The sequence below is a fragment of the Niallia sp. FSL W8-0951 genome (assembly GCF_038006525.1).
In the GTDB taxonomy this organism is placed as follows: Bacteria; Bacillota; Bacilli; order Bacillales; family Cytobacillaceae; genus Niallia; species Niallia circulans.
In genome coordinates, this window is sequence record NZ_JBBOVK010000002.1 from 57,451 (window position 1) to 115,121 (window position 57,671).

At 37.1% G+C, this 57,671-nt stretch carries 54 protein-coding genes (2 of these 54 only partly in view); 8 read left to right on the forward strand and 46 right to left on the reverse strand.

Annotated features, from left to right (window positions below):
* The 4 genes from pxpB to licT all read right to left on the reverse strand — a co-directional run.
* Positions 1-537, reverse strand: partial view of a 5-oxoprolinase subunit PxpB gene (pxpB, locus tag NSS71_RS20270; protein ID WP_236691801.1) — the 5' portion only. It extends 204 nt beyond the left edge of the window; the window shows 537 of its 741 coding nt (coding positions 1-537); its start codon is at positions 535-537; its stop codon lies off the left edge, out of view.
* 305 nt (positions 538-842) lie between these two features.
* Positions 843-2,276 (reverse strand): 6-phospho-beta-glucosidase, encoded by a 1,434-nt coding sequence (locus tag NSS71_RS20275; protein ID WP_061799984.1) that lies wholly within the window; start codon positions 2,274-2,276, stop codon positions 843-845.
* A gap of 12 nt (positions 2,277-2,288) precedes the next feature.
* A complete protein-coding gene (locus NSS71_RS20280; protein WP_341151981.1) occupies positions 2,289-4,166 on the reverse strand; it encodes a beta-glucoside-specific PTS transporter subunit IIABC in 1,878 nt (625 codons plus the stop codon).
* A 135-nt stretch (positions 4,167-4,301) separates the two neighbouring features.
* On the reverse strand, positions 4,302-5,138 hold the full coding sequence (licT, locus tag NSS71_RS20285) for a BglG family transcription antiterminator LicT (RefSeq protein WP_047943265.1): 837 nt from the start codon (positions 5,136-5,138) through the stop codon (positions 4,302-4,304).
* Between the two features lie 258 nt (positions 5,139-5,396).
* On the opposite strand from licT, the gene NSS71_RS20290 reads away from it, so the two are divergent.
* Positions 5,397-6,512, forward strand: coding sequence for an NADH-dependent flavin oxidoreductase (locus NSS71_RS20290; protein ID WP_061799980.1), 1,116 nt, complete (start codon positions 5,397-5,399; stop codon positions 6,510-6,512).
* Positions 6,513-7,205: 693 nt separating this feature from the next.
* Here the strand turns inward: NSS71_RS20290 and NSS71_RS20295 are convergent.
* The 5 genes from NSS71_RS20295 to NSS71_RS20315 all read right to left on the reverse strand — a co-directional run bounded on the left by NSS71_RS20295 (position 7,206) and on the right by NSS71_RS20315 (position 12,864).
* The gene (locus tag NSS71_RS20295) at positions 7,206-9,104 is read right to left on the reverse strand and encodes an ABC transporter permease (protein WP_061799978.1); all 1,899 of its coding nucleotides are present in this window, start codon (positions 9,102-9,104) and stop codon (positions 7,206-7,208) included.
* Positions 9,079-9,843: an ABC transporter ATP-binding protein gene (locus NSS71_RS20300; RefSeq protein WP_047943268.1), complete on the reverse strand. Its 765-nt coding sequence runs from the start codon at positions 9,841-9,843 to the stop codon at positions 9,079-9,081. Before NSS71_RS20300 ends, NSS71_RS20295 begins: the two co-directional genes overlap by 26 nt.
* An 82-nt stretch (positions 9,844-9,925) precedes the next feature.
* Entirely contained in the window at positions 9,926-10,927 is a 1,002-nt protein-coding gene (locus NSS71_RS20305; RefSeq protein ID WP_341151982.1) for a sensor histidine kinase, read from the reverse strand.
* Positions 10,924-11,628 carry a response regulator transcription factor gene (locus NSS71_RS20310; protein WP_095259454.1) on the reverse strand — a complete coding sequence of 235 codons (705 nt, stop codon included), beginning with the start codon at positions 11,626-11,628 and terminating at the stop codon, positions 10,924-10,926. The genes NSS71_RS20305 and NSS71_RS20310 overlap by 4 nt, the downstream gene beginning before the upstream one ends.
* A gap of 438 nt (positions 11,629-12,066) precedes the next feature.
* Positions 12,067-12,864: a helix-turn-helix transcriptional regulator gene (locus NSS71_RS20315; RefSeq protein ID WP_309325770.1), complete on the reverse strand. Its 798-nt coding sequence runs from the start codon at positions 12,862-12,864 to the stop codon at positions 12,067-12,069.
* Positions 12,865-13,051: 187 nt separating this feature from the next.
* Between NSS71_RS20315 and NSS71_RS20320 the strand changes: the two genes are divergently transcribed.
* Positions 13,052-14,185 carry a glycoside hydrolase family 88/105 protein gene (locus NSS71_RS20320; protein ID WP_268874858.1) on the forward strand — a complete coding sequence of 378 codons (1,134 nt, stop codon included), beginning with the start codon at positions 13,052-13,054 and terminating at the stop codon, positions 14,183-14,185.
* Positions 14,186-14,357: 172 nt separating this feature from the next.
* On the opposite strand, the gene NSS71_RS20325 is transcribed toward NSS71_RS20320, so the two are convergent.
* Complete coding sequence (locus NSS71_RS20325) at positions 14,358-15,266, reverse strand: AraC family transcriptional regulator (RefSeq protein ID WP_061799977.1); 909 nt, start codon at positions 15,264-15,266, stop codon at positions 14,358-14,360.
* 174 nt (positions 15,267-15,440) lie between these two features.
* Here NSS71_RS20325 and NSS71_RS20330 point away from each other — a divergent pair, with 174 nt between their 5' ends.
* Both NSS71_RS20330 and NSS71_RS20335 read left to right on the forward strand, forming a co-directional pair.
* Positions 15,441-15,710, forward strand: a complete 270-nt coding sequence (locus tag NSS71_RS20330; RefSeq protein ID WP_341151983.1) for an HPr family phosphocarrier protein — start codon at positions 15,441-15,443, stop codon at positions 15,708-15,710.
* 42 nt (positions 15,711-15,752) lie between these two features.
* Positions 15,753-16,733, forward strand: coding sequence for an aldo/keto reductase (locus NSS71_RS20335; RefSeq protein WP_061799973.1), 981 nt, complete (start codon positions 15,753-15,755; stop codon positions 16,731-16,733).
* A gap of 280 nt (positions 16,734-17,013) precedes the next feature.
* On the opposite strand, the gene NSS71_RS20340 is transcribed toward NSS71_RS20335, so the two are convergent.
* Genes NSS71_RS20340 through NSS71_RS20350 form a run of 3 tightly spaced genes read right to left on the reverse strand, consistent with a single transcriptional unit; the run spans position 17,014 to position 19,897 of the window.
* The gene (locus NSS71_RS20340; RefSeq protein ID WP_061799971.1) at positions 17,014-17,823 is read right to left on the reverse strand and encodes an ABC transporter ATP-binding protein; all 810 of its coding nucleotides are present in this window, start codon (positions 17,821-17,823) and stop codon (positions 17,014-17,016) included.
* A gap of 17 nt (positions 17,824-17,840) precedes the next feature.
* Positions 17,841-18,896 (reverse strand): FecCD family ABC transporter permease, encoded by a 1,056-nt coding sequence (locus NSS71_RS20345; protein ID WP_061799969.1) that lies wholly within the window; start codon positions 18,894-18,896, stop codon positions 17,841-17,843.
* Positions 18,893-19,897 carry a FecCD family ABC transporter permease gene (locus tag NSS71_RS20350; protein WP_341151984.1) on the reverse strand — a complete coding sequence of 335 codons (1,005 nt, stop codon included), beginning with the start codon at positions 19,895-19,897 and terminating at the stop codon, positions 18,893-18,895. The genes NSS71_RS20345 and NSS71_RS20350 overlap by 4 nt, the downstream gene beginning before the upstream one ends.
* A gap of 166 nt (positions 19,898-20,063) precedes the next feature.
* On the opposite strand from NSS71_RS20350, the gene NSS71_RS20355 reads away from it, so the two are divergent.
* Both NSS71_RS20355 and NSS71_RS20360 read left to right on the forward strand, forming a co-directional pair.
* Complete coding sequence (locus tag NSS71_RS20355; RefSeq protein WP_047943276.1) at positions 20,064-21,083, forward strand: ABC transporter substrate-binding protein; 1,020 nt, start codon at positions 20,064-20,066, stop codon at positions 21,081-21,083.
* A 499-nt stretch (positions 21,084-21,582) separates the two neighbouring features.
* Positions 21,583-22,086, forward strand: a complete 504-nt coding sequence (locus NSS71_RS20360) for a MepB family protein (RefSeq protein ID WP_047943277.1) — start codon at positions 21,583-21,585, stop codon at positions 22,084-22,086.
* A 74-nt stretch (positions 22,087-22,160) separates the two neighbouring features.
* Here NSS71_RS20360 and NSS71_RS20365 read toward each other — a convergent pair whose 3' ends face one another.
* The 6 genes from NSS71_RS20365 to NSS71_RS20390 form a co-directional block, all read right to left on the reverse strand.
* Entirely contained in the window at positions 22,161-22,553 is a 393-nt protein-coding gene (locus NSS71_RS20365) for a hypothetical protein (RefSeq protein WP_061799963.1), read from the reverse strand.
* A 2-nt stretch (positions 22,554-22,555) separates the two neighbouring features.
* Positions 22,556-22,753: a helix-turn-helix transcriptional regulator gene (locus tag NSS71_RS20370; protein ID WP_061799961.1), complete on the reverse strand. Its 198-nt coding sequence runs from the start codon at positions 22,751-22,753 to the stop codon at positions 22,556-22,558.
* 315 nt (positions 22,754-23,068) lie between these two features.
* The gene (locus tag NSS71_RS20375; protein ID WP_341151985.1) at positions 23,069-24,691 is read right to left on the reverse strand and encodes a metal ABC transporter solute-binding protein, Zn/Mn family; all 1,623 of its coding nucleotides are present in this window, start codon (positions 24,689-24,691) and stop codon (positions 23,069-23,071) included.
* Positions 24,692-24,799: 108 nt separating this feature from the next.
* Positions 24,800-25,762, reverse strand: a complete 963-nt coding sequence (locus NSS71_RS20380) for a ZinT family metal-binding protein (RefSeq protein ID WP_061799954.1) — start codon at positions 25,760-25,762, stop codon at positions 24,800-24,802.
* Positions 25,763-25,905: 143 nt separating this feature from the next.
* Positions 25,906-27,339: an MDR family MFS transporter gene (locus NSS71_RS20385; RefSeq protein WP_341151986.1), complete on the reverse strand. Its 1,434-nt coding sequence runs from the start codon at positions 27,337-27,339 to the stop codon at positions 25,906-25,908.
* Positions 27,340-27,501: 162 nt separating this feature from the next.
* A complete protein-coding gene (locus tag NSS71_RS20390) occupies positions 27,502-28,194 on the reverse strand; it encodes a TetR/AcrR family transcriptional regulator (protein ID WP_061799949.1) in 693 nt (230 codons plus the stop codon).
* 313 nt (positions 28,195-28,507) lie between these two features.
* Here NSS71_RS20390 and NSS71_RS20395 point away from each other — a divergent pair, with 313 nt between their 5' ends.
* On the forward strand, positions 28,508-28,882 hold the full coding sequence (locus NSS71_RS20395; protein ID WP_061799944.1) for a DoxX family protein: 375 nt from the start codon (positions 28,508-28,510) through the stop codon (positions 28,880-28,882).
* A 151-nt stretch (positions 28,883-29,033) separates the two neighbouring features.
* Here NSS71_RS20395 and NSS71_RS20400 read toward each other — a convergent pair whose 3' ends face one another.
* From NSS71_RS20400 to NSS71_RS20505, 22 genes are all read right to left on the reverse strand, one after another.
* Entirely contained in the window at positions 29,034-29,528 is a 495-nt protein-coding gene (locus tag NSS71_RS20400; protein WP_285850735.1) for a MarR family transcriptional regulator, read from the reverse strand.
* A gap of 464 nt (positions 29,529-29,992) precedes the next feature.
* The gene (gene fni, locus NSS71_RS20405; protein WP_251688559.1) at positions 29,993-31,012 is read right to left on the reverse strand and encodes a type 2 isopentenyl-diphosphate Delta-isomerase; all 1,020 of its coding nucleotides are present in this window, start codon (positions 31,010-31,012) and stop codon (positions 29,993-29,995) included.
* Positions 31,013-31,015: 3 nt separating this feature from the next.
* Entirely contained in the window at positions 31,016-32,104 is a 1,089-nt protein-coding gene (locus tag NSS71_RS20410; protein ID WP_061801205.1) for a phosphomevalonate kinase, read from the reverse strand.
* A gap of 164 nt (positions 32,105-32,268) precedes the next feature.
* Complete coding sequence (gene mvaD / locus NSS71_RS20415) at positions 32,269-33,258, reverse strand: diphosphomevalonate decarboxylase (RefSeq protein WP_341151987.1); 990 nt, start codon at positions 33,256-33,258, stop codon at positions 32,269-32,271.
* A gap of 22 nt (positions 33,259-33,280) precedes the next feature.
* On the reverse strand, positions 33,281-34,231 hold the full coding sequence (gene mvk / locus NSS71_RS20420; protein WP_341151988.1) for a mevalonate kinase: 951 nt from the start codon (positions 34,229-34,231) through the stop codon (positions 33,281-33,283).
* A gap of 41 nt (positions 34,232-34,272) precedes the next feature.
* Entirely contained in the window at positions 34,273-35,622 is a 1,350-nt protein-coding gene (locus NSS71_RS20425; protein WP_047943291.1) for a tripartite tricarboxylate transporter permease, read from the reverse strand.
* Entirely contained in the window at positions 35,622-35,867 is a 246-nt protein-coding gene (locus tag NSS71_RS20430) for a hypothetical protein (RefSeq protein ID WP_047943292.1), read from the reverse strand. Before NSS71_RS20430 ends, NSS71_RS20425 begins: the two co-directional genes overlap by 1 nt.
* A 327-nt stretch (positions 35,868-36,194) precedes the next feature.
* The gene (locus NSS71_RS20435) at positions 36,195-36,944 is read right to left on the reverse strand and encodes an ABC transporter permease (protein ID WP_061801207.1); all 750 of its coding nucleotides are present in this window, start codon (positions 36,942-36,944) and stop codon (positions 36,195-36,197) included.
* Positions 36,941-37,705, reverse strand: a complete 765-nt coding sequence (locus tag NSS71_RS20440) for an ABC transporter ATP-binding protein (RefSeq protein WP_061801208.1) — start codon at positions 37,703-37,705, stop codon at positions 36,941-36,943. The genes NSS71_RS20435 and NSS71_RS20440 overlap by 4 nt, the downstream gene beginning before the upstream one ends.
* A gap of 280 nt (positions 37,706-37,985) precedes the next feature.
* A complete protein-coding gene (locus NSS71_RS20445; RefSeq protein ID WP_047943295.1) occupies positions 37,986-38,327 on the reverse strand; it encodes a DUF1048 domain-containing protein in 342 nt (113 codons plus the stop codon).
* 1 nt (position 38,328) lies between these two features.
* Positions 38,329-38,667, reverse strand: a complete 339-nt coding sequence (locus NSS71_RS20450) for a PadR family transcriptional regulator (RefSeq protein ID WP_047943296.1) — start codon at positions 38,665-38,667, stop codon at positions 38,329-38,331.
* A 212-nt stretch (positions 38,668-38,879) separates the two neighbouring features.
* The gene (locus NSS71_RS20455) at positions 38,880-39,074 is read right to left on the reverse strand and encodes a YxiG family protein (RefSeq protein ID WP_418789598.1); all 195 of its coding nucleotides are present in this window, start codon (positions 39,072-39,074) and stop codon (positions 38,880-38,882) included.
* A 169-nt stretch (positions 39,075-39,243) separates the two neighbouring features.
* Positions 39,244-41,169, reverse strand: a complete 1,926-nt coding sequence (locus NSS71_RS20460; protein ID WP_341151989.1) for a BglG family transcription antiterminator — start codon at positions 41,167-41,169, stop codon at positions 39,244-39,246.
* 180 nt (positions 41,170-41,349) lie between these two features.
* A complete protein-coding gene (locus tag NSS71_RS20465; protein ID WP_341151990.1) occupies positions 41,350-42,786 on the reverse strand; it encodes a 6-phospho-beta-glucosidase in 1,437 nt (478 codons plus the stop codon).
* A gap of 156 nt (positions 42,787-42,942) precedes the next feature.
* Entirely contained in the window at positions 42,943-44,298 is a 1,356-nt protein-coding gene (gene celB / locus NSS71_RS20470) for a PTS cellobiose transporter subunit IIC (RefSeq protein ID WP_095259424.1), read from the reverse strand.
* Between the two features lie 21 nt (positions 44,299-44,319).
* Positions 44,320-44,823 carry a hypothetical protein gene (locus NSS71_RS20475; RefSeq protein WP_341151991.1) on the reverse strand — a complete coding sequence of 168 codons (504 nt, stop codon included), beginning with the start codon at positions 44,821-44,823 and terminating at the stop codon, positions 44,320-44,322.
* 165 nt (positions 44,824-44,988) lie between these two features.
* Positions 44,989-45,309 carry a PTS cellobiose transporter subunit IIB gene (locus tag NSS71_RS20480; RefSeq protein WP_047943302.1) on the reverse strand — a complete coding sequence of 107 codons (321 nt, stop codon included), beginning with the start codon at positions 45,307-45,309 and terminating at the stop codon, positions 44,989-44,991.
* A gap of 58 nt (positions 45,310-45,367) precedes the next feature.
* Positions 45,368-45,676: a PTS lactose/cellobiose transporter subunit IIA gene (locus tag NSS71_RS20485; protein WP_341151992.1), complete on the reverse strand. Its 309-nt coding sequence runs from the start codon at positions 45,674-45,676 to the stop codon at positions 45,368-45,370.
* Positions 45,677-45,997: 321 nt separating this feature from the next.
* Positions 45,998-46,258: a hypothetical protein gene (locus NSS71_RS20490; protein ID WP_061801212.1), complete on the reverse strand. Its 261-nt coding sequence runs from the start codon at positions 46,256-46,258 to the stop codon at positions 45,998-46,000.
* Between the two features lie 241 nt (positions 46,259-46,499).
* The gene (locus tag NSS71_RS20495) at positions 46,500-46,967 is read right to left on the reverse strand and encodes a YxiG family protein (protein ID WP_061801213.1); all 468 of its coding nucleotides are present in this window, start codon (positions 46,965-46,967) and stop codon (positions 46,500-46,502) included.
* Positions 46,968-47,048: 81 nt separating this feature from the next.
* Complete coding sequence (locus NSS71_RS20500) at positions 47,049-51,143, reverse strand: carbohydrate-binding protein (RefSeq protein ID WP_341151993.1); 4,095 nt, start codon at positions 51,141-51,143, stop codon at positions 47,049-47,051.
* 455 nt (positions 51,144-51,598) lie between these two features.
* Complete coding sequence (locus tag NSS71_RS20505) at positions 51,599-52,678, reverse strand: GntR family transcriptional regulator (protein WP_251688529.1); 1,080 nt, start codon at positions 52,676-52,678, stop codon at positions 51,599-51,601.
* Between the two features lie 165 nt (positions 52,679-52,843).
* Between NSS71_RS20505 and NSS71_RS20510 the strand changes: the two genes are divergently transcribed.
* On the forward strand, positions 52,844-53,689 hold the full coding sequence (locus tag NSS71_RS20510) for a nuclease-related domain-containing protein (RefSeq protein ID WP_341151994.1): 846 nt from the start codon (positions 52,844-52,846) through the stop codon (positions 53,687-53,689).
* A 303-nt stretch (positions 53,690-53,992) separates the two neighbouring features.
* Here the strand turns inward: NSS71_RS20510 and NSS71_RS20515 are convergent, their stop codons facing one another.
* The 5 genes from NSS71_RS20515 to NSS71_RS20535 form a co-directional block, all read right to left on the reverse strand.
* Positions 53,993-54,136 (reverse strand): ABC transporter ATP-binding protein, encoded by a 144-nt coding sequence (locus NSS71_RS20515; protein ID WP_144546603.1) that lies wholly within the window; start codon positions 54,134-54,136, stop codon positions 53,993-53,995.
* Positions 54,137-54,195: 59 nt separating this feature from the next.
* Positions 54,196-55,980 carry an ABC transporter ATP-binding protein gene (locus NSS71_RS20520; protein WP_341151995.1) on the reverse strand — a complete coding sequence of 595 codons (1,785 nt, stop codon included), beginning with the start codon at positions 55,978-55,980 and terminating at the stop codon, positions 54,196-54,198.
* Positions 55,981-55,992: 12 nt separating this feature from the next.
* On the reverse strand, positions 55,993-56,514 hold the full coding sequence (pssA, locus tag NSS71_RS20525) for a CDP-diacylglycerol--serine O-phosphatidyltransferase (RefSeq protein ID WP_144581235.1): 522 nt from the start codon (positions 56,512-56,514) through the stop codon (positions 55,993-55,995).
* 204 nt (positions 56,515-56,718) lie between these two features.
* The gene (locus NSS71_RS20530) at positions 56,719-56,910 is read right to left on the reverse strand and encodes a hypothetical protein (RefSeq protein WP_156485493.1); all 192 of its coding nucleotides are present in this window, start codon (positions 56,908-56,910) and stop codon (positions 56,719-56,721) included.
* Between the two features lie 375 nt (positions 56,911-57,285).
* Positions 57,286-57,671, reverse strand: the 3' portion of a protein-coding gene (locus tag NSS71_RS20535) for a HAMP domain-containing sensor histidine kinase (RefSeq protein ID WP_341151996.1). The gene runs 955 nt beyond the window's last position; only the last 386 of its 1,341 coding nucleotides appear in the window; its start codon lies off the right edge, out of view; its stop codon occupies positions 57,286-57,288.

Consider the following 57,671-nt stretch of genomic DNA (forward strand, 5'->3'; position numbering starts at 1 on the left):
TTTGTCAGCGATAGCAACCGCACCTTTGGGCACTTTTACTCTTGGATTTGATTTTCTAGGAACAGCCATTCGTTTATCTAGATTTCCCATATATGGCAAGCCTGCAATAAATCCAATCATATAGACATAATAGGCATTTGAAGTTATTATTTCGATGATTTCCTCTTCACTTAAAGCCAACTTCTTTGCTAACTCAGGTAAATCAAGACCATACTGTTCATCAAAAACGACTGGAATATGAACCATCCGTGATTCTTGCTCTCGTCCGCTAACTTCTGTAAAATCAATATCGCTAAGCTTATCTTTTAATTGCTCAAAATTTATTAGCAGCGGATCATATAATATCGAGAAATTGCACATACCCTTAACAATATCTTTAACACCGCGAATGTTTAAAGACTTGATCACTTCAGCCACATGCTGCACCATCTGGTTGTTTTCAATTGATAAAATTCCCTCAAACTGGACGATTAAAATTTGTTCTCCCATTGGCAGAAATTCTATCTTTCTTTTGGTTTTCGGGGGTATTAGTTTCAATGAACTCACCTCTTGTCACTAAGCTTATACTCTACATGGATCTCTCCTCATTTTCTATTAACTTTATATGGGATATGATAAACTTCTATTTATTGTTTGTAAATAACAACTGTGTTAATTTTTAAAATATTCAAATAAAAATGCAAGAAGATTGCTGATTTAGGTTCCCTTTCCCCGTTTACTCGTCATATGAGTATGATGAATGGAAAATCATCTATTTTACTTATGACTCTCCATCCTGCTCCCTCCCTTCTAAAAAAAGAATGCGTACAAGAAATTCTTGCACGCATTGTAAACTATCATTATTATTCGTTGGTTAAGTCTTCCCCGTTGGAAGCTATTACTTTTTTATACCAATGAAACGATTTTTTCTTTGCTCTATTTAAAGTGCCATTTCCTTCATTATCGCGGTCCACGTAGATAAAACCATAGCGTTTTTTCATTTCGCCAGTTCCTGCTGATACCAAATCAATGCATCCCCAGCTTGTGTAGCCAAGCAGATCGACACCATCTTCGTCGACTGCTTCCTTCATCGCTTGAATATGTGCAGCAAGATACTCAATGCGATAATCGTCTTCTACATACCCAGATTCATCTGGTGTATCGACTGCACCAAGACCATTTTCTACAATAAATAAAGGTTTTTGGTAACGATCATATAAATCATTCATCGTGATGCGTAAGCCTAATGGGTCAATCTGCCATCCCCATTCGCTGGATTGAAGATAGGGGTTTTTAACAGTAGGGAACAGATTGCCCGCTGTCTTTTCCACATCAGAGTCTTCAGCTGCCGCAACACGAGAAGCATAATAAGAGAAGGAGATAAAATCAACCGTGTGATTTTTCAAAACCTCTAAATCTTCTGCAGTCATTTCTACCTCAATGCCTTTTCTCTCTAATTCTTTGAGTGCATAAGCAGGGTAGGCACCTTTTGATTGAACATCAATGAAAAAGTAATTGCCTCTATCCTTTTGCTTTCCTTCCCAAACATCTTCTGGTCGGCAGCTATAAGGATAGTAACTTGCAGCTGCCAGCATACATCCTATCTTATTCTCCGGATCAATTTCATGGGCGATTTTTGTTGCTTCCGCACTAGCTACCAATTCATGATGGGCAGCTTGGTATTTTATTTGCTCCTCATTTTCTCCTTCTTCAAAGCATAGTCCTGCGCCAAGAAATGGAGCATGCAGAATCATATTAATTTCATTAAAAGTAAGCCAGTATTTAACAAGCCCTTTATAGCGAGTAAATAATACAGTGCATAAACGTTTATAAAAATCAATCAGCTTTCGATTTCTCCATCCGCCATACTCCTCAATTAAATGCATCGGGCAATCAAAGTGAGTAATTGTCACTAACGGTTCGATTCCATATTTATGACATTCATTAAATAGATCTTCATAAAACTGTAGTCCCTCTTCATTTGGCTCCGTTTCATCCCCTTTTGGAAAAATGCGGCTCCACGCAATCGATAATCGATAGGTTTTAAAGCCCATTTCCCCGAACAAAGCAATATCTTCTTTATAACGATGATACATATCAATTGCTTCTTTCGCAGGATAAAAATAACCTTCCTCAAAAGAATACATCTTCTTTTTACCCGTAATAATACTTCTGCGATCAGGACCAGTTGGAATAACGTCCACATTTGCTAGACCTCTGCCACCTTCATTAAATCCGCCTTCACATTGATTCGCTGCGGTCGCACCGCCCCATAAAAAATCTTTTCTAAATCCCATTGTTTGTTCCTCCTATTTCATTACTTTTATTACTTCTTCACCAAAGTGAATGGGACCTTCATTTGCAATTAGAATATCTCCTACTTCTGCTGAATTTGTAATAACAACAGGTGTAATTACCTTATATCCTTTTGCTTTGATTCCCTCTAAATCAAATTGAATCAATTTGTCTCCTATTTGAATTTCTTGTCCTTTCTCAACAAAATATTCATATCCTTCTCCATTCAATTGAACCGTATCGATCCCTACATGAATCAATAGCTCCACTCCGTATTCACTAGTAATACCAATAGCATGTTTTGATTCAAATGTCGCACTAACTATTCCATTCACAGGGGAAAGCACAGTCCCTTCGGCTGGTTCAATGGCTACACCCTGTCCTAATATTTCCTCAGAAAACATGCCATCATCTACATATTTTAAGCTGTGTAAATTTCCTTGCAGCGGAGATACGATTGTTGCACCACCGATACTCAAATTAGGTGTTTCCTTTGTTGTTGATTCGTCAGCTTCCTCTTTTTCTTCTGCAACAGGGTCTTTGTATAAAATTAATGTCGCAATAAATGTTACTACAATACTAATAGCTGCGCCAATACATGCATAATAGAAGAAACTTAGTGTATTATCTCCAATATAACTAGGTAATGTTAATAGACCAGGTGAACCGCCAGAAAAGTTACGGACTCTACAAATACCCATGAATAGCCCGCCTGCTGCTCCACCAATCATAGCAGCATATAAAGGTGTCTTAAAGCGTAAGTTTACTCCATATAAAGCTGGTTCTGTAATACCAAACAAACCAGTTAGACCAGCAGAATAAGCTAATTGTTTAATTGTACTATCTTTTGACTTAACACCAACCCCAATAGCCGCAGCCCCTTGACTCACGTTCGATGCAAGCATACCTGGATAAATCACGGTATCATAACCAGTTGTCATACGATTGTTAATTCCAATTGGCACCAGACCATAGTGCGTACCAGTTGCCACAAGTAATGGACTAAATGTACCAACCAATAATGGCACGATCCATGGACTTACAGATTCTAATGCGGTGATTCCGTTTGAGATAGCATCACTGATTAAATAACCAATTGGTCCTAATACTACTAAACTTGCTGTTCCTACTATAAAAATGGTAATCATTGGTTTACTAAAGAACTTAATAGCTTTCGGTGAAACTTTATCTGCAAGTGGTTCAATATAAGACATAAACCAAACGGAAAGAATAATCGGGATAACAGAAGAAGAATAGGAAACGGCCGAAATAGGAAGTCCCATTAGTTTAATGGCTTCTCCGCCTTCTTTCGCGATATTTACCATTGCCACAAAGTTAGGATGCAGCAAGATTCCCCCTACCATCATCGCCAAAAATGGGTTGGCTTTGAACTTTTGAGCAGATGAGACAGCTAGTAAGATAGGTAAAAAATAGAAAGCTGCATCTGCCATGAAATTAATAATCTGATAACTTTGGCTTTCTGTTGTTAAAACTTTAAACACTACTAATATAGAAAGTACTGCTTTTAGCATCCCTGCCGCTGTAATCGCTGGCAGAATCGGGGTGAAGATTCCTGTTATCGTATCGATGACCTTTGCAAAAGCAGAACGCTTATCTTCTCCCTCACTCTTAGCTTCATCATTAGCAATATTAGTTTGTGAAATAATTTCTTTATAGACATTTCCAACATCACTTCCAATAATGACTTGGTATTGTCCACCTTTATTAACTACTCCCATTATTCCTGGCGTACTTTTCAATGTTTTTTCGTCTGGTTTCTGATCGTCCTTTAAATTAAATCGTAACCGTGTAGCACAGTGAGTTAAACTTTTAACATTTTCCTCACCACCAACTTTATCGATAATCACTTTAGCCAAATCTTGATAATTCATTTGGTTTGCCCTCCATTATTTTTATAAGCTAAAAAATATTTGTTGTAGTTTAAAAGGAATAAAAAAATACCTAAATGAAACCTCACAAACAGTTAGAGGTTCATTTAGGTATAGCCTGCATTATCAGTAACAATCCTAATCACTAGTTATTCTTTTTATATGAATCGTCAGGTAGATTAACTCATCTTCTTCTAATTCTCTTCCAAATTCTTTCTTAATGTACTCTCTAATTTTCAGAGCACAAGCATACTCATCTGTATACTTTTCCTTCAGCATGAAAATAAAACTAGACGTTCCGGCATCATCCAATTTAACCCCACTAAACATTCGTTGAAAGAAAAATTTCAAGTGGGTGATAAATCGTTCATAATTTAAGGAATACTCGTCTAAATCAATTTTGAAGTGATACTTTACAATATTAAGAATATTCTGGATAACCTTTGCCATTTCTGATACTTTGCTTACTTGACCCATATCAAGCTCCGCATTCACAATATGCAAGGCGATAAATCCAGCCTCATCCTCCGGCAAGTCAACACCGAGTCTGTTTTTTACAATCGATAACGCTTCTTTCCCAATTAAGAATTCATGATTATAAAATCTTTTAATCTCCCAAAGAAGAGCATTCTTAATTTCCATGCCATTCTCATAGCGCTCAATTGCATAACTGATATGATCGGTTAATGTTAAGAAGATATTTTCGCTTAATTTTTTTCCAAGCGATACTTTTGCAAAGCTGATGATTTCATTTGCCACTTGAATATGTTCCATCGGAATAGAAGAAAGCATTTGAGTTAATTTATTGACGCTCCACTCTTTTGAACTGAGATACATATTCTCAATCTTCGATTCATCAATAGCATCACCTGCTTTTTTCTTAAAGCCAAGCCCTTTACCCATAATGACAACTTCTTGATTATCATCATTCCTAGACAATACGATATTATTATTAATTACTTTCCATACGTTCATAAGATAGTCCCTATTCTTTTATTTTCTTTCACTACAACAAAAAATAGGTATAGCCCACAATAAAGCGGTAACAATCCTTTAAAATCAGTCTATCATAGGTAATTTCTACTGTCAATTTGATATTTTTTAAAATCTTGAGACAAGCTGCCTTTGTTTATTCCTAAAATAAAACGGAAAAACTATGTAAGCATAAAAATTTATCCAAAGTATTTGTTGCTATATAATGACACTAATACTTTTAAAAGGAGAAAATAATAGATGAATAACAATGAGCTTTTATCTTCTTTTACACTACCTAATGGTGTAACCCTTAAAAATCGAGTCGTTATGGCTCCCATGACTAATTTCTCTTCTAATCAAGATGGAACAGTCACAGCAGAAGAAGTTGATTATTATGCACATCGATCAGCTGGAGTTAGCATGGTTATTACTGCTTGTACAAATGTTGCGCGTAATGGTCAAGGATTTCCTGGGGAATTTGCTGCCTATAGTGACGAATTTATTCCTAGCTTAACAAAATTAGCTTCTAGTATTAAAGAACAAGGCGCAAAAGCAGTTCTGCAAATTTTCCACGGTGGACGAATGTGCCCTCCTGACTTAGTAAATGGAGATGTCGTGAGTGCTAGTAATATTCCTGCTGAAGGAGAAGGAAATGCTATTCCAAGAGAATTATCAGAAGCTGAAGTCGAAGCTATTATCGATGCTTTCGGAGAAACAACTCGCCGTGCTATTGAAGCTGGTTATGATGGAGTAGAGATTCATGGAGCAAATGGATATCTTATTCAACAATTTTTCTCTCCTCATTCTAACCGCCGTGAAGATCGCTTTGGTGGAAGCCTTGAAAAACGAATGACTTTTCCTTTAGCCATTATTGATAAGGTTAAAAGTATAGTCGAAAAACATGCTGCCTCTCCTTTCATTGTTGGTTATCGTTTTTCTCCTGAGGAGCCTGAAACACCTGGAATTACCATGGACGATACCCTTGCTCTAGTGGATAAACTTGCCGATAAAGGACTGGATTACTTACATGTATCTCTTCAGGATTTCCATTCAACACCAAGAAGAGGAGTAGAGGATATATCCAAAACTCGTATTGCCTATTTACTTGAAACCATCCATAATCGTGTACCGTTAATTGGCGTTGGCTCTATTTATACTGCAGAGGATGCTCAAAAAGCATTACAAACAGGAGTATCTTTGCTGGCATTAGGTAGAGGCCTTATTATCGAACCACATTGGGTACAAAAGCTAGCGGAAGGAAAAGAAGATACAATTGCTACAACACTGAATAAAGAAAAACAAAAAGAACTCGTCATTCCAGATCCACTCTGGAATGCTATTATCAATGCACCCGGCTGGTTCCCTGGTGTATAAAAAAGAATGCAGCTTTATCAAAAGCACCTGCTAAGCAGGTGCTTTTGATGTCTATTTTTTGGAAATCACAGTAAACATTTCAACCATTCTATGAGAAATAAAATTTTAGGGACTTCTCCCCTAAAATGACAGGAATATTTATTCAGTTAAGGTGGGGATATTATTTTCAAATTGATAGATTTTCAAAATGTTTTTTCTCCACAGCCTCCAAATTCCGTCTCTAATCATTCCATAGAAAAATCTTGGATTTTACTAACATTGTTGAAAGATTATAAAGTTACTCAAAATACTTATTACCCACTATCAAAATAATCCCCGGTATACCTACTATTATTCTGCCAAGCATAAAATCAAAATAACTAAAAGCTGCAAATAAGAAGAGTAGAATCCCAATTGTGATGGGGAAATTAAATTTCCATTCCGTGCGATCCTTCCATTTAAGCCTGTAATAAAAACAGAAAAAGCTGCCAACAAGGAAATAAGCTTCGATTATAGTCACTCCTAAGGCCTGAAGCCAACCACCATCCTCTTTTTTTAGCTATTTATATCAAAGATAAACAACTTCTTTTTATCCCTATATGGAATATACTACCACATCATAAATGATAATAATTAGATAAATCTTCAAAAATCCACAGTCCTTTTCTTTATATAAAAACAACTCCCTTTTCAGGGAGCTGCCTAATATATCCATTAAAGAATAATTCTCTTCACTTGTTTTACATAAAAATAGCGAACGATTAAGAAATAAAGAATCTGTATGAAAGCAAAGCTTCCTAATACCAATGCTGCCTCTCTTGTAATATTAAAATCAAACATATTGGATAGGGCAATAAGTGCGACAGAACCATGAATTAAAGCAACTATAATCGGTGAGAAAAATAAAAGAGCTATTTGTCTGGTAACGACTCTTTTCAACTCCGTCTCCATTAATCCAATTTTGGCAATCGATTGGAATTTGCGCTTTTCTTCCTCTAAATCAGTAAATAATCGGAAATAAAGGAAGCTTCCTGCAGAAACGAAGAATACAATCCCAATAAACAAGCCAATAAACAGAATAGGTCCAAACGCTTTATTGATTTGGTATATGGCATAATCGACAGAAAAAGCTTTATAGGATAATTCCTCATCCAATTGTTCCCCAACTGCAAGGACTTTGTCTTCTTGTCCTTCTTTCGCTTGCCATACAACACTTAGCTTGCTTTTTATTGGTTCATCCAGCTGATCATAAATTTTATCATTTACTACATAATAAGCCGTTATTTCTGTTAAAACAGACGCATCTATTACTCGAGAAGGCGTTAATTCTCGGTCGCCTTTTAAAGGAATGGCCGTTTCCAATAGCTTTTTGCTAGGTTTCTGTCCGCCTTCCTTTAAGACAGCATCACTTTGTTCTACAACAATGGCTTCATCTTCCTTTGGATGAATTTTCGTCTCTCCAATTAGCTCGGCAAAACGATTGTAATCAGATGCTCGCGCAATTAACACGTTCTTCTTTTCCCCAGCTAGTTTGTAATAATTCAATTGAGTCTCTTCACTGCTCACATCAAGCTTTTCATTTTCTATTAACGTATTCATTTTACTCTTATCTTTGGCAATTACTTCTTCACTGTCCTCTTCCAATGGAGAATAAGTAAAAGTATAGCGATTTATTTCTTTTATTCCTTTTGTTATATAGGATTGGAAACCATATAGTGTTCCAATGGCGCTAAAAGCCACTGTTGATATAATCGCCACCAAGAAAAAGGTTCTTGCATTATCTTTCATGCGAAAAGATAAATCGGAAAACAAGAGCATATTTGTTTTTTTCCAAAAAATAGACTTATTCCTTTTTATCTTGCGGATAAAATACACACTCAGTTGAGTAAATAAGAGATAGGTTCCGAGTGTTACTAAGAGAACAACTGGAACCAGCGCGTAAACAACCAATATTCCCTCTACAGAAATTGCAATAACATATCCTACAAGTAAGAGCAATCCTGCTAAAATCGATAGAAATAATGAAGCTTTCGGTTCTCCTTTTGACTTTTTATCCCCTTTGATTAAGTCAATCAACTTATTAGTACGAAGAATAAAGGAAACAAAGATAGAAATAAAGAAAAAGAGAATCAGAAAACTAATAAAAGTCACCACAATTGCCAATGTAGGGAAATAAAAATGGAGTGATTCTGTAATAATTAATACATTCTCAGCAATCAAAAGAATTACCTTCGCAAATACTAAGCCTGCGAGAATCCCACTCACTGTGGCAAAAAAGCCGATTAGAATATTTTCTAGAAAAACCAAAAGACGAATCTGCCGGTTAGATGCCCCAAGCATCATTAATAAGCCAAATTCCTTCTTTCTTGATTGTAAGAAAGAGCTCATAGAATATAAAACAAAAAAGAAAGAAAAGATATAAATAATTCCGCCAGCAACACCCATACCAAATAGTGCATTACTATTCATGTCGGGACCAGAAAAGGCTGGATGGAAAGCAAAGATAGCAAAGGTGAAGAATACCATCACTGTAAACATGCTGCTGAGAAAATAAGCGATATACAGCCGTTTATTACGAAGTACGTTATTAAACGCGAACTGACGAAAAGTCATTGCCGTCGCCTCCCATCAACGAAAGCATATCGATTATTTTTTGGAAGAATGCTTGTCTACTATCTCCTCGATGTATTTCAGAATGTAGCTTTCCATCGCGAATAAAGACTACTCTATCAGAATAACTAGCCGCTTGGGGATCATGTGTTACCATTAATAAACTTGTCTGTTTCCTTTCATTAATCGAGACAAGCATATTCATCACATCTTTTGCTGCTTTTGAATCTAGATTTCCTGTGGGCTCATCTGCTAATAATAGCTTTGGTTCATGAATCATTGCTCTGGCAATAGCAACCCGCTGCGCCTGCCCACCTGAGATTTCATATGTGCGTTTATTCAGAATCGCTGTAATCCCCAATTCCTTAGCAATTTCTTCTGCTTTCCTCTTCATTTCCTTAACAGGAGAGCCATCCAATGTTAATGGTAAAACGATATTTTCTTCCACTGTTAAAGTATGCAATAAATTAAAGTCCTGAAAGATAAAGCCTAATTCATTTCTGCGAAACTTAGCTAGTGCGTTTTTCTTTAGCTTATGAGGCATTTTCCCTTCTATTTCCACAGCACCTGTAGTTGGTCCATCATTCGTAGAAATGATATTAAGCAGCGTTGTTTTTCCACTTCCAGACGGCCCCATAATCACCACAAATTCACCTTTGTCAATTTCAAAATTAATATCAGTAAGGGCACGGTAAGCTATCTTTCCTTCGTAAACCTTACTTACGTTTGTAAGTTTAAGCATAATCCTTCTCCTCTCTAACAATTCTAGTAAAAGTATAGCCTGTAGAGGATATGGCATACTATCGATTATGCTTTCAGCAATCTTACATTGATGTAAGGTTTTGTGTATCCGAAAAAATAATCCTTATCGTTGTACCTATGCCGACCTTTGATTCCAATTCCAGACGATGCTCTAATCTCTCTGCCACTTCTTTTACTAAATAAAGCCCCATACCGGTAGATTCTCGATATTTGCGGCCATTTTCTCCTGTATAGAATTTATTAAAAACACGCTTCTGATCTACAATTGGTATACCAACACCAAAATCTTGCACCTCCAGGACAGCTTCTCCTGATTGTTCATATAAAGAAATAATGAGATGATTTGTTTTCCCTGCCGAATATTTCACAGCATTATGAACAAGCTGTGTCAAGAGAAAGAATAGCCACTTTTCATCTGTTTCTACTGTAATGCCTTGCTTTTCTTCTTTAAATTGCGGATACACTTCATTGCGAATATAAAAACGCTTATTTTCTTGATTCACCTCATGTATTAACTTAGAAAGAACGACAGGCTTAATTTGAAAATCTTCTGCAATGGTGCGAAGTCTCGCCATATAAAGAACAGTATTCAGCCCGTTTCGCATTCGGTCTGTCTCTTCCCGGATACTCGATGATTCTGGCTCATCCAGTGTTTGGGCTGTCAGCTCAATAATCGAAAGAGGTGTCTTCATTTGATGGACCCAGCGATCCATAAAGAGGAGATGCTCATCTTGTCTGTCCTCTGCTTTTTGAATTTCTTCTTGGTATAAACGATACTGTACCATTAGCAACTGATCGAGAGCTTCGGAAATTGGTTTTGCTTCCGTCGTATCCAAAGAACCATCTAATGTTCCGATTGAATGTTCAAGCCTTTGATAAAATTTCCTTCTACTCACATATTGATATAGTAAAAATACTGTTAAAAATACGATTGATAAGAAAATAGCATATAGACAGACTCTAATTCCTCGGTAACCATCCAGCCAAAATATAAACGGAATCAAAAGACATTGGATGAGCTGTATGATAATAAATAAAAAATGCTCGCGAATAAATAGCTTCATGCTTGTTCCTCTTTCCAAGTCGGCCGCAAGCGATATCCCGCTCCCCTTACTGTTTCTACTGCCTCCTCAATCCCTAGCTCTTGAAATTTTTTCCGTACACGCGTGATATTCACATTCAATGTATTCTCGTCGACATATGCTTCATCATCCCAAAGCTTTGCTAATAAATCTTGCCGGCCAGCAACACGTGGGTAGCGATCAAGTAAGCTTTCGATAATGTCTGTTTCTTTTTTCGTTAATTGCGTTACTTTGTCTTTAAATCGTAATTCAAACCGTTCTGGATATAAGCTCAAATCCCCTTCACGAAGCACTCTTTCCTCATGTTTTAAGGAATATTCCCCATATGCTCGGCGGAGCTGGCTTCTAATTTTCGCCATCACAATATCAGGATGAAATGGCTTTGTAATAAAATCATCCCCACCATTTTCAATTGCCATTACTTGATCCATTTCGCCCGTTCTTGCTGAAATGAAAATGACCGGGCAAAGGGATTCTTTGCGAATTTGCCGGCACCAATAGTAACCATCGAAGCTTGGAAGGTTAATGTCTAATAGAACAAGGTCTGGTTTTTCCCTTCTAAATGTCTCCATTATAGTTTCAAAATCAATTGCGGTGATAACTTCATATTGATATTTCTTTATGTAGGCACTGAGATGTTCTGCGATTTTTACATCGTCTTCGATAATCATGATTTTTTGCATTGTTAGTTTCTCCTAGGACTTGATGATTTAGTTTAAGTTTAATTTAAGAGGAGATTCTGTTCAAGATTAGGTTTTGTAGAAGGGAAGGGAGAAAACAAAAAAAGAAGCAAAAGGACTTCTGCCTCCCTGCCTCAAAGCTGATACACTGAAATCCTCCTGCACCATCGACAATCGCTGCTTCATATTGTTTCTGCACCTATGTCCTCCGTTATTCTTTTTAATCTGTCTTCCTCGACAAAGGTTTTCGAGCTTTTTCCTCCGATTTCCTGATTCATTATTTGAACATTCTTTGTGAAATAATCTTGAAGGAACTCTCCCAAGCCTCCTTGATAGTTGTTATCTTCCAATTTCTGGATAGTTGAATCCGTCGCAAGAAAAATTCTAATTTATTTAGCCTCATAAAATGTCTCCCTTCCTTCGATGGTATCATCGCCTTTCCTATCTCTTCATTTTTCTATAATACAATGGAACATACCCAGTCACTTCCTTAAATACCCTGCCAAAATGGGTAACACTTCCAAAGCCAACTTTTTTGGATATTAAGTTTACTTTCATTGAAGAACTCTCCAATAGCTTCTTCGCCTCTTTAATCCGCACACTGTTCAAGTACTCTACAAAGGTAAACCCTGTTGCCTCTTTAAAAAAACGACTTAAGTAGTATGGACTAATATAGAATTTCTCTGCCACTGATTGAAGCGAAAGTTTATTCATATAATGGCTGTTGAGATAACGTACAACCTCCGAGATTCTCTCATGCATCGGGCTCGGCGATTCTAATGGCTGCGTGTTATTCTGTTTAATATGCCGGCAGCAAATAATAAGCATCTGTAGGACCAATGTTTGGATATATATTTCATAGCCTGGTCTTTGCTCTTGAATCTCTTCAATAACCTTTTGCGAAAGACTATCTATGGCAAGTAACTCATTCAGCGGGCACCTAACAATAAGGTAATCATTCTCAAACAAGGGTTGATAAATATCTAGATAAGAAGGACTTATTTGCGCAAGATGTTTTTCATGAATATTAACTATAAACCGCTCATGTTTTGGCTTTTCTGTATTTGTTGTCCGATGGAGGATATTAGGAGAAATAATAACAATATCTCCTTGGTGAATTACTATAGTACGATCCTTAATAAAAAATTCCCGTTTGCCAGAGATTAAATAGTAGATTTCCAATGTACTATGGAAATGATTAGCTGGCATATGATGGCTTAATGCTTTTCGCTGGGACACTATGAATGTCTCCCCCGCATTATTAAATAAAATATCTCTCAGTTTATTCCCCTCCCCTTTTTCCCTTATTATCTTTATTATACGTACCCAAAATTGCAAGATATAAGAAGTTTTTGGATTTTCTCGCAAAAATAGTACATAATTCTGTGCTACCCTAGTCTTATATTTAGGAAGGAGGAATATCAGGTTGACATTCTCTGAATCTAGCACTTATGTGAAGGCTAATGAAACTTTAACCCCTATCCAATGGGCGGAGAAGGCTTGTGAAACAATAATGACTAAATTTGAAGCTGAACAACTTCCACCAGAACGATTTCATTATCATCAAGGAGTCTTTTTATCTGGGATGGAGAAATGCTGGAAAGAAACGAAAAAGGATAAGTATTTTACTTATATTAAGAAATGGGTCGACAGCCATGTTCGCGAAGATGGAAGCGTCACCAAATTAAAAACAGATGAACTGGATGATATGCAGCCAGGTGTGCTTCTTTTCAATCTTTATGAACAAACAGGCGATGAACGATACAAAAAAGCACTTTATCATATTGTTCCCTTATTAAAGACCTTAAAGTGCAATCCCTCTGGCGGTTTCTGGCATAAGGAACATTATCCAAATCAAATGTGGCTGGACGGTTTGTATATGGGAGGCCCAATTGCCGTCCAGTTTGCAAAAGCCTTCGGAGAAACAGAATATGCTGACATGATCACACACCAAGCACTATTACTGGAGAAACATACGAAGGATCCAGAAACTGGCTTGTTATATCATGGCTGGGATGAAACCAAAGCTGCCGAATGGGCAGATCCCATTACTGGAGCCGCTCCAGAATTTTGGGGCAGAGCAATTGGCTGGGTCCCTGCAGCTCTCTTGGAAATATTGGAATACCTCCCTGAAGACCATAAAGATAAAAAAGCATTAACAAGTATGCTTCAAGACCTGTTAATTGCTTTAACCAAATACCAAGATTCGAACAGCGGTTTATGGTATCAAGTAATTGATAAAGGACATTTATCCGACAACTGGCTGGAAAACTCTTGCTCTTCCCTGTTTGTTCATGCCATCGCTAAAGCAGTCCGTTTAGGCTATCTAGAAGACAAGTATTTGCCATTTGCTCAGAAAGGCTATCAAGGTGTGATTGATACATTAAAATATGATACGAATGGAAATCTAATCATTGGTAATATCTGCATTGGTACAGGAATCGGGGACTATCAACACTATATTGTCCGTCCTACTAGCGAGAACGATTTACATGGCGCAGGTGCTTTTATTCTCATGTGTGTCGAAATGAACCATGCTTTAGGTCAGCAAGCGAGTTAAAGCTACATTCCAACAAGATAAAGTGGAGGGGCGATTTTTCAGCCTAAAAAAAGCAAACTCTATCGATTGCCCCTTCTACTTAATGATAAATATAAATTCTCTTCCCCTATCCTTCTGTCCTGTTTTCTCGGATACTTTGTATAGAAAGAAGCAAAAGCATAGAGCACCCGATTTATCTTTTATCTGATTTCTCTCTCATTCGATTAGCATCCTCCCTTGGTGGAAGACCAAACATACGAGAATAATCTCGACTAAATTGCGATGGACTTTCATAGCCTACCCTAAATGCGATATTAGCAATATCTGACGAATCAGCTAATAATAAGCGCCTAGCTTCCTGGAGTCTCAATTGTTTTTTGAAATAATTAGGGCTCATGGCTGTAACCTCTTTGAAGTGCCTATGGAGAGAAGCATTACTCATATTAGCTATTTTTGCAAGTTCCTCAATTTTAATAGAGCGAGTATAATTGTTGATAATATATTCAATAACATTTCTTATTCGCTTACCTTTGCTGCCCTCTATAGCCATTTGTTCTAAAGATTCTCCGTGCGGACCATGTAAAATCCAATAGAGAATTTCCTTTGTAAATAACGGTGCTAGTACGGGGATATGTTCCGGTTTTTCTAGCAATCTAGCTAACCTAATAACAGCATCCAAAAGAAATGGCTCTATCTTGCTGACATACATAGCACGCTTGGTATTTTTCTTCATGCCCATTTGAATATCAGCTTCACTCAATACTTCTACGATTTGATGAGGTGTAAATTCAAGCTTAAGAGCCAAATAAGGAGTGTCAGAAGAGGCTTTTACTACTCTTCCGGTAACCGGCAAGTCAGCTGATGCAACAATGTAGTTGCCATAACCATACCTAAAGCGTTCCTTTGATAATAATACTTCCTTCTCCCCTTGAACGATAAGGCAAAAGGATGTTTCGTTTACTCTGGCAATTGGTTCGGAAGTAATTGATTCACGGATTAGGAAGAGTGAGTGGATAGCAGTTGAATGAACCCCATCCTCTTCTGAATAACGTTCAATGAGTTCGGCAAGTTCTTGCAGATGTAAGTTGATTTTTCTAGACATATGGGATTCTCCAGCATTTTTGATAGTCACATTCTATCTTATATTTGTCGATTGTGTAAATGATTTTGATAGGATTAAGCAAAAACTTGAAAGGATTAAGATAACGTTTACGCTTTCATCTGTTGCATAATAGACATAGCCTAATATATTCAAAAAGAGCTAGGAGTAAATGTCATGATTGAAAAACAATATCACTTTAGCGCTATTATTGGATTGGCTCGTCTAGCAAGTACATTAGTACGTATTTCTAATAAACATCTATCAAAAGTAGTTGTTGAATACAAAGGGATTACAGTTGAATTGGATTATACACTTGAGTCAATCATGGATGTTATGTCCCTTGATATTAGACCTGGTGATCTATTCCACATAAGGTTCGTGGGAATAGATGAAGTTCAGGCTCTGCAATTAATTGAGGATCAATTTGGTAGGATGAATTTATAAATAGCAAGATAGAAATAACTTCAAACAGCGAGGGGGATTAACATGGAATACACAAAACTCGGTAATACAGGCTTAGATATATCGCGATTATGTTTAGGTTGTATGGGCTTTGGGGATGCGAACAAATGGATCCACCAATGGGTACTTAGTGAAAAGGAGTCTCGTTCTATTATCAATAAAGCACTTGAGTTGGGGATTAATTTTTTCGATACAGCAAATGTGTATTCTCAAGGGACAAGTGAAGAATATCTAGGGAGAGCTCTAAAGGAATACGCGAATCGTGATGAAGTGGTAATAGCAACGAAAATATATGGGCAAATCCATGAAGGACCAAATGGATCCGGACTTTCACGAAAAGCAATTATGAGTGAAATTGATAAAAGTCTTCACAGGTTGGAAACAGATTACGTAGACCTTTATATTATTCATCGCTGGGATTACCATACTCCTATTGAAGAAACAATGGAAGCATTACATGATATTGTAAAGGCTGGTAAGGTAAGATATATTGGGGCATCTGCTATGTTTGCATGGCAATTTCAAAAGGCACTACACGTAGCAGAAAAGAATGGCTGGACTAAATTTGTCTCCATGCAGAATCATTTAAACCTTATTTACCGCGAAGAAGAACGAGAAATGCTCCCACTTTGTAAGGAGGAAAGAATCGGTGTAACACCATACAGTCCACTAGCATCAGGGAGATTGACGCGTGATTGGTCGCAAACAACGTACCGTTCAGAAACAGATCAAATTCAAAAATCTAAATACGACGCAACTGCGGATACTGATCGATTAGTGGTAGAGCGAGTTGCAGAACTTGCAAAAAAATATGGTGTTCCCCGTACTCAGATTGCGCTTGCTTGGTTGCTGCAAAAAGAAACGGTATCGTCCCCTATCATTGGAGCAACTAAAATATCTCATCTGGTAGATGCCGTTGGTGCCCTAACCATTAAGTTAACAGCGAATGAGGCTGCATTTCTAGAAGAGCCATATATACCACATTTAATAGTTGGACATAGTTAATGAGTGATTTCATTTGAAGCATATTCTTTAAATAAAAGAGACAAATTCGGACAGCTTACAGAAGTAAATTGATTTTTGGTTTTAAATCACTACCTTATAGATTAGGAAATAATCTTATATTTATTTCTTCGTCAGAATGTTCCCTTCAGCCTAATAATTAATAATAACTTAATTAAGAAAAGAAACATACATTAGCCCTCCTGTTATGAAGGGCTTATATAATGTAGTAATTGAAAATGGGCCCCTACTATGCAAAATTGTCAATTGGTTGATGGAGCCATTAATAATCATGCAATTTTTTTATATTGCGACCTTTGCCATGAGGGATACATAATGGCGTCCCAAAGAGAGGATCTTCAGTCACTTCACATTCTAGGTTAAAAACGTCTTTAACCATCTTTGCTGTAATTACTTCTTCCGGTTTTCCCTGTACATAAACAGATCTATCCTTAATTGCAATTAGATTATTGGCATAGCGACAGGCTAGATTTAAGTCATGAAGAACCATTACAATCGTACGGTTTTCTTTTTCATTTAATTCGAATAATAAGTCCAGAACCTCGATTTGGTGGGTCATATCCAGGTAGGTTGTCGGTTCATCCAGCAAGATAATGTTGGTATTTTGTGCAAGGGTCATTGCAACCCAGGCACGTTGTCTTTGTCCTCCAGATAACGAATCAACCAGACGATCGCTCAGTGCAGACATACCCGTTGCCTCAAGAGCGTTATGAACGATTTGTTCATCTTCCTCCGACCATTGTCTGTACCATTTTTGATATGGATAACGGCCTTGTTTTACTAATTGCAAAACCGTTAACCCTTCTGGAGCAACAGGGCCTTGCGGAAGAATTGCTAATTGCTTGGCGATTTCTTTGGTGGACAGCTCAGAAATTTTTTGTGCTTCAATTAAAATGGATCCAGACTGTGGTTTTAATAAACGAGCTAATGAACGTAACAGTGTTGATTTTCCACAGCCATTACTGCCAATAAACACAGTGATTTCTCCTTTAGGAATCTTCATATATAAATCATCTATAATGACTGTATCTCCATAAGATATGGTCAAGGAATTTGTCTCTAAAAGAACCATTGTTTAACTTCTCCTTCCTATACTTTTCGCTGCTTATATAAAAGAAAAATGAAATAGGGCGCTCCAATAGCAGCAGTAAATATTCCCGCAGGAACTTCAATCGGAAGGAATAAAGTTCGACCGATTGTATCTGCTATGAGGACTAGAATTGTGCCAATTAAAGCAGATAAAGGCAATAGCGCACCAAAAGAAGAACCAACTAATTTTCTAGCTATATGAGGTGCCATCAGCCCAACAAAGCCAATTCCACCTGCAAACGCTACAGCTGTGCCAATTAAAGCTGTACTAATCAGCAATAAAAAAAGGCGCTGCTGCTGTACTTTAGAACCTAAGCCAATTACTATTTCTTCTCCGAAATCTTGAATGTTTAAAGTCCTTACCATAATAAAAGATAGTATCAATAATAGAAGAATAATAGGTGCAGCAATCTGAATCTTTTTCCAATCGGCAGTACTGACAGAACCAGTAAGCCAAATATTTGCTTGACTAGCCTGATAAATAGGCCCTAAGATCATGAACAAGTTGGTCAATGCCTTTGTTAACGACCATAAACCAATTCCAACTAGGACGAGACGTACAGGTGAAACACCTTTTTTCCATGCAAGTACATATAGTAGAAACGCTACAAAAGATGCCCCGATAAAAGCTGCTAAAGGCATCCACTTAATGCTTATCGTTAATGAGTGATTCATGTCACTAAATAAAGCCAAAAATAGGACAATAGCTACTGAGGCACCACCTGTAATTCCAATAATATCAGGAGAAGCTAAAGGGTTTCGTACAACTGCTTGTATTATAGCCCCAGCAACTGCCAAACTCATTCCCACTAATATAGCTAAGAGAATTCGCGGCATTCGGAACGACCGGACAATTAAAGTGTCAAAATCCGAACCATGCCCAGATAAAATAGTTATGATCTGCCAAGGAGAAATGTAATCTTCCCCAATACCTGCACTTATGAAAAAAGCTACTAGCAGAATGATAAGGAATATTGATGTAAGGAATAATGCTCTACGATCCACTAAAAAGGAAATCTTGTCATTGGCCGTTCTAAACGATAAATATTTCTTCATGAAGACTTTCCTCCATTTCGTGCTATGTATATAAAGAAAGGGGTGCCAATGATGGCAGTCATTATTCCAACAGGTACTTCTTGGGGCATAAGGATTAATCGAGCACCAATATCGGCCAACAATAACAAGATTCCTCCTGTAATGCCGCAAAAGGGTAGTATCCAGCGGTAGTCATTACCGACCAGCCATTTTACTATATGAGGAACAACTATACCAATAAAGCCAATGGGACCAGCTACTGCAACCGCCGAGCCCGAAAGCAGGATAACCGAGATGCCAATCAGCAATTTGACGGTACCTGTACGCTGGCCAAGCCCTCTTGCTACATCTTCTCCCATGCTATAAACATTCATTTTATTAGAAATTAAAAAAGCTAGCAAAGTTCCCATAATCATATAAGGTAGAACAGAAAATAAAATCTCCAAGCTTCTTCCTTGGACGGAACCAGCCATCCAAAATAAAACTTCTTCTAAGGCAGATTCATTCATGACTAAAAATCCATGAGCAAACGATGAAAACATGGCTGCCATGGCTGCGCCGGCTAGTGTTAATTTTATTGGTGTTAGTCCTTCATTACCTAAAGATCCTAGAAAATAAACAATTAATCCAGCGGCGGCTGCACCTAAAAAGGCAAGCCAAGCAAATGCTTGTAATGAATTAATAGAAAAAAAGAAAAGTCCTATAATGACAAAAAAACTGGCTCCTGAATTAATGCCCAGTATATCCGGAGAAGCCAAGGGATTTTTAGTCAATGCCTGTAATAAAGCCCCTGTAATCGCTAAACTGCTGCCAACGATAGTTCCAATTAATGCTCTAGGAAGGCGAACTTCTTTAATAATAATATGCTCATTCGAACCATTGAACTGCTGAAAAGCTTGTATGGCTGTCTTAAAGCTCGTATCGGCGTAACCTAGTACAATACTAAAAATGAAAATAGTACATAATAATAGTAAACCAATAATAAGCCCAATGATTCTCCTTCTGTTATTCAATAGTAACATGTAGTTTTCCCTCTCTAATAGTTTCTATTTTTTAGTTTAGGAGAAGTTATAGGGACTGTCAATGACTATGAGAATCATTTTCAATTAATGATTGACATATTTTTCATTATAAAATATTATCTAATTGTTATTGAAAATCATTATCAAATAAAAAGGGGAGGAAAATATGCTTACATATTTTCAACAAAAGCGATTTACTCCAATGCTGGTATCACTATTGGTAATTATATTTGTTGTGCTGGCAGGATGCGGAAATAACGAAAAAGAAGTATCAGGAAATAAAGAAACCTCCAGCGATACAAACACATCGGATAATAAACCTTATACAATTGAACATGCAATGGGAAAAACGGAAATTAAAGGGACACCAAAGCGTGTTGTCGTATTGACGAATGAAGGAACAGAAGCACTTCTGGCTTTAGGGATTAAACCAGTTGGGGCCGTACAATCATGGCTGGGAAATCCATGGTACGATCACATCAAAAAAGATATGGATGGTGTGGAAGTAGTTGGAGTAGAACACGAAGTAAATTTAGAAAAAATCGCTTTATTAAAACCAGATCTAATTATTGGAACAAAGATACGCCAAGAAGCTATCTATGACAAACTACGTGCTATCGCTCCAACTATTTTTTCCGAAACTTTAAGAGGTGATTGGAAGGATAACTTTGAATTATATGCAAAAGCACTGAACAAAGAAGAAGAAGGGAAAAAAGTGCTTAGCGCATTTGCAGACCATGTTGCAGAAGTAAAAGCAAAATTAGGGGATAAAGTGAATCAAGAAGTTTCTGTGGTCCGATTTATGGCTGGAACTTCCCGGATATATTATACGGACTCTTTTTCAGGTGTAATTTTGGATGAATTAGGATTCAAACGTGCGGAACAGCAAAAATCGCTTTTCACTGCAGATAATCAGCTTGGTAATCTTGCTATTGAAGTAGGAAAAGAGGCTATCCCGAAAATGGATGCAGATATCCTTTTCTACTTTACCTATGCTCCACAAGATGACCAAAAAGCCTTAGATACAGCAAAAGAATGGACAAGCGACTCCCTGTGGAAGAACCTAGATGTCGTCAAAAAAGGAAATGCTTATGAAGTAAGCGATGCAGTATGGAATACAGCAGGCGGAGTTATCGCAGCTAATCAAATGTTAGATGAACTGGAAGAAATCATGATAAATAAATAACTACCCTGAAGAAAGACGCGATAAGTCAACCCCAATAAAGCCCGACAATTATACGGAGATACTAACGAGATATCGTATAATTGATTGGGCTTTATTAATTTAAACGAAAGCTTGTGGTAATCCCCCTCAGCCTTGCTAAACAGATGAAAAATCTAAAAAACGCATCTTCCTTTATTCGATTATTAACGAGAAAATCTATTTTTCTCTGACTCTTCAAATGCCGATATTAGACTCTTTCTAAACAGATCTTAAATAAATATTTCTAAAAGGCATTGAAGCAACAGAAGCTTTCCTTAAATAGAAGGGAAAGCTTTTCATATTTTTAACAGGACAGCTTGCAAATATATGTAAGTTAATATATACAAAAGAGAATAGATGTTCCATTAAGTTATTCAACATGATATAATTCAACTTCTAATATTAGGAAATTCAGGATAATAAAGCTAAGGGAAAAATGACAAAAAAGATTGTAACAATAATTATATGGGGGAAACAGATTGTGAATGAATTTTATAAAGCATTATCCTTTGTAAAAGAAAATTTTTATGAACCAAATCATTTTATTATAAAATCTATCCAAGAAGAAGCTCAAAATTCTGAGTATGGGGCAGGAAGATTTCAGTTGAATGCAAAATCTGTTAGATTTAGAGTGGCAAAGACTACCCCCAATAAGATAGGTCAGTTTGTTGCCTTCTGGGAAAAAGATGATGCTAATAAAAACCAAGCCTTTTCATGTGACAAAGCAACCGATTTATTGGTAATCAATACATTTTCTAGTAGAAATAGATTAGGACAATTTGTTTTTCCAAAGGAAGTACTCCTGAAACATAATATTCTTAAAACAGCTACTACTAAAGGAAAAATGGCCATGAGAGTTTACCCTTTATGGGATAAACCCACTAATAAACAAGCTATTAAGACGCAAAAGTGGCAATTAGAGTATTTTTTCGAAATTAATAATCCCAATATTCCCCACTCGGATTTGCTGAAATTATATTGCTAAAGGGTAGTATTTTAGGATAAAAAAGGACAAAACTATATTAGAATGCAGACTAACATATAATCCAAACCAATTACCTATATTATTTTTGAATAAATGACCATAGTACTAGGAATAGTGATTACCATGATACAAAAAAGGATAATCAGCACCTGCGTTGCATCTAATGTCAAGAATCCTAAAGAGCCTGTTGCTAGAAATAAAACTAATAACGATAAAAAAAGTACAAAGTAGTTTATTGTCATTGCCTTCCCCACTATTTCTTTTGCTCGCTCATCTTTAGGGAAGATATGTGGTGATAAATAAGCTAGAAGCAATTGATTGATACCGAGTGCTAGAATCATTATTGCATTAGGAAATTCGCCTGCTATAATATCCTGATAGTTCAGATAGCCCCCCATTGAGACTCCTATTAACCCGGAGAAAATGTAGATGATTTGATTTTCTTTAGCACTTTTTTTACTTGCCATTCTTAATCCTCCTCATAGATAAAAATATCCTCAATGCTGCAATTGAAAACTCGTGAAACCTTGAAGGCCAAATTAATCGAGGGATTGTAACGACCTTTTTCTAATGAAATAATCGTTTGTCTTGATACATCTAATAATTCAGCTAATTCATCTTGCGTATAATTGTACTTAGTACGCAAGATTTTAATATTATTTTTCATATAATCACCGCCATATGTAAAGTAAACTTTACGTAAAGTTTACTTTACATAAAATTTGATGATACGTCAAGTCCACTTTACTTTTTTAATAGGCCTTTTCTTTCGATACTCGATAATTGAAGGATAATTATCTTACTATTAAAACAAGACATTCTTTTTTATATTATAAAGTAGTAGAATATGAGTAATATTACTTCAACTATCGAGTGTTTTAAGTGAACAAAAAATAAAAAAACGCCTCTACCTTGAGACGTTTTACTATTTACATTTTTCTCCATATTAACGAGCAGTCTATTTAACTTGACTCAACTTCTATTACTTAACACTTAACTGTAATGCTTTCAGATTTTCGCGCATTGCATCTAGATAACCTAAGTCCTTTTCTTTCAGTTCCTTAGATAAAACCTCTAAATCATACAAAACAGCTGTCTTTGTCCCTGTTTCATTAGCAACTGTTTTTGCAATTGCCGAGTTTGCTCCATGTTGATAATAGATTACTGGAACATTATGTTCCTTAACAAGCGTTCCGATCTCTGCCATACGAGAGGGGCTTGGTTCTACTTCTGTAGATAAGCCGCCAATGGCAATTTGTTCTAGATGATAGCGCTTTGCAAGATATCCAAATGCTTGGTGCTGTACGACAAAAGCTCGGTTCTTGGCATCTTTTAAAGTAGTTTCATATTCTTTATCCAATGCTTGAAGTTCTTTAATGAAAGCTGCTGTATTTTTATCATAGCTGTCTTTTCCATCTGGATCAGCCTTAATCAATGCATCACGAATAATCTTCACTTGCTCTTGGGCTAACACTGGATCTAACCAAATATGTGGATCGTGATTGTTATGATCATTAATAAAAACAGTTACAGGCTCGGATTCGGCAAATGTATGATGCTCCTCGTCAAATAGTGTGGCTTTCACCTCAAAGCTTTCCCCAGTTGTTTTGTATTCAAACTGGTCACTTCCTTGACCAGTTACAACTTCCCAGTCCTCCTCTTCACTGCCGCGTGTATACCAATGCCAGTGATCGTAATCCGTCTCTTCTTTAAGCTCGGCAACAAGTGATACAACATCTCCTGTATGATAATGATCCGCTAATCCAACAATTTCAATTTTTTCTGCACTTGCATCACCTTCATGGTCGTGATCTTTGTCAGCTTCATGACCATGGTCATGGCCTTCTTCTCCATCAGCATGCTCATGACTAGCTTCCTCCCCATAATCGTGGCCATGATTATTAACAACTATTTCTATCGGGGCTGACACAGCAAATTCATTATGATCATCATCATATAAAACTGCTCGCACCTCGAAACTTTCGTCTGCTGCTTCATATTTAAACTTAGGTCCGCCTTGATTCGGAACAGTTACCCATTCTTTGTCCGCACTCTCTCTCGTATACCAATGCCAGTGGTCATAGTCTACTTTTTCCGCTAACCTGGCTGTTAATTCAATCATGTCACCACTGTGATAGTGGTCCGCTTTTCCTTGGATTGTTATTTTTTCATCACTTTCCTGATTTGCTTCTCCATCGGTATCTTCATGATCGTGTTCATGACGATGACCTGATTGATTCGTATCCTCTACATCTAGTCCATCCGCCGTCCGTGCTATTACAAGATTATCGTTATCTATCGATTTTAATAAGCTGTTTACCCAATACTCCATTTCTTCGCTACTATAGACGAAAACATCTGCTTTATTAACCTTTGCTACGTCTTTAGCACTTGGTTCATAGTGATGGGCATCTTGCCCATCTGAGACCATTAACGACACATTTGCCCGATCTCCTGCCACTTGCTGAGTAAATTCATACATTGGGTAAAAGGATGTCACAACTGAAATTTTATCATTCGAACTACTTTCTCCCTTTTGGCACCCTAAAAGAACTACACTCATTATTACACCTAGAAAAATAGCTAGTAACCAATTCTTTTTCATCTTATTCTTCCTTTCATTTCCCTAAACAAAGCGTAATGATTACGATTTAAAAACTAGTATTTTCTCATTCTATTTAAATCAAATAAACTTCGTTACTTTTAATAAATATTAATGTGCTAACATGTCCCGGACTAACCCATCAGCATCTAATTCAGATGGATAATACGTTGGCCAATTCGTCACTTCTTCTAACAGTTTCTCTCGGTCGTCTCCCCAATATAGATGGTAATGGGCGGAATCAACTGGAAAAATATTATGGTCACTAAATTGGATATATCGAGGCATCTCCTTGGATCCATCTACTAATTTAAAAATAAAGCGTACACCTCTATTTCCTTTTTCATAGGTGAGTATTTCATAACCATCTGATTTATACTCTCCTGAATATTCTTTATCCTTTTCGAAAAAGGTCACAACATTATCCTTAATGGTAATGCGATCTACATCTGTTTTATAGCCTACTGTATAGTACTCCTTATATTCTTCTTTTGTCATATCGCCATTTTCCGCTTTATGTGCAAACACTTCATCTAAATCTCCAGAAAGAAGATACGGATAAACAGACTGCCAATCTCCTTCCCAATCAGATAGTTCGCGATCCTTTACTTGGTTATCATCAAAATACCCTTGATATATTTTTTTACTTGCTTCATCATGTCCATGATGATCATCAATGACAATTTGAGCTGGCACTGATTGGGCAACTGCCTTATCATCACTATCGAATAAGCCTGCTTTTATTTCTAAACCATTAACTGTCGCCTCACCTGTAAATGTTGCTGTTTCTTGACCAGAAACAACTTTCCATTCATCATTGGCACTTTCTCGACTATACCAATGCCAATGATCAGCATCTGTTTCTTTATCTAATACCGCTGTTAACTCAATCTTATCTCCAGTATGATAGTGATCAGCAATTCCTTCCACTTTTATACTTTCCGGAGCTTCATGCACAAGCTGTGCTGCATCTTTTTCCTCTTTATTCGCTTTCTCTTCTTTAGTTCCTTGACACGCGGCTAAGAACACACTTAATAATAATAAGCACGAAACGCTAAATAGCAGTTTTTTCATTTTTCCCCTCTTCTCTATGTATTTTATAAATCGTAATCATTACGTTTTATAACCTACCATTTACACCACTTTTATGTCAAGGGTTTTTGGGTATTTATCTATTTAATTAGAGGGACAAGGGGACAAACCCCTTGTCCCTGCACTCATTGTTTAAGTGCAGGTTCTTTTTTATACATTCTTTTATGTGTTAAGAACAAACTTGGAATAAAGATTAATACAAGGACAATAGCTGATACTAAAAATCCAGCATGGTAACCTTTTAAATCATTCATAATTGTTGGCTGCACTCCTAGTGCTACAGTGGCGACAACGGTTGCGATAATAGCTGTACCAAAGCTTGAGCCAAGATTTTCAATAATATTAATACCGACACTCGCTTCTGGAAGTTGATTGCTGTTGAGATCCGTATAAGCGTCACTTGTCAATGGAAGCATGATTCCCCCAAAGCTGGTACCACGAATAAATAATATGGTTGAAATCCAAATCATGCTTGTTTGGTCTGTGATAAAGATAAGTGGAATAGAACTGATAAGTGACAGAGCAAGACTGACCATGACTACGTATTTCGCACCAATTTTATCAATCATTATTCCGATTATTGGTCTTGTAACAAGCATTCCAACTCCTTGTGGAATTAATGCAAGTGCTGATTCGAATGCCGAGAAATGCCGAATGTTTTGAAAATACAACGGAAGTATTAACATGGGTCCCATGATGGCAATGTTGGCTAAAAATAAACCGACACTGGATACTAAGAAATTTTTGTGTGAAAACAAATTTAATGGAAGCACACATTGATTTTTCCTGATTCGATTATAACCAACATAAATAATTGCTAAAACAAGACCAATTCCCATCCACACAATTGTTTCGCTATTGTTGAATGATGCATGGTTCGCAGCTTGCGTAATTCCGTAGATTAGTGCTGCACTCATTACAGACAAATCGATGATCCCAAAAACATCGAGTTTACTATCTTTGTTGAATGGATTATAGTCTGGAATATATTTCATCATAAGCGGTACAGCAATCAAGACAATGAACACATTGATGAAGAAAATCCAATGCCATGATTTACCATGAACAATGAAACCTCCGATGACGGGTCCTAAAATGGGACCTAATATCATTGGTGTGCTTACTATCGCCATCACTCTCCCCAATTTTTCTGGCCCTGCTGTTTTAACCAAGAGCGTTGACATAAGTGTGGTAATAATACCAGCGCTAAACCCTTGAAGCAAGCGGAAGAAAATGAAAACTGAAATATTCCAACTAATTCCGGCAAGAACAGAAATGACCCCAAAAGCGATAACTGCACCAATGAGAATTTTCTTTCCGTTATATTTGTTCATTAACCATCCAGATACTGGAACTGCCATTGCAAGGGCTAAAACATAACCTGTGATGGACCATTGAACAATATTTAATGTAGTATGGAAATCTTTAAGTAGTGTATCGACGGCGATATTCACCATGGTGGAATCAAGCATTGGTGCAATTGCTCCAATGGCAAGAGCCCAGGCAGCCGCCAGCATTTCTTTTGGTAATCCTGATTGTCTAACTTTATCTTTTGACATATTATTCTCCTTTCAGAGACTTTAGTTTCCTCGTCAACAAAATATAACATCATTTTTGTTTCCTTGTCAACAATACCTATAAAAAAACAGCCCTTTTATATAATTGGGCTGTCTGTTCATTTATTATTGTAACTTTTGACATTTTTTTCTTTTGTTTCTTCCTTACTGTTCACTAGTGCTGTTTTTAATAATTAACTGTTCAATTCCAGATATAATAATGTAAAGTCCATTCTCAAACATACGGTCAGAGCCTATTTCTTCGAACAAATCATTATTATACAGCCTCTTTAATACTTTTAAACCATTATCAGGAAAATGCTCAAAGGGTCGTTTAAACAATGTTTGAGCATCATTTGGACCGAATTCTTCCAATATTAATAGTTGTGTTTTCCTTTGTTCATACTTGTCTAATTCAAAAAAGATGACGTAATTTAATAGACACATAATAGAAGAAAATTTATCTTCGTCTTCCATTGGCAAGTCATCGACCACTTGAAGTAATTCATTAATTAATATCATGTAATCAGGCTCAGTTGGAATGGTTCTCATTATTAATTGAGCCGAGCAAGGGTATTTACTCAAGGTATCTTTTATACCGATAGCAAAATGAGTCAATTTTTCCTTCCAATCTCCGTCCAATTTTGTGGAAAGTATAGACTCCTTCGCAATTTCATTGGCAAGTGATTGGAAAATACTCTGTTTGTTTTTAAAATACCAGTAAATAGATGGGGCTTGAATATTTAATTCAACCGCTAACTTTCTCATACTAAATTCCTCGATACCTACTTTATCCAACAATCTCCAAGAAGCATCGATAATATTTTCTTTTGTGATTTTTGTTTTTTTTCCTTTCACTTAATAGCAACTCCATTTCTAATAAATCAATCATACAAAAATATACTGTAATTGTCTAACACTGTTAAATAAATGTTTACACCTTATAAAATCAATGTTATAGTATCTAACGGTGTTAGATTTAATTCGAATTTAGTCTATTCAAATCGATTCTATCCTTTTTTGTCCGTTAATTCCTATTTATTTTTATAAGGACTGGCTACGAATTGAAGCAAGTATCGTACCTACAGATTCCACCTAAAAGGATATGGCTATAACCAACGTAAATTATAACGTTCTTACATCTATTAATAATCAAAAGGAGATATTAAATATGCATATTGTCACGATTATTTTGCAATCATTTTTAATATTTATGTTTTTAATGGCAGGTTCTAGAAAATTGACAGGCGATAAAACAGCTATCGAAGAATTTAAATCATTGAGACTGCCACAATGGTTTCGGGTGTTCACAGGCGGCTATGAATTAGTAGCAGCAGCAGCTTTAATTATCGGTTATTGGGATGGAAGCTGGATCGCAACAGGTTCACTTCTGACTGTCATTTTTGCTATAATCGGAACTTTGGCAATGCTACGTGTTAAAGAGCCATTTAAAAACATGATAATGATTATAGTGATAGCTATTTTTGCCCTTATCTTATTTTTAAGCAATGCCTCGAATCTTGCAAATTTCCCTGGATTTAACTAATAGAGAGTTCATTCTCACAAGAAACCAGAGGTAAATAGTGGTGGTCTATTAGACTACTGCTATTTTTGTATTGGAATTATTTAGCGATGAAAAAAGGCAGACCTTTCTCACTCGAGTCGGTCTGCCTATAATATCATTATTCTTATCCGAACTAATTAATTGTTAGATTTTGTTTCTTTATTTCCGTATCCAAATGCTTACTGTATTTTTCCACCAGACTAAGCATATGGTCAAATTGTTCCTCCGTTATTTGTTCAAAAATAACTTTATCTCGTTCATAAAACTCATTATGCAGCTCTTCATGTATTTTGAATATTTTTTTCCCTTGTTCTGTGAGCCTAAAGTAGATTTCCTTTTTATTCTCCGGTTTCTGATAACTTTCGATAAGGCCTTTTTTAATAAGTTTTTTCGTTAATTTACTGATAGCACCTCTAGTCATATAAAGGGACTCCGCAAGATTTGTCACATTGGGATTTGTAATTTTTTCAATGGATTCCATACAATGCACTTCAGAAGGCAAGTGTCCCTCAAGGCTTTTCATCATTTTGCTCTTATTAAGCCAGACCATTTTATTAAATAAGTCCCTGACATTCATTATGAGTTCTTCTTCTTTGGTCACGGTTTGTCCTCCCACCTGTTGGTACATCAATGATATTATACTGTTATTTTGTTTCTCTTTCAACAATACCATCAAGAGACAAGGGGGACAAACCCCTTGTCTCTGCTTCCCTACCTAAATTGTCTAATGGTACAACTACATAGGTGCGGGTGGTATACACTCTTTTCCTGTATAAGAAGGAAAGGAGGTGACATACAAATGGATTTCGTTTTGGACTTACTCAAAGATGTAGCTAAAATCTTTTTTACTACTCTTGCTGCGGGCTATGCAAATCGCTTTGCATGCAAAAAGAAGCACAAACGAAAACCCACCCCGCGCCGTCGGAAGCATAAGGGTGGGTCTTCTAAATAACCATTTAGCATACCACTCGAAAGTAGTTGTCCAAGGAGTTCTAGCTCCTTGGTTTTTAGTTTGATTCTTATATATTTATAATATACCCTTACTACAACAATTTCAATCCTTTAGGGACAAGGGGGACAGGCCCCTTGTCCCTACTTAATCCGATCTGTTCCCTTCAATTCCCCAACAGTAGCTGCACCAATTCCGAACATTGTCATCTGTAATTCCAGTTCTCGCGTCTCAAACAATTCGATTAGATCTTCAGGTGATTCAGTAGCTTCTTTTAAAATGGAACGAGCAAAACCAACCATATCTGATCCTAGTGCGATTGCTTTAGCGGCATCCATTCCATTTTTGATTCCACCGCTGGCAATAATCGGTTGATCAATTGCTTCCTTAACAGAAACAATGCATTCGGCCGTTGGGATTCCCCAGCTGCTGAATGCTTCGGCTGCTATTTTCTTGATTTTCTCTTTGGAGCGTAGCTTTTCTACTTGACTCCACGATGTACCGCCTGCACCTGCGACATCAATAAAGGAGATGCCAACATCAGTCAGTTTTTTCGCGATGGTGCCATCGATTCCAAAACCAACTTCTTTTGCGCCAACAGGAATATCTAGCTGTGTACAGACTTGCTCGATTTTTCCAAGCAGATCTTTAAAATTGCGATCACCTTCTTGCTGCACAATTTCTTGGATACTATTCAAATGGAGCACAAGCATATCTGCATCTGTCATCTCGATAATTTGTTTGCACTGGTCGATTCCAAAACCATAATTAAACTGCACCGCTCCTAAATTGGCGATGATTGGAATGGATGGTGCATATTTTCGGATTTGAAAGGATTCCCGATATTTTTCATTTTCAATCAGTGCTCTTGTGGAACCTAATGCAAAGGCCCATCCTCGTTCTTCTGCCGCAATTGCAAGGTTTCGGTTAATCGTCTCCGCCATCGCAGCCCCGCCAGTCATTGAGCTGACTAAAAAAGGAGTCTTCAGCTTTTTACCGAGAAACTCTGTGTTTAATGTGATGTCATCAAAGTTAATTTCCGGCAAGGCATTATGTAAAAAGCGATACGCTTCAAGACCAGTCGTAATATTATCTCCTGTGACTTTTTCATTTAAAACCAACTCAATATGCTGGGCTTTTCTTTTGTCAATTGAATCAGTCATTCTCTAAACTCCAGTCTCATTATATTTGGCTGCAGGGAGAATATCTAATGGTACGATACCAGCCTCCAGCCATTCTTTATGTAATCGTTCCAGCTTGTTTATACTTGTAAAAGCAATTCCACAATCACCGCCGCCAGCACCAGATGATTTTCCAGCTCCATAACGATCAGCAATTTGAATTAACTTTTCTAATTCCGTCGTTTCAATTGCCCCGCCAGTTTCTCGACTTAGCTCTAATAAAGCAGACCGGTTAGCGGATAAACTCGCCATCGCCATCTTTAAATCGTTCTGTTTAAAGCCTTTCACCATTGCAGAAACAGCATCACGACTTTTCTGAAGGAATCCTTGATAGATATGGGAATCTTGCTGCTTTAATGGTTCAATCTTTTTTATTAAAGAAGCCGTTTTCGCAGCACTGCCTGTCCAGCCGACAGCAAGCACTAATTCTTCGGGCGCCTCTAGTTTTTCTATCTGGAGATAGGGCCAATTCTCTTCCACCAATTCAGAAACAGGACCTTGGTCTGCGAGCTTTCCTTTTAACCAGCTTGCTTTAAATGCTGCATAGTGAAGCCAGCCGCCATATGTTGATGCTGCTACATCTGCACAGGATCCACTGCCTTGTGTCTGATAATGAGCGATTGCAGCGAGCTTATAAATATGTTTTTTCATAACAATTAGTTGATCTTGATACAGTGCTAAAATGGAGGATACGACCGCAACTACTACTGCTGCACTAGATCCTAGGCCATATTTCCGACCAGTGGAAACATCATCTAATTCGCTAGTAACACTAAGTGAAAAAGGCTTCGTATGAACAGACTTTTCTCGTAAATACTGATGAACCACAGCCAATGTGTTTTCGATAAATTCCAATTTTGCATTAGTATCTTCCAAAACAACTTGTCCATGCTCGAATCGACAAGCAACATGGGGAAGACCTATTTGCGGCAAGGACAGCATCTGTTTTTCACTAAATGTCACTTTCGCTGTAATAAATCGGTCAACTGCTACAACGATTGCTGGATAGCCTGGTTCTAGCACTGCATATTCCCCAGCAATAAACAGCTTGCCCGGAACTTTTATTTCATGCATCTGGACTCACTCCTTTTAAAAGTCCTCATTTATACCACGCTGAACTGGACGTAACTCCAAGAGCTGGTATGGATAAATTGTCCGTAAAGACTCGATAAATGCCACTTTCCTCCGTGAAGGAGATAAGTTTTCTTTAACGATCCCTTTTCCTTCTTATTTTACCATTATCCCACCCATTCAGATAAATATTGAATTCCAGGTCCTGGATGACATACAACTACATCACGAACAGAAGCTACCGCTGCCAGTTTTTCTTTGATTATATGTTCTTGCTCTGGTTTACAGAGGACTTTTACATTCGGTCCGGCATCAATGGTGAAATAAGCCTCTAGCCCTTGTTGACGCAATTCCATCACCTGTTGCATAACATCGAGCGTTGCACTTTGCCAATATAAAAACGGCGGCTTTGCGCCTAACGTTGTAGCATGCATTTTCATTGCATTTGCTTCGGCAATTTCACCTAGCTTTGTAAATTCACGTGCATTTATCGCTTCTTTCATCTGCTGTAAATCCTCATCTACTGTCGCTAACCAGCCCGCATAGAAAGGAGAAGTTTCCACTGTCCGCTGCATGCCGTCTCGGCTCGATACCGATTTAGGACCAGCTTCCACTACAACAGAAAGGACACTAATATCCCACGCTTTTTCGTCTAAAATTTGCGTTGCAAACGAATCCGTTCCGTCTGTCTTCTCGCCTTTCTGCCATTCCACAAATCCTCCAAAAATAGAGCGTGAGGCAGAGCCAGAGCCTTGACGGGCTAAAGCAGAGAGTTCTGTCCCTATTAAATCTAGCTGTAATGCTTTACTTGCTGCGGCAGCTAACGCTGCATATCCCGAAGCAGAGGAAGCAAAGCCAGCAGCTGTCGGCACATGGTTCACCGATGTTACCTTTGCAAAAACTTTTGTGCCTGCAATGTTCCGGACATGATCAAGAAAGGCTGTTATTTTCCCAATTTCCTGATCGGAAACTTGGCTTCCATCTAATATCAAGCTATCCTTTTCAAACTGGTCAGAAAACTGAACCTTGGTTTCTGTGTAAAAATGATCTAATGTAATCGACAAACTACTATTTGTCGGTAAAAATAATTGGGTATTCCGCTTTCCCCAATATTTGATTAATGCAATATTCGTGTGAGCTCGAGCGATCGCTTCCATTAACCACACTCCTCCATTATTACTAGCATTCCGCTATTGTGTATTGCCATGTTTGGGCAGCACCAGCTTCCAGTAAGGCATCAGCCACTTTTTTTCCGATTTGCTCACTTTCTACTAATGCTAAAATACAGCCGCCGCGGCCGCCGCCTGTTAATTTTGCACCGACTGCTCCTGCAGATCGAGCTGTGTCTACTAAAGCATCTAATCCTGAATCACTTACACCTAACAAAGCTAAATGCTGGTGTGCTTGATTTAATTTATCGCCAACCAGTTGAAAATCTCCTGCAGCCAGTGCTACTCGCGTCTCTTGTGTTAATATGCCAAGTAGTGTGATAGATTGCTCTATTTGCTCAGGCTTGATTTCATACTTATCTCGGATTGATTTAACTGCTGCAAAGGTATCGCCAATCCTGCCACTATCTGCTATAACCAGATGAAATGGCGCGCCAATTTGCACATGTTCAACCTCTTGCTGTTTTTGAAACCAAATCGGAGTGGAGCTGGAAGCTGTCATCATATCAATCCCACTGGGTGTTCCATGCGCAAATTTTTCCGCCCGCTCCACCAAAATCATTAATTGACTGTTGCTTAGCTTTTGATTGAAAAAGGCAAAAAGACCGCGAACAAGCGCGATTGCAATTGCCGCACTTGAACCTAGTCCTCGTCCAATCGGAATCGTGGAGGAAATCTTAATTTCTATACCGCAAGACTGCTGCTCCAAAACCTTTAATGTCTGGATAATACAATCACCAATTCCCTCCATCTTTTCTGGAATTTGCTCTATTGATCCTTGATAAAAAGGGCTTTCGATTTGTATCGAGCTTCCCCTTATATTTTTAACAGTTACTTTTACTTCTATTTGTTTAAACGGAAAAGCAATGGCCGGCTGTCCATAAACAACCGAATGCTCTCCAATTAAAATTAGCTTGCTATGTGCTCGGCCTACCGCAATTTTTTGTGGAGTTTCAAGCATCGATATCCCCACTTTCATCGAAATATATCTGTTAGGATTTTTTAAAACCAACTAATAATCCACGGTGCTGAATAAAGGATCATAAACTGAACGCCATAATTGACGCCCCAGCGGTGCAGCATACCAGCAAATAAACCGATAACTAGTACACCGATAATATTTATCCAACCAGCGTCCATAAAAGCTAATAATAACACAAGTCCAAAAAATAGTCCTAGAATTGCTTCATGGGGAACCCAACGAAACACAAAGGCACAGATTTGATTGGCATACTTCACGGCGACAAAATAAGTAATTACAAGAGCAATCGTGGCCCCGATTAATGTTGCCCACACAAAATCTGCATTTGATAAGAGGTGATGCAAATTATGCTCTGGTGTAAACACTGGCGGTGCGTTAAAGAGAGCATTTGCTGGGCCAATCGCCATTGGAGACAACGGGATACCAAGCGCAATCAAGGGAATTAATGTTCCAGAAATATAGGTAGCATTTGTCAATCCTTCCATTGAAGCAATTGCTACTGACGCTTTTTTCACAGGATCCTTGATGCGACTTGAAAATACTTCTCCAAGGAAAATCGTCATGCCGACAGGGCTCATAATAAAGGTAATAGAGCCAATAAAGCTGGCAAGCATACTTGTTCCCGTTTCCTGTTTGGTCAATATTTTAAAAGGACTTGGAAAACCTTTAATGGTATTCGTTTCTGCAAAACTAATCGTTTTCTTTGGATATCGTGGCATACTAGCTCGTTTTTCTTTATGTAATAGTTCAAACAATGTCAATATGACAGGGCCAATGGTAATTCCTAAGAAAAAGGATATGAAGACATTCGTTCCTTCAGGTACAACCCCAATTCCCCAATAAAGATAGCGCAGGCCTTCTATTAAGAGGGCAAATGGCAGAATCACTAGAAGTGATAACAGCTTATTTTTCGTCATTAATGCCAGTAAAACAGCTCCAATGAAAAAGAGGGGATTTGCGTATTCTTTGATAACATCCGCAAATGGAATTAAGATTTGCGCCATCAATAAGCTCACTGGAACCGCTACAAGCGTCCCAATTACAGAACCAGATGCCATTTTGCGGATACTGATATCTGGCATGCCATGTTTTTTTAACACGAGGGCATGCTCTACCATCGGGGTCGCCATCACTCCCCCTGGAATTCCAGCAAGTGCGACTGGAATGGAATCTGTTACTTTATTGGCAACAATTGCAGACATAAAAAAGGTTAAAACCACAATAGGCTCTACCCCCGCAAGTACAATTGCCAGCGTTACCGGTGCTAAAACAGCCGTTTCGTCTGTCCCCGGTGCTACACCAATTATGGTATACAATACAGCTGCTAAAACGGCTGCAGCAATCATCTCAATAATTAATACGATATCCATTACTTTTCTCCCGTTCTTTCAAAGTTTCTTTTTGGCTTAATGATAAAACTACAGATAATAAAACCGATAATGGCACCGCCGAGTCCAAAAAACAATGGCTTTGGTGCCTCATTTGGTGCAATAAAATAGGCACCCATAGTCGTTATACTACAAATTATTAGTGCGATCACTAAATCTTTTATATTGATGAGATCCTCCCAGACCTCAATATTATCGTTCTCATCTTGATTATGTTTATTTTCCATACAATCAAACTCCTTGTATTTAATGAGCGTAAATGAGCATACTGTTAGGTTCCGCTTCCCCACGAAGATTATACACTAAATCCCAACTGTTGAAAATGATTCTCAATTAAATTCCGAAAATTAAATATGTATTCATGGTTGTTATACCACAAATAGTAAATGCTATAACCATTATTTATTCAGATACTCCAATTTCTCTATATTTTTATATGAAAGAAACCTCTTTTTCAAAAACAAAAACGATGAACCACATTTAATCATTAATGTGAATTCATCGTTCTTAAGGTTAATTAATCGCAAGCAGCCATTATCCCTTCCCTAGGTTAGTTACCCTAACTGACGTTTAAATGCTCTATTAGCGAAAAAATAAGCGATAGCCATGATACCGACACACCAGCCAAGAGCTATCCAGATATCATTTCTAACGGTGCCTTCATACAAAAGAGCACGAATGGCATTTACAATGGAGGTAACAGGCTGATTCTCTGCGAACATACGGATAAGCTTAGGCATGGTTTCGGTAGGGACAAAGGCTGAACTGATAAACGGCAGGAAAATCAGCGGGTATGAATAAGCTGTAGCTCCTTCAATAGTTCCTGCTCTTAAGCCAGGAATGACTGCTAGCCATGTTAGTGCAAGTGTAAATAGTCCAAGTATTCCAGCTATCACAACCCAATCTATAATAGCCGCATTGGAACGAAATCCCATCAAAAGCGCAGCGAGGATAACGACCGCGACAGTAAGCATATTGGAAATAATTGAAGTCAATACGTGCGCCCATAATATCGAAGAACGTTTAATAGGCATTGTAACAAAGCGTGCCATCAGCCCGCTTTTCACATCCGTAAACAACCGCAGCGAAGTGTAAGCAACACCGGATGCGATTGCCATCAGCAGAATGCCTGGCAGTAAATAATTGACGTAGTTATCCGTACCAGTTTCTATTGCACCACCAAATACATAGACAAACAGCAGCATCATCATAATCGGCGTAAGCGCCACTGTGATTATCGTGTCTGGGCTGCGCATAATATTGCGCATTAACCGTCCTAGTAATACCCATGTTTTACTTTTCATTTATATTTCTCTCCTTTTCCAATTATTGCGAGGAAAATTTCCTCCAACGTCGGCTGTTTCTCGATATACTCCACTTTTCTTGGTGGAAACATCTCTTGAAGTTCAGTCAGAGTACCAGTAGTGATAATCTTTCCGCCATGCAAGATGGCAATACGGTCTGCCAACTGTTCCGCTTCCTCCAAATACTGAGTCGTTAACAAGATGGTCGTACCACCGCCCGCAAGCTCCTTGACTGTATCCCAAACTTCCATCCGCGCCTCAGGATCAAGACCTGTCGTTGGTTCGTCAAGAAAAATGACAGACGGCTTTCCGATTAAACTCATGGCAATGTCAAGTCTACGCTTCATCCCGCCCGAATATTGGTCTGCCCGCCGGTTGGCTGTGTCGGTCAGGCTAAACCTAGCAAGAAGATGGTCAGCAGCTTGGACTGGATTAGAAACTCCCCGCAGCTTTGCAACCATGATTAGATTTTCACGACCAGTAAGCATGCCGTCTAATGCTGCAAACTGCCCTGTCAGGCTGATGCTTTGACGAACATTATCTGGTTGACGCTGGATGTCAAAACCACCTATACTTCCTTTTCCATCATCAGGTTTCATCAACGTGGAGAGAATGTTGACTATCGTCGTTTTGCCCGCTCCATTTGAACCTAGCAATGCAAAAATTTCGCCACGCCTCACCTCAAAATCTATCCCCTTTAATACTTCTTTGTCGTTAAAGGATTTCTTTAAACCCTTTACAGAAATTACTGTTTTGCTCATGCTTTTCCCTCCTTATAGAAGTGCTCTCCTAAAACTATCTTGTCTACATACATCTACTTAGTCTAACTGATATTCTGTAATACTTACTACCAAAGCAAAAAAATAACTGAATAGTTAATAATTCACCTTGGCAACAACCATTCAGTCGATACTAGCTTTTTCGTTTACTCTTGCTTAAACGTTTCATGTTGCATTTATTCATGATACTGCGGATGGAGCTAATTCAACCAAATTTTTGGGATTTACATCATTGGACCTAAACTTCAATAGGCAGTTGCGGTTATCCTCGACCAATAGTATCATTTAATTTTTTACGATACTTATCATTCCAAGTTTGTTCACCCTTCACTAGCTCATCGCAAAAAGCTGCCACATCCTCACCCGTAAGGTCAGTAACTTTCTTTCCTTCAGCTGCTCCTGCCTCGAAGAGATCGAGAATACCGTTAAAAATGCGACTGCTGCCCTCCCAGTCAGTGGGACCACCACCAGCATTCCAGATATATTTTTGGATCGCTTTATAAGCGCTGTTATATTCACCTGGAAGTGCTTTTGCACGTGTCTCCATCGCCTTCCATTCCCGTTTTTCTTCCAGACTGCCAATTATTTTTTCAAATATACTCATATTACAACATCTCCTTTGTTTTTTTTGTTTTAAGTTCATTAATTTTGCTTGATACAAACTCCCATTTTTCCCAAAACATTTTAAGCTGCTCTTGGCCATCTGCATTCAGCCTGTAAAATTTTCTTGGCGGCCCCATAGTGGACGGCTTCTTCTCGATATCAACTAAATTGTTTTTCTCCAGCCGCATGGTAATCGTATAAACAGTCCCTTCTACTACATCCGTGAAACCAAGCTCTCGCAGCTGCTGCGTGATTTCATATCCGTAAGTTTCCCCACGGCTTATAATCTCAAGCACGCACCCCTCAAGCACTCCTTTCAACATCTCTGTAATATTTTCCACATTTCCACCTCACTTACAGTTATTTTATATTTCAATACTATGCATCATCAGTACATTGTGTTACAGATATCAAGTATTACTTATTACTGGTATATAATAATACATATTAGATTTGTTTGTCAAGACGCAAAGAGATTTCTTTATGATGGTATGTCATATGAAAAGAAAAGGCTAAGATTATTTTGAAAATCTCAGCTCTGAAGGATAAAAATTCAATATAATAGTTTCTTTAATTCTTTATCATCTGTAATCAAGTTTCTATACTCTTTCCCATTTATACTTAAACAGCTTGCTTCAATAAAGAAGTTGTCTTTATTATTGACTTGGAAATAGAAATTTGTTGTAGATGAAAGTGTTTCCATTTCTTTTAATGCACTATTTAGGCTTTCAATCATAATTTTTTCCAAATCCTTGAGGAAAATAGCTTAATTCTGTTAATAATAAATGAGACTCATCAAAATTAGTTATTCAGTCTATACGTATCATGATTCTGGTTCTTGATAAATATAATAAGACTTGACTTGTTTAAACGTCATATTAATTTTAATTAACCAATACAAAGTATGATCTTATTCGTCAATTTAGTAACTCTATTAACTCATCCGCCTCTTTACTTTTAATGATTTTTTGCACAATCGCCTTATTTTCGATAATAGAAATTAGCTTTTTAAACATGCCATCCAATTCACTATGTGTTCCTTCTTTAATATTTAATAGGCAGACAAACTGAACCATCTGCTGCTCATTCCATTGGACTGGATTTTTCAATGTGCACACTGTCCAAAAAGTTTCTTGCGTTACGGGAACCAAGGGATGGGGAACAGCCACGAGATTCCCATAGCTAGTCGGGGCTATTGCCTCTCTTTCTAAAACAAGATTCATATAGTCTGCTGGTACAAGATTTAATTGGTATAACTCCTTACTTAGAAATTCTATGATGCTTTCTTTATCTTGCAGGTCTAATTGAAGATAAATTCTAGATGCATCTAAGTAATTCCCTACCTTATAAGAAGCAGCTTTTAGATGGTCATGAATAGATCGTATATCCTTGTCCTCTAAGAAAGTATTCACCACTTGGACTGGTATCCCAAAATCTTCCCTTATCGGAATGGTGCTAATAATTAACTCAATATCCGTCAGGTCATATGAGGATAAATTATAATAATTAATGGTATCTATTATTTCCAGTTCTTGTTCAAATCTATTTTGCAAGCGATAATACAGTAACTTAGCACTCCCCACACCTGATGCACAAACGATGATTGCTTTTTTCCTTTTCTTCTTCTCTAATTCTAATCGTTCGAGCGCAACACCTATATGAAGAGAGATATAAGCAATTTCATCTTCTACCACTTCCATCCCTAAGTACTCCTCTATACATTTGCTGGCTATGATAGCTCCTTCAAAGGCAGCAGGGTATTTCCTCTTTATATCATTTAGTAAAGGATTACGTATACTCATTTTATTACGCAATCGATTCATGGCAGGGCGGATATGCAAGGTTAAAGCTTGGATAAACTCTCGATCTTGGCGAAAGTCCCAATTCAATTCAGTGCGCAGTCTTTCTATCATCTCATTTATGATCGTCCCCGCCTCATCAAACTTACTAAATTCGACTAGCTCTCTTTTAAGCAAGAGCTTCGTTCCAAGTAAATGAACAATAATATAATTTATTTCTGTATTAGGAAACGTTAGACCAGTAAACTCTTCTACTTTACTAATAATCTCATCCGCTACTATCTTTTCAAATGGATACTCTTCCACTAGAACATCTGTTAACTCTTCTATTACAAAGCCTTCCTGAATTCTTCTGCATGCAATCGCTATATGTGTAGCTAGGTTTTCCAAAGAGATATCAGATATATCAATCTTATATTTAATCACCTTTTGTATGATAACCTCTTTAATCTTTTTTAAAAGACTCTGATCAATAAGCTGCAGAGAGTCTTCTTTAACAAATGTCTCTTGATTACGACTTAATAAGAAATTGGATAAACATAACCGTTTCATATATTCATCACCATGCACTTTAGAGCCATAATGTGGCCGGTTTATTAATTTCAAGTTATATTTATCTAGAATCTCCTTCACTACTTTTAAATCATTATTCAAGGTAGACATCGATATAAACAGTTCATCTGTAAAGTTTTCTAGTTTAATAAAATCCTTTTCTAGAAATAAACGCTTTAAAATATAGATAACTCTCGTATTTTTATCTGCAAAATCATCCACTAGCTTTTTTTTATCATTAAAATGTTCCTGAATAGTATTGGAAAATAAGGCAGGATTAACGATATTCAGTACATAGCCTTTTCCTCTAATGGAATCTATTATGGTCCCGCATGACTCTGTCGTGTCCTGCATCAATTTTATTTCTTTTCGAATAGTCCGATCACTGACACCCAATTCTTTAGCCATCCAGTCTGATGTTACAGGCTCCTTTGATTCTGATAAAAGAAATAAGATATCTTTCTGCCGGCTTGATAGTAAAGCCAATTTCAATCAGCTCCCTTCATTGTCCATTCATTGGACCATTTTTACTCAACTTACTAAATTATACATTTAAGCTCAGTACATAGGAAAAAATGGAGTTTAAAGCAAACTCCATTTAGACTATGAAAGCAAATCCTGACCTACTAGCTAGATTAATAGGTACAACAGAAGGCATGCCTTCGAAAAAGATCAAAGTTCTTCCCCATTTGTTTCAATAACGTGTTTATACCAATCAAATGATTTCTTCTTACTTCTTGCTAAAGAACCTTTTCCTTCATTATCTTTATCTACATAAATAAAGCCGTAACGTTTTTCCATTTCACCTGTTCCCGCGCTAACTAAATCAATACAGCCCCATGGTGTATAGCCGATTAAGTCAACACCATCTAATTCGACTGCCTTTTTCATTTCAGCAATATGATCACGGAAATATTGAATTCGGTACTCATCATTAATTGATCCATCTTCTTCCACCGTATCCCTTGCTCCTAGACCATTCTCCACAATAAATAAGGGAATATTATATCTTTCATATAGAGCATTTAATGAATAGCGAAGTCCTACGGAATCTATTTGCCAGCCCCAATCGTTCGCTTCTACATAAGGATTGCGAACAACGTGGCCGAATTCGCCATCAGATTCACTGCCTTCGACTTCACGACTACTCACTACTTTAGACATGTAATAACTAAAACCAATATAATCTACGGTACCTTCTTTGAGAATCTCTTCATCCGCTTTCGTAATATCCATTTCAAAACCATTGCGTTCCCAATATTTCTTCGTATAATTAGGAATCTCTCCTCTAACATGTACATCGCCAAAGAACCAGCGATTATGCATTGCTTCTGCCGCATACATAACATCATCGGGATGACAGGAATATGGATAAACAGGTACAATGGCAAGCATACAGCCAATTTTAAAATCAGGGTTGATTTCCCTGCCAATCTTCACTACCTTTGCACTTGCAATTAGTTCATAAAGAGAGGCTTGATACATCGTCTGCTCCCGATTTTCCCCTTCCTCATATTTAATTCCTGAATTAGTGAAGCTCGCGAAATCCATGCTTGTATCTGCTTGGTTATTGATTTCATTAAATGTCATCCAATACTTTACTTTATCTTTGTAGCGTTTTAATACCGTTTCCGCATATTTAACGAAGAAATCGATACACTTTCTATTTCTAAATCCACCATATTTTTTTACAAGATGATATGGTAATTCAAAGTGAGAGAGTGTAATGACTGGTTCAATATTATGTTTTAATAACTCATCAAATAAATCATCATAGAATTGCAGTCCTTCTTCATTTGGTTCTGCCTCGTCTCCATTTGGAAAAATTCTTGTCCAAGCAATAGATGTACGGAAACATTTAAATCCCATTTCTGCAAATAGTTTAATATCTTCCTTGTAGCGTGAATAAAAGTCAATTGCTTCATGGTTTGGATAATTGTATCCTTCTAGCACACCATCTGTAATCTGACGGGCGACACCATGTCTTGCTGCTGTCATTACATCTGCAACACTTACACCTTTTCCGCCTTTATTCCAGCCACCTTCAAGCTGATGAGCCGCAACTGCTCCACCCCATAAGAAATTCTCTGGCAATGCTGTTTTTGACATAATAAGTTTCCTCCATTTAAGTTATTAAGTTATTAATAAAAAAAGAAAGCGGTCTATCGTTTCTTGGAGAACCGCCTTCTTCCTGTTAAATGCTTAGAGCTATGATGGACAACTACTTTCGTGTAAGTATCCGTTTCTCCAAATTTAATTATTAGATTATAATACTGATTCTCCGCCTTTTTCTTGTATCACTAACTTGTTATCATACATTTTAATAAATGGGAACCAAACCAAGAATGCTACAATACCGCAAATTAGTGCTACAATTACCGCCATATAGTCTCCCGCTGTACCAATAAATGCTCCAATACCAATTGGCGATGGCCAAGGTACTTGTGCAATGATCGCATCAACAAATTTCAGCTTGATCGCCCAATACCCAATCGAAGCCGAAGCCATTGGTGCTAAGAAGAATGGGATTGCCAAATATGGATTATAAACAATTGGCAGACCGAACAATAATGGTTCATTAATATTGAAAATACCAGGTGCAAGCGATGCTTTTCCTAATATCTTTAATTGCTGTGACTTAGCTAAAAAGGCAATGAAGAACACCAATCCTATAGTTGCTCCAGATCCACCCATAATGACAAATGAGTTCTGGAATTCACCAGCAAAGGGAATATTCCCTCCCTCTAAATTTGTCTGCATATTAGAAAGAACAATAGGTGTTAAGAATGCACCAATAATATTGGCGCCATGAATTCCTACAATCCAAAGGGCATGGATTAAGAAATAAATCACCATGATTCCTAACCAGCTGTTTGTTAAATTCACAACGAAGCTAAATGGAACAGCTACTACTTTGAAAATATCTGTACCTAATGCAACTAGAATCCCATTAATAGCCAAGATAACGACAGCCACTAAAAAGGCTGGAATTAATGCTGTAAAGGATCTAGATACCCCCTCCGGTACTGCTTCAGGCATTTTAATCACCCAATTTTGTTTAACACACAATCTATATAACTGTACGGCGATAATCCCGAGAATAATTGCTGCAAAAATACCTGTAGTACCTAACCGACTCACACCATCCCCAACCATCTGCCAGCCATTTACAATGGTTGTTTCATCATCTATTTGATGAATGAGCGAGATTTTCCCACCGTCTATTACGAGCATAGGAATGGTCATAAAGAAGGCAAACATAGATAGTAAAGCACCATTTAACGGGTTTAAATTTAAGTTATCTTCTTCAGCAATAATTTTCGTATACTCATATCCGATGACAAGGTTAAAATAGAGTGCTAATATTCCCATTGTTGATTTATTTGCTAACATATACAAATCACTAATCTTAAAGAAAGTACTATTAAAAAAACCTTCTAAAAAAGTAAGTGTCTGCGGCAATACATTCAATACTAGGAACATAGAACCAACGATAGTAAAGGGAATGGAAGCCATCCCTGCTGCCATTACTGCCCGCACAAAACGGAAGGAGGCAACTTTCCCCATTGGACCCATGAGATATTTTTCAAAAAGAGCAAATACTTTATTTTCTACTGACATATAAACTCCTCTTTTCCATGGTTAATTAATAACTTTCTCATATAGTTTAATGCGGCTATAGTGTTTATCTTCATTTAGACAAATCTTGTGCAAACGTTTTAGCATGAAAGCAGCTAATAATATCCCCAAAATTAAAATAGTTAGAATGAACACTCTTGATTCATCTTGATTAATTAAGAACGGATAAAGCAAAGCAAAAGGAGAAGAAAAACAAGCAGGCACTATACAAATTACATTTGCAGCGAGCAATGCCGTAAAACTGTATTTGGTAAATTTAGGATGATGGCTAGGACTGCTGTAAATCTTCACTTGCTCCACAACACTAGCTACCATAAAGAACAATAATACGAAAGGAATAAAGAATAACTTTGAATCACTTAGCACCAATGAAATAAACCAATATAAATTGGTAAAAAAGAATAGGGCAGTTACATAACGAACAAGTAAATACCGATTAAAATACATCGTTTTTATACTTTGTTTCTTTCTTTGCTTTTCTAGCAAGGCTCTTTGTTCATCATTCATATGAATCCCTCCTTCTCTTGTTCTTCGCTATTTGCTTCTTCATTTATTATCAAACCATCAATAGATACCGCTTTCATTTTTTGTAGTGAAAATTAGATTGAACGGACTCCATCGTAGAAAGGGAAAAACTAAAGTAGCTTCCTTCTCTTTCTATCCATTAACCCCTTAGTTCGGAAGTTCTTGTAAAATTACGTTTGCTAATTTTTCAATCCCCATCGGAATTGGAACATACGCTTGTGGTGGTATGTTAACAACCGGCTTTCCTACACGATCCCCTGTTTCTTTCAGCTTATTGAAATACATCTTTGTTTGCGGGCTTACTAAATATAAATCAAATTCACCCTTCTCAATCATCTTACCGCCTTCATTTGCAGATATAGCATCTAATACAATATCCTGACCTTTTGATTTAAAAAACTCCGTTGTCTTTTTGGCCATTAGTGATGATGACATACCAGCTGCACAAATAATTAGGGCTTTTTTCATTTTATATTCCTCCAATAATTAATAAGATTTTTTGATTAAAATCAAACAAATTCCCAGCTTAGTTAGGTAGTTTCTTATGAAGTTCTATGAATTCCTTTGCCATATCGACAACAGTCATGGCATTCATTAAATGATCTTGCGCATGGATAAGCAATAACCGAATTTCAAATTTTTCTCCACGAGCTTCCCCTTGAATCAAATCTGTTTGAAAGCGATGAGCTAAGCGCATGGCTTCATTTGCTTCATCCAGTTTTTGCTCTGCTAAAGAAAAGTCGCCACTTTTAGCATCATTTATTGCTTCCATTGCTAAACCTCGAGCATTTCCTCCATTTAAAATAATTTGAAAACTAATTTCCTCTAAGTTCATGCTAATCCACCCTTACGTAAAAAAATATGTGCACCAATTCTCCTATTAGCAGTAGAGATAAAGCTAACAGTACGTTCCACTTAAGTCTCTTTCACTTGCTAGCTTAAAAGATTAAGAGACTAATCTGGATGACTAAAAATGATTTGTTAGCGATTTCATCTCTTGCTATCAACTGCTTATCTACATACTATACCTAATTTAATTTAAAGTTAATTTAAACTCTTTCCTTTGCGCAACGGAAACCATTACCATAAAAACGAAAAATGGGTGTCAGGCACTACAAAAAGACAACTGTCTTTTTACGGTGCCTGACACCCACTTCTATTTTTTTCTTTTTTTAATTCGATGTAAAACCAATGCAATTATAATAGTCAACAAAGCGGCAAAACGGAAATTTCCAGGAGCGAACTTTAGTAGCCAAATACTAAGAATGATAGTTGCTAAAGTCAAATGCTCTAAATACTTTTCATGTGTAAGCTTATTTTTATTAGCTGTTATAATTATGTACGCAATCGGTGGTACAATAACGCAAATTGCCCAGAGTAGTTTATCACGAAGATACCACGGTTGAGTTTTATTCATCGTTCACTCCACTTTTTTTGGTCCTTTAATTCACAGTTAGTATACAAATATATCCATTGAGTTTTATGCTAAGTTTCAATTAAAATACTACAAAATACTCTAACAGCATCTCACTAAGATATGCGTTAAAATCCATTAAATGCTTTAGTCAAAGCATCTAGCATTTGTTTCTTCATATATTTTGACAGCAATTCTTCGTATATAAATTTTTAAGAAAAGCAGTCCTAATGGTCCAAGGATTTCAATCAACTGGTATTTTTAATTCTGAATCATCAATAATCAAATTTTTATACTCTTCTTCATTAATAATTAATGCGTTAGCTTCAATAAAGAAATAGTCCTTATCATTAACTTGAAAGTAAAAATTTGTAGTTGATGAAAGTGTTTCTATTGCTTTTAATTCACTATGAAGGCTTTCAATCATTATTTTACCAAATCCTTGAGGAAAATAGCTTGATTCTGATAATAATAAATGGGACTCTTCATCAAACTCATTTAGTCTAAAAGTATCATAAGCAGGTTCCTGAAATACATAATAAGACAACACTTGTTTAAACGTAATATTAATCAAATTGCGATTTCTATCACCCATTAATTTAAGGGTAATAGTTTCTTTCAGGTAATTAATATTCAAGTCAATAATAGCCAGAGACTCTATTTCCGAAAAAAAATGTTGTAATTTTCTTTCTGTATTCATTTTATCTTGCACCTATGTTCCCTCTCTTCTTTATAAAATGGTGTCAGGCACCATCAAAAGACAATTGTCTTTTTACGGTGCCTGACACCCACTTTACAATTGCTCTATCAATCTTTCTATATCCGCCTTCAATACTTCCTTTTTATCAGCAGGTAATTTTTCCTTTTTATCGTTATGAAGCAGCTTGATCATATCTTGCAGAAATTTAATCGCTTGATCGTTTTTTCCTTTCTCTAGGTGTTTTTGGGATTGCTTTAATTTATTGCTTAAGCTCTTATAAAGACTATCCTTTAATTCACCTGATTCCTTGTACATATCGAGTAATGTTTGAATGGACGTATGATCTACTTGATACGGTCTAACTAAGAAATGATCAAACTTGGTATTATTATAATTGGACCTTACCCCTACTTTCCCTTGCGTAAAGGCAGTACGGCTATTGTCCGTAAAATTAATCTTTGGTGTCGCCATATCATCCACATATACTTTAATTGTTGTCCCAATCACTTCAATTTTCATATGATGCCAAGCAGCTTGTGGGTCTGTGATCGAGGCACCATCAAGATACACCCAATTATAATTTTGCTTTCCAAGATGGACGCCGTCTTCATTTATATAGGCCACATATCCTTGCATAAAATCAGCATTATTTTGGCTATACTCAATTCCGTTTGCTGGATTATTTACTCGGAAAATGACTCCTCCGTCTCCGGATCCTTCAGCCACTTTAACATCTGCTTCAATAATGTAATCCTTCCACTCTTTTTCACCGATAACTGATTTTGCAAAGGTTTCGCTACTTGCATTGTACTCGCCTATTATTTGTGGCTCTGGTACTTCGATTTCCTCTAGGAATTCAAAATAATAGAAGTCAAATTCGCCTTTTACTATTTCTACTTTAATCGTATGCTGTCCTGCTGGTAAGGAAACATTTTTCTTAATAACGCTTTGCCAATTATTCCAATCGCCAGTGCTAGGGACATCAATAACACCTGTCAAATCAATCGAATCATCAAGCCATAATCGGATTTGACTATCTTTAAATGTTGTAGCTACGTTTATGGCTAAATCATAGCTGCCTTCTTCTGCGATATCGACATTATACTTCAGCCATTCTCCTGTTTGATTCCAGCCAACATTGTAGCCACCTTCCGGATTCACACGGATATCGACTGCATCCTGGCGATACTCTCCCCCAATATTTTCAATGGTGTTGTCGTGATAGGCAACACCTTCACCACCAGTAATATAATCTGCCGCCATTATTCTGCCTGGCAGCTTTTTATACTGATCAAATTGGTGGAACATAAATTTCGAAAGCTCAAAGCCACCTTCTACAGCAACTACTTTTAACGTATGCTGCCCTGCTGGCAATGTTATATCCTCTAGTGATACAGTCTTCCAACTGTCCACGCTGCCCGTTTTCGGCAGATTAATTTCTCCCGTTAAATCTAGCTTATCATCTAACAGAAGCTTTACTTTCGATCCATCCTTTACAGAGGAAACAAATAAATCAAGACCATAACTTCCTTCTTCTAAAATATTCACATCATATGTTAACCATTCATCCGTCTCAATCGAGGTAACTGCATAATCCCCTGCGGTAGTTTTTCGAATGTCCACATCGTCATTACGGTACTGTCCCCCACTATTTCCTTCCGACTTATCATAATAAGCTACATTTTGCCCACCGTTGTTATAGTCTTCCGCTTCAATGAGCCCAGGTAGCGACCGATGAACATCAAATGAAGACAATTCCATTTTCGTAAAGTCAAATTCCCCTTCTACGAATTCTAGTTTCAAAGTATGATTTCCCTTAGGCAACGTAATTCCATTTTTAATGGCAGCCTGCCAATTGTTCCAGCCGCCAGTAGCAGGAACATCAAATACGCCGGTTAAATCTATTTTATCATCTAACCATAGACGCGCCTTTGCACTTGTAAAAGTTGTTGCAGCATAAAGCTTAAGATTGTATGTGCCAGCTTCTTGAACATTTACATTGTATTTCAGCCATTCACCAGTCTGATTCCACCCAACAGCATAGCCGCCGCCTTCTGGATTGGTTCGGATATCTACTGAATCTCTTCTAAATACTCCACCAATATTTTCTGGTGTCGTATCATGATAGGCAACTCCTTCCCCACCAGTATTGTAATAGGCTGCATTTATTACCCCAGGAACCTGTTTATACTCATCGAAATCAATATTTTGCTCTTCAAAAGGACCAACTTTCCATGTCCCCTCGACTTCATCCCATCCTTCAGCATCCCCATCATTAAAATCGTCATATAATACATCAACTGCTTTATAGCCTTGTACTTTAAAGCTTGAAAAATCAAACGAACCCTTTACCACTTCAATCGTTAGCGTATGCTTTCCTTTTGGTAGTTTCAGCTTTTCGATCGAGAACATTCTCCAATCCGTTGATTGCGGAATACTTACATCCCCCGTTATATCCGACTTTCCATCTAACAAGATCCTTATCTTGGCATCTTTGGAGGATTCGCCAACTCGTAAATCCAGATTATATAAGCCTTCTTCGGCAATATTCACATTATATTTCAGCCATTCGCCTTTTTCATTTGATTCAATATAATAACTGCCGTCAGAATCGTCAGCAATATCTACATAATCTTGGCGGTAGGCATTAACTGCTTCTTTCCTTGTTTTATCATGATAGCCGATACCTTCACCTCCAGCATTATAATGAACAGCCTCAATTGTCCCCGGTAAAGGCTTGTACGCATCAAAGACATTGCTGCCGTCAACTTTATTTCTAAAAGCTGTATAGGCAAATGCTCCATGTACATCTGATGTGGCATAGCCGATGCTGCCAGCCCCAATGTTTCGAACTTCTCGTGTTTGCTTTTGCATGCCATCAACATAGATTCTAAATGTATCTCCCGACCTTTCTACTCTCAATTGATGTAGCTTTGTGTAATCATAGCCTTCTGGCAGATCTGCATACTCCCAGCCTTGTTCCTCACCATCCACAACAAAATTAGTTTCCAATCGATTATGCTTCGAGCTTAGGACAGCTGTTCCGTAGTTCTTTTCATCCTTATAGGAGAAAACTACACCAAGTCGCGGATTTTCACTCTCCCCTTTTTCTACCATTTTCAGATTGAATTCTGCCGTATATTCCTTATCTGTAGATGTCTTACTCACTTGTCGTGACCATTTTGCATCACCCAATTTCTTCTGTTCCAGCCAATTAGAAGTATCTTTCGTGATACTCCATTTCCCTCCATTTACATTTTTCCAATCTGCTCCAAGTTCGGTTCGATTAAAACGATCACTAAAATCCGGTAAAGCAGGATCAGACTGTTCAGAAGTTGTCGGCCCTAACACGAGCATTTTCTCGCCATTCCATGCAATGCGGTCGAAGTTTATGTTACGCCCTGGGTTCGCATGACTATGATAGACGATATAGTCGGAATCAAGGTCTGGTCCTCGCACAACTGTGTTATGACCTAAACCTACATTTTCCCCTTCTGTGTTTAGTAAAAGTGGGTTCTGTTCTTTATTCGTTGTAAAACCAACATTAGGAGAATCACTTACTCCATAGTCAATACGGTATGCTTTATTCCAAATATGGTTCCCTGTATAAGTCATATAGTATTTGCCATGTCTTTTCAGTACGGTTGCCCCTTCTGTCCAGCCATTCATTTTTGCACCTGTATCCGTTGCCTTGCCAAATTCTGTCGGCGTTGGCATAGAGCGTGCATCTATTCTATTTGATCCTGTACTATAAAAATACCATTTGCCGTCATCATCAATAAAAACATGTCCATCAATCCCCATCCCAAGGTTATCGGTTTGTTTTTTAAAAGGACCAAGAGGGCTTGAACTTTTATAGACATAATGCCCATTTCCACCTGGAGATGTATACATATAGAAATCGCCATTCCAGTAAACAACTTCCGGGGCATAAGCAGCCTTCGTAGTAGGTTCTTCTGTAACAAGACCAGCATATGTCCAATTCATTAAATCTTCCGATGTCCACGCCTTCACACCGCTTTTATCATCTACGGTACTAACATAGAGATAATAAATACCATTATGCTTTAGGATATATGGATCCCCTTCTCCATAATACTCCCCGCTATCCCATGTCCAAGATTCTGGTAAATCCATCGGGTTACTGTAGGCCAATGCTGCATACGGTAAAGATAGCCATAAACTCATACACAGTAAGACTTTTACTAACTTCTTCAGGATAATCCCCTCCCCATATTTGTTGAACTACCATCTATATAAAAAGGGCATACCTGATCAGTTATAAGTTGATTTTGTACACCCTGAATACCTATATTCTAGTAAAATACTGTTCTGTTAAATTTTGTTGGATTAATGTAATCTACTATTACCATCTCATTGTTTAGAAATCATATAGAAGAGAGGAAAACGATTCATCTAAAAATTATCTACTTAATGTTGCTCTTTTAAAATAAAAGCGCTTACAAACATCTTATATTATCCTCATTCGTAAAAATATACTAAATTTAGTATATAATATACCTTTTATACTTTTTTGATGGAAAAGTCCTACTTATTAGAAGAAAAAGGAAAGAACTGCAAGTGGAAAAAAGGTGAGGAGGATATTTTCCCAACAAAAAAACTACCATAGTCAGGTAGCATTCTTACTTTCTATTTTCTTCGGCAATCACTACATTTACTGGGATAAATATTCGTTTTGGTTCGTATTCTCCAGCCATTTGCTGCATTAATAACTTCACCGCATCCTTGCTGCACTGCTGGATATCCTGCTGAACAAAGGTAATCCCTTCTATTCCAGGAAAATCAAAAGTAACCAACTCTATTTGACGCAAGGACTCTTTTTGAACTTCTAAAATAGCACGATGCGCATACTGTGCCAATTCCGCATTCATCGTAAATAGGCAAGCTAGCTTCGGGTTTTCTAATAAAAATTGTTTAATTATTGCAGGCGTTTCCTGAACGGAGATTTTATCAAATGGCAGTGTTAGCCAAAGGTTTTTATCAATTGTAATTTCTTTTCTAAAAAAAGCTTGTTCAAATCCTTTTGCTCTTTCTTCCGTAACCGTGTTTGTTATTAAGGGAGAGATAAGTCCAATCTGTTCATATCCTTTATCCAACAAATAAGAAATAGCCGCAAACGCCCCTTGAGTATTTTCGGAACTGACACTATAGGTAGAAATATTTTTCATATATCGATCAATCAATACGAGGGGAAACTTGTCTAGTGACAGTCGAAGAACCGCTTCATTATACATTTCCTTTTCTGCCGGAAAAATAATAATTCCTTCCACACCTATCACACGAAATGTCTCAATAGCTTCCGCTTCTTTTAGTTGTGATTCTCTAGAAATCTTAATGACTAAGTTATACCCTTGCTCCGTCACATATTGTTCAAGAAAATTGACAAAATCCTGCTCCACCTTTGTCTTCATCGTTGGAATAATTAATCCAATCAACCCACTTGAAGTTTGGTTTCTTGCTATTGAACCTGTTAAACTACTTTCAATAACAAACGTCCCTTTCCCCTTAATCCGCTCCACAATTCCTTGATCCGCTAAGCCAGCCAACGCATTCTTGGTAGTAATCTGGCTTACATGAAATTCATCCATCAAATCCTTCTCAGAAGGAACCCTGTCTCCTACTCTCCATTTCCCGTCCTTTATCCGCTCTATTATCTTATTTTGAATCTGCTGATATAATGGTTCGTTTTTGATTGTACTCATCCTCCAGCCGTTTTTGTGTATAACTAATGGAAAATATATATCTACTATACTAAGTTTGGCGTGAAAGATGAAGGGGGAGGGTCATTCTTTTGGGTCTCTAAAAAAATTCCCCAATAAGTCGATATTAAGGTATAGAAAAATATTTCCAATAGAAAGAGGTAGATCATGTTTTTAGATTTTCTATTTAAAAATAAAAAGAAAAATACAATTAAAAAGTCGGAAGAAACTCCAAGTAACATAAAAAATAGAAACAACTCCACAACCAAAATAGAAATCAACCAATCTGCTGTTAGAAAAGGTGAACTCGGCGAATACAAAATTGATATTCAACTATCCCAGCTACCTAAAGATTATATGTATTTAAATGATTTATTCATTAAAAATCCTAAATCATCAACAGGGTATTCTCAGATTGACCACGTTATCATAACCCCTTATGGTTTATTCGTCATCGAAACGAAGAATTATCAAGGAACTATTTATGGAGGAAAAGATAGAAAAACTTGGTTAATTAATGGTAAGTTCAAAATGATGAATCCTTTAATGCAGAATTATGGTCATATTCAAGCCCTCAAAAGTTTTATAGAAGCAAAATATCATCCATACTTTATTTCAGTAGTTTCCTTTACAAAGAGATGCACATTTAAAATAGAGGAAGAATTGCGTAAGATTAGTTCTACTGAATTGGTCATTTACGATGTTGAATTAACTCAGTTTATTAATAGAAAAGTTGCTGTTCTTAAATTACAATACCCAAACCCCCTTTTTCTAAAAAGTGAAATGGAGATGATCTACAATTCACTTGTGAATGCTAATATTACAGACGCAGCAATTAGAAAGCAACATATAGATATTATCGAAGAAAAGAAGAACATCACTGACAAAAAAGAAAAGGAAAATAAATGTATAGTCTGTCAGAAAGCTGTATCAGATAAAGTAAAATCATTCTGTTTATCTAATAAGAAGTTCCAAGGAAAAATTTATTGTTATGAGCATCAAAAAAGTTTGTAAAACAGAAGTTAATATCCATTTAGATAATAGAAACATAAATCTTAATGGATAATTAAGTGAAAAAAGGAATATATGGAACTTGCTGATAAAACAAGCTTAAAAAAAAAATCCTATTTTTATAGATTTTTCAGTATTTTTTCTTTCTTCACTTGTCATTCTTTTAAAAAATAATCTAACAATTCCTTTGCGAAAAATTCTTACTCTATAAATAACCTCTATTAATAAAATTCTAAATAGACAAAGAATATTCTTGGATTAAACGAAAAACTATACCAAAATCACTAATAAGGAGGGTTTTCATTTTTAATCGTTTTCCTGTTTTTCAAATAGAGAGAGTGAGTTGGGGGTTAAGGGGCTTCCCCCTATTCCCCACACCTGATTCATCTGGCCACTGGTAATCCCTTGATCAATTAATTCAGCCATAAACAACGAAATGATGACTTCCATAGCAATTTCACCAAGTAAAAATATAGGTTTTTGAAAATTTCAGCGAACATGCTTATAGTTTATAGTCTCTGTATACCTTGAAATTGCTTATTTGCCCATGCAGCATAAGAAGGGTGTGTCTGAAGTAATTCTTCATGTTTTCCAACTCCTGTAACATGTCCATACTCAAATACAATAATTTGATCCGCATGTACAACTGTCGATAATCTATGTGCAATTACAATGGTTGTACGATCTTGCATCAAATAATGCAGTGCCTTTTGGACTTCATGTTCTGAGTCACTGTCCAAGCTAGCGGTTGCTTCATCTAACAGCAAAATATCCGGTTGTCGCAACAAAGCACGAGCAATAGCTATACGCTGGCGTTGTCCGCCTGATAGCTGAATTCCTCTTTCTCCTACCTCTGTTTCATACTTTCTTGGTAAAGCGTCAATGAAATCATGGGCATATGCAAGTCGGGCTACATTCATCATCTCCAACTCACTCACTTCGTCTTCTCGCCCATAGATAATATTTTCTCGGATTGTACCTGATATAAGAGAGCTTTCTTGAGACACATAACCAATTTTTTTGCGCCAATCATGGAGTGAAAAAGAGTCGATTGGCGTATCACCCCAATATATGTTTCCAGTTTCCGGATCATAAAATCTCTCAATAAGCGAAAAAATGGTTGTTTTTCCGCTTCCGCTAGGACCAACAAAAGCAGTTACTTTACGATCTGGTATCGTAAAAGAAGCATTTAGCAAGATTTGCTTATCTCTTTCATAACCAAAGCAAACCTTGCGAAACTCTAAGATGTTATGCTTGTCCGGCATCACATCCTTTTTGTTGTCAGCTTCGAGAGGCTGTTCCAAGATAAGCCTTAGCCTCTCTGTCGATCCCATTACTTTTTTTAAATTCGAAAAAAATGCTCCAAACTGTTCAACAGGCATCATAATTTGAAACAAAAGTAAGATATATGCTACAAGTTTCCCTGCAGTAAGAGCTCCCGAAGAAACACGCACTCCGCCATAACCGATAATTACAACTAGTAGCACAATCATAATTAATGTCATCAATGGCATCAGTACTGCATTAACCCGAGCTTCTTTCATTTCCGATTGAAATAAATCATCCATGTTAGCTTCACCGTTTTTTAATTCTTTTCTCTCCGAGTTAGAAGCCTTAACCAGTCTCATTTCCCCAATGATTTGGGACAGCGTCGAGGATAGTGCTGCCAAATGTTCCTGTAAACGCACGGAATTTTCATACATCTTATTCCCCATCGGCATCATTACAGCTAAACTAATAGGTAATACCAACATAATGATTAACGTCATTTGCCAATCTAAATAAAATAACATGGCCACTGCACCAATAACTGTAATCAAGTTGGAAATAAAGTTGATGAAGTGATCGGTAATGAGTGATTTAATCTCATTTGTATCGTTTGCGATGCGACTCATAAGATCCGCAGAGCGGTAGCGATCAAAGAAACTCATCTGTAAATGAAGCATCTTTTCCCAAAGCTGTTTACGCAATTGATTGACCATTCTATTTCCGACATAAGCTAACAGATAGTATGAGAATCCACTTGATACGGCTTGCAAAATAAAGATAAAGACAAGCTGTATAATCGTAGTGGCATTTATTAATTCCAAACGAAATTGGTCAATTATTTTTCCAGTAGCTATCGGAACAATCAACCCCACAAATGAACTGATAATACTTAAAATAAGGGCTATGCTTAGAACCAGCTTGGGAACTTCTGTAGAAAATAAAAGCTTCGCTAAATAGCGTAGACCGGTTTTATTTAAAGAGTTGTCACGATCGCGAATATTTGTAAATTTCTCTTGATTGCTCATAATTACTCCTTACTATATTTTTTTAAATTTTATACTTGATACCATTAAATAGGAAAAAGCAAATAATGAAATTACCGATATAAGTGTTAAATTAATCGTGCTTGGTGCAATCACTGAGTAAATGGACAGAATAAAACCTGCCACGGTTATTGGAATTCCACGAAAGATACCCTCAAACTCTTTGATATTAAATCGTGCTAATCTATATGAACCGCTGACGACGTATAACAATAGAGCAACTATACCTACAAGTCTCAGCATGCCAAGATCATCAAAGTTAAATTTAAAATAAACAAGTAAAGCTGGAGCAATCCCAAAGGAAACCAAATCGGACAAGGAATCCAATTCTTTACCGAATTCACTGCAAACATCTAATCGTCTAGCGATTCTTCCATCGTATCGATCTATAAATGCTGCAATAATAATATATATGGCACTTGCGAAGTAATTTTGATTAATAACCTCGACAATTGAAAGTACCCCAAATGACAAATTTACAAAGGTAAGCAGATTGGGAATATTCTTTATAAACATAGGTTCTCCTCACTAATAATGAATTTTATTATGACTCCCATTTATTGATATTTGGTAATCTGGTTAAATCGTTTTCGCACTGTAATCTACCCTTTCCTGTTTGCTTATGATATATAAGATTATGGGAGATTTCTTAAGATGGGGGGTTCATAATTCTTAAGAATTCTTAAGTCGCTTAGTATTTACATTTTATGGGTAGCTAATTTAACAACTTGTTAGTACAACTGAATGATAAATGGAAAAGGAGCATTGATATGAAAGAAATAATAAAAGCAGACCATCAACCAGTCTGCTTTTATTGATTATATAATTGTTAATGCCAGGATGCTGATAAACCATGACCTCGAACGCTCCATTTGCAATCTTAACCAGATCGCCGTCCTGTTGCTTCACCACGGTTCTGTCCCTTATGGATTTATTTTCTCAATTGTTTTTCTTCTGCACCTTTTTCATCATGGATCTATATATCTACTTTGAAGCTATATACACTACATTTATCAACAAGTATAGAACAAATAAGAATAAGGCTACCAAGAACACACCATTATTCTTTATAACAATCTCCTGATAATTCATTGAATATATCAACACATAGAGATAAAACATACAGAACATAAACACAGCTTCAATAAAAAAATAGTTTAACTCCTTATGTTGTTAGAGATTAATTTATTTAGATACAAATTCAAACCGCGGAGAGTGAAGCCCCATTCCCTCCTTGACTCGGAAACAACTGATTTTGGTTCCAGTGACAAGTTGGATGCCCCAGAATCATTCAAAAGTCTGTGCGGTTTTATTTAAAATGACAGGTAACGTTACCTGTAGCAAAAAAGTATCTTTTCGTACCGATACGTTCAACGTCCCGTTGTGCTTCTGTATTATTTTCTGGCAACTAACGAGCCCAATTTTGTTGCTATCTTCCTTTTCGGCTTCACGTAAAATTTTATTCTCGAACCTAAGATCGACCCATTGTTGTTTCAAGGAAACCTGAATAAGAATGGGATGCGTCGGATCGGCATACTTTCGAATATTTGAAAATATATTATCGAATACACGGCGTATAGCGACCAAATTGATTTCCAGTAAAAATTGCTCATCATATGGATCTGCTTGAACTTGAATATCTAAATTTTCCATAACCACCAGTTGCTCATCAA

What these genes read in the sequence shown, in the direction of transcription:
- mvk (WP_341151988.1), bottom strand. Translation starts at nt 34,231, where the DNA reads ATGCTTGAAACTCCACAAAAAATTGCGGTAGGCCGAGCACATAGCAAG.
- NSS71_RS20300 (WP_047943268.1), bottom strand. Translation starts at nt 9,843, where the DNA reads ATGCTTAAACTTACAAACGTAAGTAAGGTTTACGAAGGAAAGATAGCT.
- NSS71_RS20520 (WP_341151995.1), bottom strand. Translation starts at nt 55,980, where the DNA reads ATGAGCAATCAAGAGAAATTTACAAATATTCGCGATCGTGACAACTCT.
- NSS71_RS20395 (WP_061799944.1), top strand. Translation starts at nt 28,508, where the DNA reads ATGCATATTGTCACGATTATTTTGCAATCATTTTTAATATTTATGTTT.
- NSS71_RS20355 (WP_047943276.1), top strand. Translation starts at nt 20,064, where the DNA reads ATGCTTACATATTTTCAACAAAAGCGATTTACTCCAATGCTGGTATCA.
- NSS71_RS20365 (WP_061799963.1), bottom strand. Translation starts at nt 22,553, where the DNA reads ATGGCAAGTAAAAAAAGTGCTAAAGAAAATCAAATCATCTACATTTTC.
- NSS71_RS20345 (WP_061799969.1), bottom strand. Translation starts at nt 18,896, where the DNA reads ATGAAGAAATATTTATCGTTTAGAACGGCCAATGACAAGATTTCCTTT.
- NSS71_RS20325 (WP_061799977.1), bottom strand. Translation starts at nt 15,266, where the DNA reads ATGTCTAGAAAAATCAACTTACATCTGCAAGAACTTGCCGAACTCATT.
- NSS71_RS20410 (WP_061801205.1), bottom strand. Translation starts at nt 32,104, where the DNA reads ATGCATGAAATAAAAGTTCCGGGCAAGCTGTTTATTGCTGGGGAATAT.
- pssA (WP_144581235.1), bottom strand. Translation starts at nt 56,514, where the DNA reads ATGTTTATAAAGAATATTCCCAATCTGCTTACCTTTGTAAATTTGTCA.
- NSS71_RS20310 (WP_095259454.1), bottom strand. Translation starts at nt 11,628, where the DNA reads ATGCAAAAAATCATGATTATCGAAGACGATGTAAAAATCGCAGAACAT.
- NSS71_RS20515 (WP_144546603.1), bottom strand. Translation starts at nt 54,136, where the DNA reads ATGGAAGTCATCATTTCGTTGTTTATGGCTGAATTAATTGATCAAGGG.
- NSS71_RS20340 (WP_061799971.1), bottom strand. Translation starts at nt 17,823, where the DNA reads ATGGTTCTTTTAGAGACAAATTCCTTGACCATATCTTATGGAGATACA.
- NSS71_RS20490 (WP_061801212.1), bottom strand. Translation starts at nt 46,258, where the DNA reads ATGAATAAAACTCAACCGTGGTATCTTCGTGATAAACTACTCTGGGCA.
- licT (WP_047943265.1), bottom strand. Translation starts at nt 5,138, where the DNA reads ATGAACGTATGGAAAGTAATTAATAATAATATCGTATTGTCTAGGAAT.
- NSS71_RS20305 (WP_341151982.1), bottom strand. Translation starts at nt 10,927, where the DNA reads ATGAAGCTATTTATTCGCGAGCATTTTTTATTTATTATCATACAGCTC.
- NSS71_RS20445 (WP_047943295.1), bottom strand. Translation starts at nt 38,327, where the DNA reads ATGAGTATATTTGAAAAAATAATTGGCAGTCTGGAAGAAAAACGGGAA.
- NSS71_RS20505 (WP_251688529.1), bottom strand. Translation starts at nt 52,678, where the DNA reads ATGAGTACAATCAAAAACGAACCATTATATCAGCAGATTCAAAATAAG.
- NSS71_RS20280 (WP_341151981.1), bottom strand. Translation starts at nt 4,166, where the DNA reads ATGAATTATCAAGATTTGGCTAAAGTGATTATCGATAAAGTTGGTGGT.
- NSS71_RS20435 (WP_061801207.1), bottom strand. Translation starts at nt 36,944, where the DNA reads ATGAAAAGTAAAACATGGGTATTACTAGGACGGTTAATGCGCAATATT.
- NSS71_RS20400 (WP_285850735.1), bottom strand. Translation starts at nt 29,528, where the DNA reads ATGTACCAACAGGTGGGAGGACAAACCGTGACCAAAGAAGAAGAACTC.
- NSS71_RS20370 (WP_061799961.1), bottom strand. Translation starts at nt 22,753, where the DNA reads ATGAAAAATAATATTAAAATCTTGCGTACTAAGTACAATTATACGCAA.
- NSS71_RS20425 (WP_047943291.1), bottom strand. Translation starts at nt 35,622, where the DNA reads ATGGATATCGTATTAATTATTGAGATGATTGCTGCAGCCGTTTTAGCA.
- NSS71_RS20510 (WP_341151994.1), top strand. Translation starts at nt 52,844, where the DNA reads ATGTTTTTAGATTTTCTATTTAAAAATAAAAAGAAAAATACAATTAAA.
- NSS71_RS20465 (WP_341151990.1), bottom strand. Translation starts at nt 42,786, where the DNA reads ATGTCAAAAACAGCATTGCCAGAGAATTTCTTATGGGGTGGAGCAGTT.
- NSS71_RS20275 (WP_061799984.1), bottom strand. Translation starts at nt 2,276, where the DNA reads ATGGGATTTAGAAAAGATTTTTTATGGGGCGGTGCGACCGCAGCGAAT.
- NSS71_RS20475 (WP_341151991.1), bottom strand. Translation starts at nt 44,823, where the DNA reads ATGAATGATGAACAAAGAGCCTTGCTAGAAAAGCAAAGAAAGAAACAA.
- NSS71_RS20295 (WP_061799978.1), bottom strand. Translation starts at nt 9,104, where the DNA reads ATGACTTTTCGTCAGTTCGCGTTTAATAACGTACTTCGTAATAAACGG.
- NSS71_RS20335 (WP_061799973.1), top strand. Translation starts at nt 15,753, where the DNA reads ATGGAATACACAAAACTCGGTAATACAGGCTTAGATATATCGCGATTA.
- fni (WP_251688559.1), bottom strand. Translation starts at nt 31,012, where the DNA reads ATGACTGATTCAATTGACAAAAGAAAAGCCCAGCATATTGAGTTGGTT.
- celB (WP_095259424.1), bottom strand. Translation starts at nt 44,298, where the DNA reads ATGTCAGTAGAAAATAAAGTATTTGCTCTTTTTGAAAAATATCTCATG.
- mvaD (WP_341151987.1), bottom strand. Translation starts at nt 33,258, where the DNA reads ATGGAAGCGATCGCTCGAGCTCACACGAATATTGCATTAATCAAATAT.
- NSS71_RS20500 (WP_341151993.1), bottom strand. Translation starts at nt 51,143, where the DNA reads ATGAGTTTATGGCTATCTTTACCGTATGCAGCATTGGCCTACAGTAAC.
- NSS71_RS20375 (WP_341151985.1), bottom strand. Translation starts at nt 24,691, where the DNA reads ATGAAAAAGAATTGGTTACTAGCTATTTTTCTAGGTGTAATAATGAGT.
- NSS71_RS20480 (WP_047943302.1), bottom strand. Translation starts at nt 45,309, where the DNA reads ATGAAAAAAGCCCTAATTATTTGTGCAGCTGGTATGTCATCATCACTA.
- NSS71_RS20330 (WP_341151983.1), top strand. Translation starts at nt 15,441, where the DNA reads ATGATTGAAAAACAATATCACTTTAGCGCTATTATTGGATTGGCTCGT.
- NSS71_RS20430 (WP_047943292.1), bottom strand. Translation starts at nt 35,867, where the DNA reads ATGGAAAATAAACATAATCAAGATGAGAACGATAATATTGAGGTCTGG.
- NSS71_RS20485 (WP_341151992.1), bottom strand. Translation starts at nt 45,676, where the DNA reads ATGAACTTAGAGGAAATTAGTTTTCAAATTATTTTAAATGGAGGAAAT.
- NSS71_RS20385 (WP_341151986.1), bottom strand. Translation starts at nt 27,339, where the DNA reads ATGTCAAAAGATAAAGTTAGACAATCAGGATTACCAAAAGAAATGCTG.
- NSS71_RS20350 (WP_341151984.1), bottom strand. Translation starts at nt 19,897, where the DNA reads ATGTTACTATTGAATAACAGAAGGAGAATCATTGGGCTTATTATTGGT.
- NSS71_RS20440 (WP_061801208.1), bottom strand. Translation starts at nt 37,705, where the DNA reads ATGAGCAAAACAGTAATTTCTGTAAAGGGTTTAAAGAAATCCTTTAAC.
- NSS71_RS20290 (WP_061799980.1), top strand. Translation starts at nt 5,397, where the DNA reads ATGAATAACAATGAGCTTTTATCTTCTTTTACACTACCTAATGGTGTA.
- NSS71_RS20380 (WP_061799954.1), bottom strand. Translation starts at nt 25,762, where the DNA reads ATGAAAAAACTGCTATTTAGCGTTTCGTGCTTATTATTATTAAGTGTG.